The organism is Desemzia sp. FAM 23988, assembly GCF_045528365.1.
GTDB lineage: Bacteria > Bacillota > Bacilli > Lactobacillales > Carnobacteriaceae > Desemzia.
The window spans coordinates 1-43,221 of sequence record NZ_JBGQQS010000023.1; the positions used below are offsets into that span (position 1 = coordinate 1).

Here is a 43,221-nt window from a genome sequence, read left to right on the forward strand (position 1 = left end):
ATCTACATTAACAGAAAGGTGTTCTTTTTTCACGCACCAAATGGGTGAAAAAAGAAACTCTTTACAAATGTTGAAGAAATACGGTTTTAGAGCGCAAACTCATAAAACTATGAATTATCTAGGATATAGTTTAAGCCTATTTCGTAGAATTTCTCCACTTCGACATTTGAAATCGCCTTAGAATACGTTGTTTTCTTCTTAATTATTTGATTTCCATTTTCCAAACGCTACTAAATTAATTTTTGTATCCCCCACCTCAGTCAATGCATCCAACTTATGTAATAACGCAATTACTTAGAACTCTTCTTTTATTATACTTTGACAGATAAAAATTATTTATAATAAACGATATAAATTAATTAATAAGTGCTATAATATTCACTAATATAACTAGTTTAATTTTAATGAGGTAGAACAACTTAAATTTAAAGACAGTTATTAAAACTATAGAAAATTATTAGAGAATATAAATTTCGTTACAATATTAGGAGGTAAAAACATGGAATTAATTGTAGTAATAGCATTTATTTTGTTTCTTTCATCTAGAAATTCTAATAAGAAAGATGTATTAATGAAGGATTTTCCTTCACCTGATTTAAATGACTTGTTTGACAAAAAAAATTATAATTCTTCTAAAAATAAAAATTACTCAAATCAAGATAGGGAAGATGCTTCTTTCAAACAAGAAGATATTTTTTTTACATATGACAATACTATTTTTAATGAGAAACTATGGAAAATTTCAGGGAAGTCTGCATTAATTAGATCACAAGAAGGAGATGAATACTTCTTATTTATGGAAACGGGAAAGCATAGTTTAAGAGACGAAAAGTTTCTAATTGAGTATGCCATCGAACAACATTATGATACAAAAGGACAAAAGAAAATGTATTTTAATAATATTAGTGTTAATGGTATTCAAGTTGGAGGAAAAGTAACCAATAAAAAAAGTGCTGCTTCTGTCTTAAAGGATATCTCAAATATGACCAAAGATGCTATTTTTGATGAAGAGGCTATTGGCAATCGCTTTTTTCTTGAATGTGCAGCAACATTGTTATTCAATGAGATTAATTTGAATAGAACGCTAACAGATTATACAAATATGCCAAAAGAAGTCAGAGAAAAATTTATTCAAAATGCATATGAAAGATTAAACCATTACGTTGACAATCTTGAAAATCTTTATTATAAGGAATCTAATCATCATAGTGCCGATATTAACAGTTTTGATATCTATTTAAAAGTTATGGAATTTCAAAGTGTAAATGGTATTACTTACGATGATATCAAAGTTCAATATAAAAAATTGGCAAAAAAATATCACCCTGATTCAATTAATGGAGATGAAAATAGGTTTAAACTAATTTTAGATGCATTTGAGTATTTACAAGAATATTATCCAAAATAAACTATGGGAATGATAATGTCTAGTAAGAAAATTTATAATGTGTTTAAAAAACCAGAGTTATCTATGTCGATGGCAGAAAAAGAAAAAGTTAATGAAAGTTTAGTTTAGAAGAATATCAAATTATAAAAAAATAGACTCAGACATAAAAGTAATGTTGTGAAAAAATAGTTCTGTTTTTGTATGTTTTGATAGAAATATAGAATAATGTATTCTAAAACAACTGAATAAAATAATCAGTATTTTAGAAGTGTATTTTAGAAGTGTATTTTTTAGGAAATCTTTTGTCCTAGTCAATATTTTCTTGAAATTTCTGGATCAATGAGTTTAAATACCTTTTAAATACCTTTTTAACTAAAAATTATTATAGAAAAACTTATTTCCTATTCACAAAAGGAAATTTCTGGATCAATGAGTTTAAATACCTTTTAAATACCTTTTTAACTAAAAATTATTATAGAAAAACTTATTTCCTATTCACAAAAGGAAATAAGTTTTTTTGCTAATTAATGACAAAATAATGAGCGTTCTCTAATTTTAAAAAGTGGCTTTAGAATAAGCTTTTGAGACATAAAAAAGACTAACTATCATTTTCATGGAAGATAATATTACACAACGATTGCACATTTTAATTGATTTCTCATCAAAACATCATTATACTTTTAATTTGTACTAGAGAATAGTGCATGAATACTTCAAAATAATGAGATGTTCATATTTTTTTGCAAAAGGAGATGAGGCAACGTTGATTAAACTGCAAAATGTAAATAAATATTTTGGAGACCACCATGTACTGAAAGATATCAATCTAGAGGTGGCGGAAGGGGAGAAAATCGTTATTATCGGGCCTTCGGGTTCTGGTAAAAGTACGACTGTTCGATGTATGAACTTCCTTGAGGAACCGACATCAGGAGAAGTTTTTATTGAAGGCAAACAAGTGACTGCAAAAAACAAATTAGAAGTTGTACGCAATTCTTCTGCAATGGTTTTTCAACAGTTCAACCTCTATCCGCATATGACGGTGTTGGAAAATCTGACGATTGGTCCAATAAAGCTGCAAAAAAAATCTAAAAAAGAAGCAGAAGAAACAGCCTATAAGTATTTAGATATCGTAGGGCTGAGAGAGAAAGCCAATGTTTATCCGTCCACTTTATCAGGTGGACAACAGCAAAGGGTCGCTATCGCGAGATCCCTTTGTTCAGAAACGAAAATCATTTTATTCGACGAACCGACTTCAGCTTTAGATCCGGAAACGGTGCAAGAAGTGCTGGATGTTATGATCCAGTTGTCGAGTATGAATATCACGATGGTCGTCGTGACACACGAAATGGGATTTGCAAGGCAAGTAGCAGACCGAGTTATTTTTATGGATGAAGGAACGATTTTGGAAGTAGGGACTCCAGAACATTTCTTTGATAATCCGACTCATGAACGAACGAAAGAATTTTTAAGCAAAATTTTACGATAAAAAAGGGATAATCAACTAATTAGGGGGGAAAAGAGATGAAAAAAAGAAATCTATTCGCTACATTGATGTTGTCCAGTTTGTTGTTTTTAGGAGCTTGTTCGTCAGATGAAGGTTCAGCGACTGAGCCGACAAGCGGCGCGGATCAAGTTACCATTGAATCCATCAAAGAAGCAGGCGTATTGAAAGTAGGAGTCAAAGAAGACGTTCCAAACTTCGGATTGAAAAATACCGAGACCGGAGAAATCGAAGGTTTTGAGATTGATATTGCGAAGAAATTAGCCGAAGATATTTTAGGCGACCCAGACGCTATCGAATTGACGCCAGTTACAGCAAAAACACGTGGACCATTATTGGATAACGGCGAAGTTGATATGATCATCGCTACCTTTACAGTAACAGATGAACGTAAAGAAACTTACAACTTTACTGAAGCTTATTATGAAGATGCAGTTGGTTTGCTGGTGAAAAAAGATAAGAATTATGAAGGCTTGAAAGATATGGATGGAGCAACTATTGGAGTATCGCAAAGTTCAACAACAGCCGATGCTATTAAAGCAGAAGCTGAACAATACGACATTACGATGGACTTTTCAGAGTACGCAACTTATCCAGAAATCAAAGCGGCTTTAGATTCTGGCCGTGTAGATGCATTCAGTGTGGACAGATCGATCTTGGCTGGTTATTTGGATGATTCTACTGTGATCTTACCAGATCGTTTTGCGACTCAAGATTATGGAATTGCAACGAAGAAATCAAATACAGAATTGGCAGAGCACGTAAATGAGTTGATCACTACATGGGGAGAAGATGGCACTCTTGATGGATTGGTTTCAGAGTGGGGACTGAATGAATAATGAACAGTACAAATCCGTTCGCTCTTTGGAGATGGGAGGCTCTGTTTCAAAACTTTGACAGTATTGGGACTGGTTTTTTAAGGACACTTCAAATCGCTGTCTTAGCCTTGCTGCTGTCTTTGGTGATAGGCGTATTCGTTGGGATTCTTTCCACAGCTCAAAGCTGGCTGCCGCGTTCTATCGCTCGGGTGTACGTGGAGATTTTCCAAAACATCCCGCTGGTCATTCAGATTTTCTTCATGTACAACGGTTTGGCTATGGCTGGTTTAGTGTTGAGTGAATTCACGATCGGGGTAGTAGGTGTCGGGCTGTATCATGGAGCATACGTAGGAGAAGTCGTGCGGGCCGGTATTTTATCAATGCCTAAAGGCCAGCATGAGGCCGCCTATTCTCAAGGGTTCAATTACGTTCAAACGATGCGCTACATCATCTTGCCGCAAATGGTGAAAAGTATATTGCCGCCATTAACGAACCAAGCGGTCAATTTGATCAAAAATACCTCCGTATTGGCGATCATCGCTGGAGCGGACTTGATGTATGCAGCTGATTCTTACGCTTCTTATTCGTTAAACTACGGACCGGCTTATGTCGTAGCGGGGCTGCTGTATTTCTTATTGTGCTTCCCGCTGGCGACTTTCTCTCGGAAATACGAAGAGAAATTGAAGAAAAATGATTCCGTAGTAGTGGATATTCCGGAGGTGATGGAATGATCGAGTCTATAAAAACCGTTTTTACTCAGCCTAACGTACTTTTTTTACTGGACGGCTTAAAAACGACTTTACTGATTTCTATAGGGGTAGTGATTCTTTCCATCCTATTCGGAACTCTTTTAGGATTAGTGCGGAACTATGAAAGAAAGTTTTTCGGCAAATTATCCGGATTCTATATTGAGTTGTTTCGCAATACGCCGTTGCTGCTGTGGATGTTGGGTTGCGCCTTCTTGATTCCAGGAAGTACGATCTTATTGAAAGGGTCATTTGCATTGTTCCTGTATACCGCTGCAGTAGTGGCCGAGATCGTTCGGGGAGGATTAAACGCGATACCAAAAGGGCAATTTGAAGCCGCTCATTCTCAAGGGTTCTCATTTTTCCAAACCTTGTGGTATATCATCTTGCCGCAAACATTCAAAAAAGTCATTCCGTCTTTGTTGTCGCAAGTGATCACTACCATCAAAGATACGTCATTCCTTGCTGGGTTGGGAATCATAGAATTTACACGAAGCGGACAAGTGATTTTAGGAAAAGTCACTAAAACATCAGAAGTCTTTATGATCTATGCTTTCTTAGCGTTAGTGTATTTCCTGATTTGTTTTACCTTGTCTGTTTTAGTCAGAAACTGGCATAGCAGAAACTCAGAAAATGTTTGACGGAGCTTTATCCATAAAAACAGGGCATATTCCTTAGCGACAAAAGGGATATGTGCTGTTTTTTGTTTGGGTTATTTTAAACGAAAATTAGCTATATCTAAAATACGAATATAATATTAATTTTTATTAATATTGTTCGAGTTAGTGTTTGGCTGTTTTTTATTCTTTTTTCATAAAATAATAGACTATACCAATAATAGATAATTGTTAGCCGTCAAATATAAAAACGTATTAATTAAGGTTTTTATTAAATAATTTAATCGTAATATTAGAATATACCATATTTGATGTGAGATGTTCTGACATGCGAGGTGAGGTTTAGAGAATTATTTTAACAAATTCAATGAAATGTATTGCAATCTTCGTTATTTGGTGTTAGTTTTTATAACATGTTATAAAAACAGCTAGTCGAATAGGAGGAGTTGCAAATGTTTGAAGCAACAGATACGCTTTGGGTTTTGATAGGAACGGTATTGGTATTTTTTATGCAGGCAGGATTCGCGATGGTAGAGACAGGGTTCACTCGGGCAAAAAATGCAGGTAATATTATTATGAAGAACTTGATGGATTTTGTATTAGGGTCTTTGATGTATTGGATCATTGGATTTGGAATTATGTTTGGGCCAAGTGTCGCAGGGCTTATCGGAGCGCCTGATTTATTCGTGCAAGGAAATTACGATTCAACGATTCCAGGGTATGTATTTTTGATGTTTCAGACAGTTTTTGCTGCAACTGCAGCGACAATTGTTTCAGGAGCAATGGCTGAGCGGACAAAGTTCAGTTCTTACTTGATTTATACGTTGATTATTTCAACTATTGTTTATCCAATTTCTGGTCACTGGATCTGGGGCGGCGGGTGGTTGTCTGAATTAGGATTTATAGATTTTGCAGGTTCAACGGCTGTTCATATGGTAGGTGGTGTCTCAGCTTTGATTGGGGCGAAAATACTTGGTGCCCGTATCGGCAAGTATGACAAAGATGGAAAAGCACGTGCCATTCCTGGACATAGTTTAACACTGGGAGCTTTGGGAGTCTTTATTCTTTGGTTTGCTTGGTTTGGATTTAACGGTGCATCTACTGTATCAGCTACAGGGGATGAGACACTGGCTTTGATCGGAACCATCTTTTTAAATACAAACCTTTCTGCTGCAACAGCGACGTTAACAGCTATGACGATCACTTGGATGAAGTACGGTAAACCTGATATCTCAATGACGTTGAACGGATCACTGGCTGGACTTGTAGGGATCACGGCTGGTTGTACAGTGGTCTCGCCAGTCGGAGCAGTTGCCATCGGGGCGCTCTCTTCTATTGCTTTGGTATACGGTTTGGAATTTGTAGAAAATAAAGCCAAAATCGACGATCCGGTTGGCGCTTTTGGGGTTCATGGAACAGCAGGGGCTTTGGGAACGATTTTGGTAGGAGTATTCGCTGTCGATGGCGGAATTCTGTATGGCGGAAACTTTGAACTGCTTAGTGTACAAATACTTGGAGTTGCGGCAGTTGCATTGTGGGTGATTGTAACGATGACAATAGCTTTCCTTGTCATTGATAAAACCGTTGGATTGCGAGTCAGCGAAGAAGAAGAAATTGCTGGGATGGATGTTTCAGAACACGGCTTAGAATCCAGTTATGGAGATTTTGTAACTGTGCCTTTTGGCCAAGTACCTGTATTTCGAGGAATGAATAAGGAGCCAAAAGATGTTGAGCTGGCATTTGCGGGAATGAGTTATGGAGAGACAGATTTCGAGGAAAAAGGTACAGCAACAACAACAAAAATTGAATTACCAAAATTGGGACGAGCTATTTCAAATGAAGAAAAAATATCCAAAGTCGATATTATTGCTAATGAAGATAGATTTGAAGAACTGAAAGATGCGTTGAACAAAATTGGTATCACTGGAATGACGGTTACAAAAGTTTATGGTTATGGGATGCAAAAAGGGCATACCACTTATTATCGAGGAGCGGAAGTGGACACAAATTTATTGCCTAAAACACGCATCGAAATCATCGTCAGCAGTGTTCCGGTAAAAAGCGTAGTCGAAGCAGCACGCAAGGTTCTTTATACCGGCCAAGTCGGAGATGGGAAGATTTTTGTGTATGATGTGGAAAATGCTATACGGATTAGTACGGGTGACTATGGTTCATCAGCACTGGATTACTCTGAGAGTACAGAAACCGTTGTCTAATGAATTAGATAAGGTTCAAATACAGTATTCATGAAGCACACTGCGGCAATAGAGTTGAAAAAAACGTTCAAGAAACTTAAAAACAATCATCAACGTAAATGTGCGTTTGCCAACCACCAAAAGCCTCACACTAAATATAGAATAAGCTGAGTGTCGATTTCTCTTGAAGAGAAGTCGGCATTTTTTAATGGAGTAGGGGAACTTATTCATTGGTTGTCGTGTTCTTTAAGGTTGATTTTGGAACAAATAAAAAGAGTATCTCTTTACAAATCGAACAAGCGTTCGTATAATGGGTTTAAAAGAGAACAAGGCGGTGTCTGACATGCACGATAAATCGGAAGAGAATAATAGAGTGATCGATCCCAATACTTCAGGCTATGTAGATAGAAAAATGGCCAAGTGGCAAGGTCTGATTCTATCTGAACATGCGGAACTGTTAAAAGAAGAGAAAAAAAACAAGGGGAACACCACTGAAGAAAAAGAGAAACAGACTCCGGAAGAAATCTACTCGTTGATCGACGACTCATTTAGCCGGAAAGAAATAATAGCGATTCAGCTGGACTGCTTGTTCAATGGCCAATATGAGGAAGATCTTGTAGGGGTTGTTTGCGGATACTATGAGAACAGTATTTATGTCCAAACGATTGATGCTGGGTTAGTGGTTTGTGAATTAGAATTGATCCGCAATGTGGAGAAGACAGAAACTCCAAAGTGGTTTAGGGTGTAAAAAAAACGGAATGAACAAGGAGATGTGAATCATGATCAGAATGGATTACTCTTATCAGCCAAGACGCGATATTCTGTGTATTGATGTAAAATCTTTTTTTGCTTCAGTAGAGTCTGTTAAAAGACGCATACATCCCTTAGAGTCTTACATCGTCGTAATGAGCAACCCGGATCTGGAAGGCGGGCTTGTATTGGCTGCTTCGCCGAAAGTCAAAGAAGAATACGGTATTCGAACGGGTTCTAGGCGTTTTGAAATTCCTGTGCATTCAAAAATCGAAATTGTCGAACCTCGAATGGCCTTGTACATAAAAGTTAACCTGATGATCAACAACTTGTTCAAAGAATTTGTTGCAGAAGAGGATATTCATATCTATAGTATCGACGAAAGTTTCTTAGATGTTACCCGTTCACACGCTCTTTATGGGTCAACCGAAGAAATAGCTAAACAGATCCAAAAAACCATCTTTCAACGATTGAGATTAGTGACCTCGATCGGTATTGGAGATAATCCTTTACTAGCTAAACTAGCTTTGGATAATGAAGCAAAAAGAACTCAATCGCAAATAGCCATTTGGCACTATGAAGATGTTCCGGAAAAGCTTTGGAAGATCCATCCCATCACCAATATGTGGGGGATCGGGGGAAATACGGCTAAGAATCTGTATCGATTAGGGATCGATTCGGTGTACAGCTTATCTCAATATGATGTGGATGCGCTGAAACGCGTTCATGGAGTGATTGGCGAGCAGCTCTTTTATCATGCTCATGGAATAGATCATAGTGTGCTGTCCGAAAAATACACCCCTCATTCAAAAGGGTACGGCAAAAGCCAGATCTTAAAAAGAGATTATGTCAATCAGTATGAAATTGAAGTGGTTATCAGGGAAATGGCCGATGAAGTGGCGGCCAGATTAAGGAAACATCATGCAGAAACGGGAGTGATCCACTTATCCGTCAGCTATTCCAAGGACGTTTTAGATAAAGGCTTCAGCCGCCAAATGAAGATCTTTCCCACTTCTTCAAACGTTAAAATCATCGAAACCTGTTTACAGATTTTTCGAACGCATTACAACAATCAACCTGTACGTCAATTAGCGATCCGGTGCGGAAAAATAGCGTATAAAAAACAGCTGCAACTGAACTTGTTTGAAACTCCTGAAAAAACCATCCATACAGAAGAGTTGGAAGTCGTCATCGACAGAATTCGAGAAAAGTATGGATTTAGTTCTTTAGTCCATGCCAGCAGCCTGACTAAGGGAGGCACAGCGATCCAACGAAGCGGACTGGTCGGCGGTCACAAAGGATAGCAGATCTATGAAAAAAATACGAAAATTCATACTGGATTACGAAGCAAATAGGCTAAACTCCACTTTGGTTTTGAAGCTTTATCAATAGATTAGACAAAAAAGGATAGAGAATAATTTGTAGATTGATGGCGTTTGAATTGAATAATAAGATACAATACAGAGAGAGTTCTTTGTTATAATGGAGGCAGTCTGGAGTGAGTGTCATGACATTAAAAGAACAAAGACAACAAATGTTAAGTGGCGAGATGTACAATGATCTAACCAAAGAATTAATAGAAGCTAGAGAAAAAACAGTGCTGTTGACAAATCAATACAATGACAGTTTCGGTGAACCATCAGAAATTAGAGAAGAAATGTTAAAACAATTATTGGCGTCTGTTGGAGAAGGGGTTCATTTTGAGCCCAATTTCAGATGTGAGTTTGGTTTCAATATCTCGATCGGAAATAATTTCTATGCCAATTTTGATTGTGTGATGTTAGATGGCGGCAAAATCGAAATTGGAGACAACGTTTTGTTTGGACCAAGAGTAGGCATTTACACATCCAATCATGCCCTTGATGCCGCAGAACGCGTGGCTGGCGGATGCTATGCAAAAAAGGTAACCATTGGAAACAATGTCTGGATTGCTGGATTGGTGCAGGTGTTCATATCAATCAAGGGGTAACCATTGGAGAAAATGCCATTATTGGTTCGGGGAGTGTGGTAAATAAAGATATCCCAGCCAGTGTAATCGCTGCAGGTGTTCCGTGTAAGGTCATTCGAGAAATTACTGAAGAAGACAAGACCGGATTTCAATCCTAAACGAATGCATCATTATGGGAAAGGGGAAGAGCATGAAATCGCAAAAACCTAATGACTTAAAACAACACAATGTCCAAGCTATCCGCAAATTATTTATGGAGCAGCAGCACGACTTAACGAAAACTGAAATTGCACGTCTGACGTCTTTAAGTGTAGTGACGACCAATAAATTGATTAGTGAAATGATAGCGGCCGGTGAGCTTGTTTCTCTCCAACAGTCTGTCTTTACAGGTGGCAGAAAAGCAATGGTCTATCAGTTAAACAAAGACTACAAAACTATTTTGACCATCCGTTTTTATGAGACCGATAAAAAGCAAACAGCCTTATTAAGGGTATCTAATTTGCGCCATGAGTGCATTGTAGTCCAAACGGTTCATTTAACAGAAAACACGATGGATAGCGTATTGAATGCAATAAAGAAACTCCTGAACGAGTATTCGAAGATATCGGTTATTGTCATTGGTATTCCAGGTGTTGAAATGGATGGTAATTTTAAGATTATGGATTTTTCTTCTATGAAAGGCATCAATATTCGAGCCCGCTTAAAAGACATGACCGATTTGCCGGTTATTATAGAGAATGATATTAACGCAGCAACTTATGGATTCGCAAAGGAAAACAGCACTGAAGAAATCGTGGCTGGATTGTATTGTCTAGAAAATTATCCTCCAGGTTCAGCGGTAGTCATTCAGGATCGCATTTTCTGTGGTGCCAATGGTTTAAGTGGTGAACTGAAACATCTATCCTACTATGATAATGTGCACTTTCCCGTAGTAAATCGGTCAAAAGCAGCAGGGCTTGTGGAACAATCCCTTCGTACGATCATTAGTATGTATGACCCACATGAAGTAGTGATTTTTGATGTTGATCGATTCATTACAACCGAAATATGGGCTGAGATTTCCGCAAGAATCACTCAAATTTTCCCTTATGGGTATTTGGCAAAGGTAACAATTTATCATGATGTAGCCGAATATTATTTAATGGGTCTCAATGAATTGGGGTTGAAGCTTATTCTAGAACAGCCATTTTAAATGACTTGACTATTCACTGCACACCCTTAAGCTACTTATGCAGTGGGAGGGCAGCGATTGGATGAAACCTTGTCGTTTGTATTTTTTTAGGATAAAATAGAACGAACTTAATAAGGAAAACTAATAATCTTGGAGGATACTGTATGCGAACGCAAAGAGAACGAATGATTGCTGGAGAATTGTACACTGGCGATAGCGAATTACGAAAAATGAATCAGAGGAACCGCCGTCTTCTTCATAAGTATAATTCAATGACTGTAGACGAATCAGCGGAGCGAGTGGCATTATTGAAAGAACTATTGGGAAAAACTGGAGACAAAGTCCACTTTGAACCGCCATTTCGATGTGACTATGGCGATCATATTTCTGTAGGCGAGAATTTTTATGCCAATTTTGATTGCATCATGTTAGATGTTGCACCGATCACGATTGGCGATAATGTGTTATTTGGTCCTAGAGTAGGGGTTTATACTGCAGGACACCCGATCGATGCTGAAATAAGAACTTCTGGTCTAGAATTTGGGACCCCCATCACAATTGGCGACAATGTTTGGATAGGCGGCAACGTTGTGATCAATCCAGGTGTTACGATTGGAAATAATGTGATTGTTGGTTCAGGATCGGTAGTTACCAAAAGTCTTCCTGATAATGTCGTAGCTGCAGGAAATCCATGCAGAGTACTAAGGGAAGTAACAAATGAAGATAAAGTCTATTGGACGAAATTGAAAGAAGAGTATGAACAAGAAATGAATAGCTGATATAAATACTAAAAGGAGACCCTCACGGAGTGCATAATAACTGAAGTGTATTTTTTAGTGCGGGTTTCCCTTCAGCTATAATTGTTTGATCTTCCATGTATCTCTCGCTTTCTTTTTGGTCTGGTTTGTTTAAGTGATCAGATCAAAAATGAGTGGAATAAAAAATTGGAAGATTTTTCTAACCTGCTGTATAAACGGTGGAGAATCAATCTGAAAAAAAGAGAAACCTGAAATTAAAATCAGGTTTCTCTTTTTTCTACATAAATTTTAAAAGCAGCTTTATTGCTGACGGCAATGATGCTTCCATCCGCACTTTTCAAAGTGAGATCCCCTTCGTAGGCTTCTTTAGAAAGGAGAGTGTATCGTGCTCTCAGCTGGATTTTTTTAGAGGTCAAATATTCCAAAAACTCCTGGTCATCTTTGACTTCCTTGATCACAAAAGATTCTCCTGGAGAAAGCTCAATCAAACTAGGAGACTGAGTAGTAGAAATTGTACTGTCTTTAGCAGGAATAGTACCACCATGGGGATCAAATTCTGGTTCCCCTAAAAAATGATATAACCGTTCAATAAGCTCGTCAGAAGAAGCGTGTTCAAGGCGATCAGCCTCAGCGTGTACCTCTTTCCAATCATACCCCAATTTTTCCAACAAAAAGACTTCCCATATTCGATGTTTGCGAATGACTTGATTAGCTAAACGCAATCCTTTTTCAGTAACTTGTACGCCTTTATAAGGAATACGTGTGATAAGGCCTTCTTTCAACAACTTTGAATTCATGTCTGTTACCGATGCAGCAGTTACATTCAGAGCCTCTACTAATTGTTTATTATTCACTATTTTTGTTTCTCCGCCTAGTCCCGCAATGGTTTTTAGGTAATCTTCTTTACTTGGCGTCATTTAAGTACTCCTTTTGATGTCATTTGTCTTTATTATACCGCATTAAAAAAAACAAACCAATGTCAAAAATAGGTCCTATTGTGAATACCAAATGGAATTTATATTATATGATATTTTCATTTGCAACGGATACAAGCTCTATATGGAACAAAACCTTCTTCTCTTTATTAAGCTTGACTTTAAATGTTTTTTAGATTAACCTTAAAATAAAGTTTAGGTAAACCTAAAACGTAAATGAGGAAGGGAAATAAAATGAACAATACAATGATTCAAGTAGAGAACCTCAGCGTTAATTACGCAGGAAACAAAGCCATATATGACATTGATTTAACCATCCCTACTGGCCACATCACAGGAATTATCGGTCCAAACGGGGCAGGTAAATCAACATTAGTAAAAAGTTTATTAGGACTGATTGATTATCAAGGAACGGTAACTTTTGGAGAGAAAAAACTAAAACAGGTTCAAAAAAATATTGCTTATGTTGAGCAGCGTCAAGAACTGGATCTTAGTTTTCCGATCAATGTATTTGATACGGTTTTACTAGGGACCTATCCGAAACTGGGATTAATAAAGCGCCCTGGTAAAAAAGAAAAACAACTAGCTCAAGAAGCTCTAGAAACGGTAGATATGCAAGACTATAGTCACCGTCAAATCGGTGAATTATCGGGTGGTCAACTGCAACGTGTCTTTATTGCACGGGCTATTGCACAACAACCGGATTGGTTCTTTCTTGATGAGCCTTTCGTCGGAATCGATGTTGTTAGTGAAGAAGTGATTGTGAAAGTATTGAAAAAATTGCGGGACGAAGGCAAATCAATGGTGATCGTTCATCACGATTTAAGCAAAGTAACAGAATATTTTGATCACTTGATCATGCTGAATAAAACGGTATCTGCATCTGGCCCAGTTGAACAAGTATTTAAGAAAAATAATTTAAGCGCTATTTATGGTACCAGTTTTGTTGACTTAGTTTCAGGAGGTAAATAAAATGATTGCAAATTTTATTGACGGTTTAACGAATTATCAATTTTTACAAAATGCCTTGATTACATCTTTATTAGTTGGTTTTGTGGCGGGGATTATTGGTTCGTTTATCATTTTACGTGGAATGTCCTTAATGGGTGATGCCATTTCCCATGCGGTTCTGCCTGGAGTAGCCATCTCCTATATGTTTGGCTTTAGTTATGTTATTGGAGCTTCTTTCTTCGGTGTTTTAACGGCGGTTCTTATAGGCTTCATTACTGAGAAAAGTACGTTGAAAAATGATACTGCGATCGGGATTGTTTTTAGCAGTTTCTTTGCTTTAGGTGTGATTTTGATTTCATTTGCGCAAAGTGCTACTGACTTATACCATATTTTATTTGGTAACGTGCTGGCAGTTCGTGACTCAGACATGATGTTAACAGCTGTTGTGACCATTGTCTCGCTCATCTTTATCTTATTATTTTTCAAAGAATTAAAACTGACTTCGTTTGATCCTGTGATGGCAAAAGCTGCTGGTTTACCGGTTAAATTTTTCCATTATGCTTTAATGTTTTTGCTCACATTAGTGGCAGTCGTTTCCTTGCAGACTGTTGGTACGATTTTAGTGATTTCTATGCTGATTACACCAGCAGCCACTGCCTATCTATTAACGAATAATTTGAAAATCATGATGTGCTTATCCGCATTCTTTGGTATGTTTAGCTCGTTTATCGGTCTTTTCTTCAGTTATTCTTATAATCTGGCTTCTGGAGCAACCATCGTGCTGACTGCTGCCGTATTCTTTGTGATGGCATTTTTATTCGCTCCGCAAAAAGGTTTATTGATTCGTAGAAAATTGGAAAAAAATAGTGAAGAATTAGTCTAAATGATGAATAGAAAGTAGGAAAAGATAATGAAAAAGTGGTGTAAATTAGTAAGTGTCGGACTTGGTTTACTCATTCTCGCAGCCTGTGGAAATCAAGAAAGTATCTCTGAAGAAAGCAGTACTGGGAATGAAGCAGTGTTGAATGTGGTCGCAACGAATTCTATTATTGCAGATATGGCAGAACAAGTCGGTGGAGAACTGATCAACATGCATAGTATTGTTCCCATTGGTACCGATCCACATGAACATGAAGTATTACCAGAAGACATTCAAAAATCCGAAGAAGCGGATATCATTCTATACAACGCCTTGAATCTAGAAACGGGGAACGGTTGGTTTGATGATTTAATGGAAACAACGAACAAAGTTGAAGATGAAGACTATTTTGCAGTCAGCAAAGAGGTTGAGCCTTTGTATTTAACCAGTGAAGGTCAAAACAGTCAAGCTGACCCGCATGCTTGGTTAAACTTACAAAATGGGATTCAATATGTCCGTGAAATCGAACGAATATTTATTAGTAAAGATCCTGCGAACGAAGCCGCTTATACGGCGAATGCTGATGCCTATGTTGAACAATTGACCGAACTGGATACGCAAGCACAATCTGCTTTCAATGATATTCCCGAAGAGAAGAAATTACTGGTGACGAGTGAAGGGGCGTTTAAATATTTTGCCAAAGCATATGGTCTAGAGGCAGGATATATTTGGGAAATCAATACTGAAAGCCAAGGTACGCCTGACCAAATGACAACTATTATTGATAGCATCGAAGTCTCTGAAGTACCTGTGCTGTTTGTTGAAACAAGTGTGGATTCACGAAGTATGGAACGTGTCTCAAAAGAAACAGATCTTCCCATCTATACTAAAATCTACACGGACTCTATTGCTAAAGAGGGAGAGCCAGGCGATTCTTATTACAATATGATGAAATGGAACATTGAAAAAATTCATGAAGGCTTAAGCCAAACAACTGGTGAAGCTCAACCATTGAGTGAATAGACTTGATTCAAATAAGATATTAAGTTGGAAAATTCTTCTTTCAATATGTTAGATGTCGTGCTTTACTAAGTTTTAAAGTAGAAAAACAATAATATACACTCCAAATGGTTGAGGGAAAATCAAATTTTTGGAGTGTATTTTTGTGTCTCTTTATTTTCTAACGTTGGTAAAGCAATTTATTCCGGTCTTGGGTATGTTCATGGAAAGCCGCGAGACCGGACTTAAACCAGCCATCTTTGCTTATGTTCGAATATGGTTATACCATTCAACGCCTTCCTCTAGAGAAATGCTCTATTCAATGTGATGAGAGGCTTTCTTTTGAGGAGTAAATGAAGGTTATTCTTCAAGTGAGGAGTGAAAAATTCCTGACTTGAAGAATAAAATGGATTTATTTATTAAGTGGCGTTCAATTAAGTTCTCACTTGACTAGTAAACTGTACTTATTCATCAAGTGAACTTGAAATGAAGCCTCACTTGATGAATAAACTAAAACAATAATGCTGCTGGCTGTCTTAGGCTCAGTAATGTCCTGCTCCAAGAAACGATTAACGAAGAAACATCGTTTTTATTTACCAACGTCAAATGTTTTAGAATCATTTTTGTGTCTAAACATAAAGAATCATTTCAGCTGTATTTTTCTATTTCAGAAGTATGGCGTGAAAGCCTTCATAATAAATCCTGTGATCTTTAATAATCTATAACCAATGCGTACAATTGGAAATTAATCTACAGAAGAGTTACCATAAAAGTAGATTCAAATAAAGAAGGAGGAAATATTCATGTCAATAAAAGTAGCGATTAATGGATTTGGACGTATCGGACGTTTGGCGTTGCGCCGGATGTTGGAAATGGACACAGAATTAGAGGTAGTTGCGATCAATGACTTGACGGATAATGACGACTTAGTTTATTTGCTAAAATACGATACTGCTCAAGGACGCTTCCCTTATAATGTAGAAGTAGGGAACGACGCGATTATTGTGGATGGAAAAGAAATCAAAGCATACGAAGAAAAAGATGCGAGCCAATTGCCTTGGGGCGACTTAGGTATCGACATCGTTCTAGAATGTACTGGTTTCTACACTTCAGCGAAAAAATCTCAAGCTCACTTGGATGCAGGAGCCAAACGTGTATTGATCTCTGCGCCAGTTAAAGCTGCCGGAGCAGAAGTAGACAACACGAAAACCATTGTTTACGGAGTTAACCATGATTCGTTGGATGCAGATGATCAAATCGTTTCTGCAGCTTCTTGTACAACGAACTGCTTGGCACCGATGGCAAATGTGTTGAACAAAAAATACGGTATCAATAGTGCATTGATGTCAACGATTCATGCCTATACAGCAACACAAGCGCTTCAAGATTCACCAGGCGGGCGTAAAAATCGTGCCGGAGCGCAAAATGCGATTCCAGCTTCAACAGGTGCTGCTAAAGCGGTAGGAAAAGTTATCCCTGAACTGGAAGGTAAGATCGACGGTACAGCTGTCCGTATCCCAACAGTTACAGGTTCAATGACAGAATTGTATTCCGTATTGAATACAAAAGTAACCGTAGATGAAGTCAATGGGGCAATGAAAGAAGCTGCAACGGATGCATTCTTATACAATGAAGATGACATCGTATCTTCAGACGTTATCGGAGTGCCAGCTGGTTCTATCTTTGACGCAACTCAAACGAAAGTTATGGATGGCGAAAGCGGCCAATTGGTCAAAACAGTTGCTTGGTATGACAACGAGTACGGTTTTGTAGCCAACATGGTCGGAACGTTAGAACACTTTGCAAATATTAAATAAATAGGTTTGATCTAGCGGGGAGCATCAGCTTCCCGCTTTTGTGCGTGTTAAATGATGCAAAAACTCGAGGCTGTTTGATAAGCGTCGAGTTTTTAATATTTTTTAGTAAGTAGTTCAAACTCTTGCTATCAAATTTCTGTAATGGATTTGAATATCTCTGTATAAACTGCTTCTATATTTTCATCTGTTTTTTCGTCATCGTATAAATAAAATTCCCAAGCTGTTGTTGATCTAGTGGCAGTGTCAAAATAGAATCCACTGGCATAACTCGTTCCAGGGGTCCATTCCCATGTTTCCCATGAATCATCGTCAAAATCTAACTCTGCTTCTGTAAATGGAATATGGCTGTTAGCACCTATGAAAAAGAATGGAATAGGAGAATCTGAGTAAATTTTTGCATATTGATGTTCACTGGCTTGCGCTAAGTTTTCAGGCATAATAAAAACCGCATTGTAAGAATCAAAATCATTATTTAGGACATCATCAAAAGAAATTTCCTCAAAACTTACTTGTTTTTCATTGGTTTTTGGAGGTTCTCCTACAACACCGATAGTTAAAGGTTTGCCTTCGTATTTTACAGACCTTAGATGTAGTAAGTAAACTGATAGTAAAACAATTAAAGCTGAAACTAAAAGCAAGAAAATCCATTTAAGACTTATTTTTCTTTTCATCCTACATCTCCTCAAATATAACAGTTACGATACAATTTAATTGAGCTAAGTGTACCATAATAGCTGATTAAATAAATGATGTTTTTAAAAAATATTTCTATTTGTTACTGTAGCTATGGAAGCTCTTTTTCAGAGAATTGTACTTGTACTTTTAAAGTGCCATAATGGAACTAACATCTATTCGAAGAAGAGGAGCGTGACTGTATGGCTGAACCGAAAATGAAAGAAAATGATAATAGCGTGATCGACTTTATCGAAAGTGTAGAGAGTGAAAAGAAAAAAGCTGATGCTCATCAGTTGTTGGACATTTTTGAAGAGGTAACAGGCTTTAAAGCGAAAATGTGGGGTCCGAGTATCATCGGTTTTGGCAGCTATCACTATAAGTATGCTTCAGGACATGAAGGGGACGCACCTTTAGCCGGATTCTCGCCAAGAAAAGCGAAACACACTCTTTATTTGGCGTACGAAAGTGAAGAAAGAGAAAAGCTGCTGGAAAACTTCGGTAAACATACGAAAAGCAAGGCATGTATCTACGTGAATAAGTTGGCGGATATCGACATTGATGTTTTAAAAGAGTTAATTAAACAATCAGTAGAAACTTACCAAAATCTTTATCCGAACGAATAAAAAAGTTTTTACCTAACAGCACAAACCCGACCACAGAATTCTGCGGTCGGGTTTTAGTTATCTCAAATATTTCTATAATAAAATGTTTTATTTGTTAAACGCTAAAATCATCTCTTTATACAAATCAATGAATTTCAAGTAAACATCTTTGTGCACGTACTCATCAATTTTGTGAGCCATTTTAGTTAAGCCGGGTCCAAACATCATGAACGGGAACTCGTCGCCTTTAGAGCGCAGGAAGTTGGATCCGTCAGTTACTCCTGGAGAACCAATCGTTCCAGGTTTTTCACCGAAATACTTCTCGCCTAAATCTTGAGCGATTTCTACCAGTTCAGATTTTCCATCTGTGAACACACTCGGCAGAGCCATTGTGACTTCTACATGAATCTTAGCATCTTTTTGCTTGTTGATTTCTTCAGCAATCTCATTGAATTTGGCAATGACTTCTTCCGTATCGTATTCAGGAATCGTCCGCACGTTGAATTCTGCAGCAGCAACCTCAGGAATCGAGTTGACTTGCTGCCCGCCTTGTACGATCGTGCAGTTCATAATCAATTCGCCCAGCGTTTCATTTGAGCGGCTCGGGTCGCGTACTTCTGCGTTCACTCGAGTAATGAATTCAGCTAGTGGATCGATCGCGTTGTAACCTAAATGCGGCATAGCACTGTGCGCTTCTTGTCCTTTCGAAGTGACTTTGAAGTTCAAGGAACCTTTATGCGAATAAACGATTACATCTTGAGAGGGTTCTGCGACGATCAAAGCATCGACATCGTCCATGTAGCCTTCTTCATATAATTTCTTCGAGCCAACTCCGCCGACTTCTTCACCAGTCGTTGCCATGAAGCGGACAGAACCTTTCGTTAAGGTGTTGCTTTCTTTCAATTCAATCATAGCGATGGCTAAAGCAGCCAGTCCTGATTTCATGTCGTTAGCCCCGCGTCCATAAAGCTTGCCCTCTTTTTCTGTCAGCACAAATGGATCTGTCGACCAGTTGGAGACATCCCCTGGTGAGACGACATCCATATGTCCTGAGATCCCAAATACCGGCGATCCTGACCCAATTTCCGCTACCAAATTGACCCTGGTTTCTGTAACAGGAACGATCGTGGAGTCGATACCGTACTCTGCGAACAATTTCTTTAGGTATTCCGCTACTTCGATCTCGTTTTCGTTGACGCTATTAATAGCTACAAGATCTTCTAAAATAGTTAATTTTTGCTGCTCTGTAAAAACACTCATCCTAATTAGCTACTTCTTGTTTTTATCCTAAAACTTGCCGTACTCTCTACATCAATCTTACATGAAGCAGATGAAACCTTCAAATAAGGGGCTAAAATGCTAAAAAAAAGGTTGTCTCTGAAGAACGAAAAGTGATAGGCTACACTGAGATACTCATTCAATTGGAGGTATTCTGATGAATATCAAATGGAAAAATAAAACGTTAATAACCTATGTATTAATTTTACTCAGTATGGTGTTATCCATCTTATTTGTACAAAACAACTTTTACTTATACGACAAGCCGATAGCAGAAGTGATAGAAACTACGGTGACGGATGAAGAAGAAATGGTAGATTCCCTGAGCAATACAGATCAAGTATTTGATCAAACGGTGATCGGAGAAATCAAAAACGGCGACCATAAAGGGCAACGTATTCTAATGGAAAACCAATACTCCGCATCCGGTGCGGCGGACCACGAATATCAAATGGGAGATAAAATCTTCGTGAGTATTCAAAACGATGAGGGAACGCATTTGACAGGAAATATCGAAGGAGCTAAACGAGATACGTTTATCGTAGTTGCTGCCTGGCTATTTATTGTGACGGTCCTATGGGTCGGGAAAAAGAGTGGTTTGTATTCATTAATCAGTTTAGTCGTCAATGTTTTGGTATTGATGATGGCGATGAATTACTACACTGAGGGAGAAGACGTAAATTTATTCTGGATCTGCAGCGGACTGGTGCTTTTCTTTACAGTCTTTTCATTGTTGTTGGTGAGCGGAAACAACAAAAAGACCCATGCGGCTATTTTAGCCACTGTGGCAGGGACATTCTCGTCGTTGCTGATTGCTTATGCGGTCATTAAATTGACAGCTGGAGAAGGACTGCGGTACGAAGAGATGGCTTTTATCACCAGAAATCCGCAGTCGGTATTTTTAGCCAGCCTTTTAGTCGGTTCTCTAGGAGCCTCAATGGACATTGCTATCACGATCACTTCTTCGCTGTATGAGCTGACGGAGAAAAATCAGGCAATCGCCTTGAAAGACTTGAAAGCATCTGGCAAAGAAATCGGCAAAGATATTATGGGGACGATGGCCAATGTGCTGTTCTTTGCCTATGTGAGCGGCAGTATCCCGATGATCTTGCTGTATTTGAAAAACGGCATGGCAGTGAATTACACGCTATCGATGAATTTGTCATTAGAGTTGACGAGGGCGCTAGTAGGAAGCATCGGGATCGTCTTAACGATTCCCATTAGCATCTATACAGCGATTTACTTCATTCGTAAGGGGAGGGTGGTCAAATGAATGCATTGATTTGGTTGGCGCTGATTTTATTTTTCCTCATGAAAGTGATTGGCGGTGAAAAAGGAACGCGCTCTTTTCTGGCCTTGTTTTTCAACTTCGGGATCATGCTGATCACTATTATCCTTATGACAGACCAAACAATCAATCCGATCCTTTTGACGATTATTGCATGTGTATTGATCAGCTGCATCAATTTGTTTTACATCAATCAATTTAATTTCAAATCTCTTACGGCATTTGTTTCAACGATTCTTACGTTGATTTTGTTGATCTTCGCTGTTTTTATATTGGTAGAGAAGTCTAAAATTCAAGGATTTGGGATAGAAGAAATTGAAGAGTTGCTGTCATTTTCATTTTATGTCGGGATTGATTTTGGCGACATCATCATCTGTACGATCATCATGGGAACGATCGGAGCAATAACAGATACAGCTATCTCGATTTCTTCTGCGATGAGCGAAATCTACCTTCACAATCCGACTTTAGATCGGTACCAGTTATTCAAATCCGGGATGACGGTTGGAAAAGATATCCTGGGGACGACGACAAACACTTTGTTCTTTGCTTTTATCGGCGGTTATCTGGCGCTGATTATTTGGTTCAAAGATTTAGGCTATTCTTTAGCGGAAGTCTTAAATTCGAAAGTATTCGTTTCTGAAGTGATTTCGATTTTTTATACAGGGACGGGTGCTATTTTGATCATCCCAATCACAGCATGGCTTTCAGCATACAGTATGGTCAAATACAAAGACAAGCTCCGCTACAGTAAAGCGGAATAACAATAGAGAAATACTTGATGGACAAAAAAGATCGTACAGATTTTCAGCACGATCTTTTTTTGTTACGTCTTTCAGGACTGATAGAAGAAAACCAGGTACGTTGAGGCGATTGACAAAAGGATAATCCAAAAGATATAATTCATTCAAATAGATATTTGAATGAGAGGTGAGGATAATGGGTATAGAGGTTTGTAAAACGAATATCGTACATAAAGAAAAAGTAGAAAATGTAAAAAGCATATTGGACGAAAAAGACTTTTCAAGTTTACTTGCGTTAGGGAGATGCTTTGGAGATACATCTAGGATCAAAATTTTTTATGCTTTAGAAACGTACAAGGAAATGTGTGTCTGTGATTTGGCAGCTGTATTAAATGCAAGTATAGCTACAACGTCACATCACTTACGATTTTTAAAAAAGCATGGAATGGCAATATCGCGACAAGATGGAAAGATGGTTTATTATTCTATAGCGAATGAAGAAGTACATTCGATCATTCGTGCTTTTTTCAATGTACCAGAAAATAAAATTATGAAATCTTAGTTTGGAGGAAGCAAGTTTGTTACAAAGTGTTTTTACAGCCATAGCTGTTTATATTTCTACTAGTATTGATTATTTATTTATTTTGTTGATTATTTTTTCGCAAAGTCATACCAAAAAGGGAATCCGTCATATTTATTGGGGACAATATCTTGGAACAGGAATCTTGGTAGCAGTGAGTTTGTTTGCTGCATATGTACTGAATTTTATTCCTCAAGATTGGATGATTGGGCTTCTTGGTCTGATTCCAATTTATTTAGGGATTCGAGTTGCCTTAGTGGGTGAAGAGGAAGAAGAAGAGGAGGAAGTAGTTGAAAAGCTAGAGTCTCGAGGAACAAGTCGCTTGTTCTGGACTGTTGCCTTAATAACGATTGCATCGGGCGGCGATAATCTAGGTATTTACATTCCTTACTTTACCGCTCTGTCGGTTCTAGAAATTGGAATAGCTCTAGTTGTATTTGCTATTTCGATTGCGCTTCTTTGTTATATCAGTTATCGATTAGCAAAAATTTTTTTTGTCTCTGAAACGCTTGAAAAATATGAACGGATCATTGTGCCTGTTGTGTTTATTGGATTAGGGATATTCATTATGGTAGAGAATGGAACTATTCAAGCTCTACTAAGTTTTTTAGCTTAATGTTAAAATTTGAAACGGCCTTTCCAGGCATATTCTGGGTGGTCGTTTCTTTTTTAGAGATCAGATTTCAAAACTTGACCAGCGTCAATTTTCCTTCTTCACAAATCGGCTATACTACAGTTGTAAAGAAGAAGAGGGAGTGAAAACCTCTACTACAAAAAACAATAAAGGAGATATACATCATGACAAAAGCCGTCCTTACATTAGAAACGTTGTCTTGTCCAAGCTGTATGCAAAAAATCGAGAACGCTGTAAAAGGATTGAACGGGATCGATAAAGAAAGCGTCAAAGTATTGTTCAACTCCAGCAAAGTGAAAACGGAATTTGATGAACAGACTGTTTCCATCGAACAAATCGAGAAAGCGATCGTAGACTTGGGCTATCCAGTTCTTAAAACAAAAGTGAAATCAGCTTAAAAGAATCCAATCAAGAAAGAAGGAGTATCATCATGACAACATTCAATGAAGCAGCAAACAAAAATTTTGAAAAATTAGACCTGTTCACTGCAGCGATCACTCGTGCACATGGCAAGAACCACCCCGAAGCGTTTGAGGTGCGGGATTTATTCAGTGCAATCAATGAAAAAACACATGCAGCTGGTTCTGCTAAACCAGATTTGGATGCAGAATTTACACAATTGCGTGAGATCACAGATAATTATGCCATTCCCGGCGATGTCTGTGAAACGTATGCAGCAGTGTATAACATGCTTTTGGAAACAGACCAAGCTTATCAAGCGTGATTCATCATATAAACTCCAGAAAGAAAATAGAGACTTTTCTTTCTGGAGTTTTTTTGTTCAAATAGAAAACTAATGTCTCAAACTTGATGGCAGTCAATTATTATATTGAGAAATCATCTTATACTATACTCAACAATAAAAAACAGGAGGAAAAAATCATGCAGCAGCATCTATTAAGTAAGAAAAACCATCTTACATTGATCAGCGGAGTGTTGATCGTATTTGGATTCTTCAGCCATTTTGTTTTAGAAAATGTGGGGCTTTCTGAAGGAGCTTTGATCATCGCTTCTATTTTGGGAGTTGCTCCTATTGCCGTTCAAGCGTACCAAGCCCTAAAAGTAAAAGTCGTCAGCATCGATGTCTTGGTCACCATCGCTGTTATTGGAGCATTTTGGATCCAAAACTATGAAGAATCCGCTATCGTGACGTTTTTATTTTTATTCGGACATTTTTTGGAACAACGCACATTGAACCAAACACGTTCGGCGATCAAAGAACTGACTGAAATGGCACCAGAAAGTGCTTTGCGCCAAATGGAAGATGGAGGATTTGAAGAAGTAGATGTGGACGATGTAGATGAAGGCGACGTCTTGCTCGTCAAGACCGGTGCAAAAATTCCGGTAGACGGTACAGTCTTGTCGGGAGCAGGGCATATTAATGAAGCCAGTATCACAGGCGAACCTGTACCGGTAAACAAAACTACGGACGCTGAAGTGTATGCCGGAACGATTTTAGAAAATGGGACCATTCAAATCCGAGCTGACCGAGTGGGAGAAGATACGACGTTTGGGAAAATCATTGAACTCGTGGAAGAAGCGCAAGATTCCAAGTCGGAAGCAGAACGGTTCATTGACCGCTTTTCCAAATACTACACGCCGGCTGTTTTGGTCCTCTCATTTGTAGTGTGGCTGTTCAGCCGAAACATCGAACTGGCTATCACTATTTTGGTTCTGGGCTGTCCAGGTGCTTTGGTTATCGGAGTACCTGTCTCAAATGTTGCTGGAATTGGAAATGGAGCTCGCAATGGTGTTCTTCTTAAAGGTAGTGAAGTGATCCATGACTTCAGCCGAGTGGATACGATCGTATTTGATAAAACAGGTACGCTGACAAGAGGGAACCCAACTGTAGCGGAGATAGAGATTTATGGTGACAATTCGAATGAAGCACTTGAGTATTTGGCCAGCGTAGAACGCGAATCCGATCATCCGCTCGCAAAAGCCGTCTTGCAAGAAATAGGAGAAACGACGTTTTCGACAGTAGAAGGGACAGAAGTTGTCAAAGGCGGCGGTATCGTAGCCAATGTGGATGGCCAGCGGGTAGCTGTGGGTAATGTAGCATTAATGGAAAAAGAAAACGTGATGCTCAATAATAAAGCGCAAGCAGATGTAAGGCGATTTGAACAAAACGGGAATTCGCTTGTTCTGACAGCGGTCGATGGCGAATTGAAGATCCTGATGGGCATTCGCGACCAGATCCGTGTGGGAGTCAAAAAAGAGTTGCAAGCATTGAAAAAGTTAGGTGTGAAAAACTTAGTTGTTCTTTCGGGGGACAACCAAGGGACGGTGGATGTGGTGGCGCGTGAATTGGGATTAACAGAGGCGCATGGTCATATGCTGCCCGAAGACAAATCAGCGCATATCGCACACTTACAACAACAGGGGCAAATCGTCGCTTTTGTTGGAGACGGTGTTAACGACAGTCCTTCATTAGCTTTGGCGAATATCGGAATTGCAATGGGGAGCGGGACAGATGTGGCGATTGAAACGTCGGATGTTGTCTTGATGAACTCTGATTTCAGCCGCTTGCCTCATGCCTTAGGATTGACAAAAGCCACTGCACGGAATATGAAACAAAATATCCTTATCGCAGTTGGTGTGGTCTTAGTCTTACTGGCCAGTGTTTTCTTCAGCGAATGGATGAATATGTCTATCGGAATGTTGGTGCATGAAGGCAGTATCTTAGTCGTTATTTTTAACGGAATGAGGTTGTTGAGTTACAAATTGAACGGCAAACAAAATCGCGAGAAAGCAACAACTACATCAACATCAAATATATCTGTGACCTAGAAGGTCTATCTAAAAAGAAAGCATCCTGCAATTTGGTTACGCTGCTTCTAAACGATCGAAAGTCAATTTGCGTGCCCTTTAGTCAAAATTCAAGCCAAAAAAGGAACGCAAATCCGATTTGCGTTCCTTTTTTGAGATCATCTGCCTTTAAAGGGAACGTAACTTAGTTTTGCGTTCCCTTTATCCAAATAATCAATGCAATAGGTAACGCAAAAAAGTGAGAACAGCTTCCAAATTAGCAGAATACTTTTTTTTTTGCTGACTTGCTCCTATTGCTGGTTAAAGATTTACTCTTCATCAATGACTTTATTGAAACTCTGACGTTGATCATAGTATTTTGAGATGTTGATTTTATGGTCTAAGTTATTGCGGTAATCCTTGGAGAATACACAGCCATAAAGAGTATCCAAAAGGAAAGAGATCGAACTGTTCGAACTAAAACTTCCTATTTTGGAATACAGCTTTTCACGCGTGGTCATACGAAGGACGCAATCAGCCTGCTTCGTTAATGTATTATCACCAATGCTGGTCAACACAATGATCGGCGTTTTTCTGCTTTCTAAAATCGGCAGCAAATGGACGATCTCTTTAGTTTCTCCCGTGTAAGAGATGAGGATGATACAAGTATTTGGATCACAATTGACTGCCTCATACCCTTGATCTACAGTACAAAGATGGACTGTTTTTCCGATACGGGTCATCTGTGATTTGAAGTCATGACAAAGAAATAAGTTATTGTTTATCGCAAATATTTTGATCTCTTTTGCTTGATTCAAAAATTCTGCGGCTCTTTGCAACTCATCTTTATTGAGCAAAGACAAAGTGTCGCTGATGGTCGTTTGTTTTAGTGCGGCTATTTTATTTGCGATGGTAAGAACCGAATCATCCTCTTCAAAAGGATAATTAGCCTCTATATCTTTAAAGGGACTATTCAAATAGCTGACTTCTTCACTAAAGACGTTTCTCAGCTCCACCCATCCTTGATACCCCAGTTTTTTGGCAACACGTATCAATGTTGAAGGATTGGTATAGGTTTCTGCAGCTATTTGCTTTGTAGTTTTATCTCGAATATCTCCCCGTTGATCAAACATATAGTCAATAATGGCTTCTTCTGAAGGAGAGAAAATCTTTTCTTTCATTCTTTCTGTTAACAGCATTTTTATCACCCTTTTTTAGTATAGCTCACGTAAATAGCGTTTACAAAAAAAGTTTGATTTTGTAAATAAATTGTAAACGACATTTGATGTTTACTTGATTGTCTTGTTAATAAGGGAACCTCCTATATAATGACAGTAAAGAGCTGTGAAATTGAAGTGCCATATGAATTAGAATGAAGGCGCTTTTTTAAGTGAAAAAAGAAAGGAAGTCATAAATAATGTTTGCTATTCAAGACAAAGTCGTCATTATTATGGGAGCCTCAAGCGGTATTGGAGAAGCTACAGCACAAAAGCTTGCAGAAATGGGAGCTAAGCTAGTTGTTGCAGCTCGTAGAGAAGACCGTTTGAAAACGCTAGTTGAATCCTTACCGAACGCAGATATTTCTTATGCGGTCGCAGATGTCATTGATAAAGACCAAGCTCAGGCAGTAGTAGATTTAGCGCTTGAAAAATACGGACGAGTAGATGTCCTTTTCAACAATGCAGGAGTCATGCCTCAAGCTCCGTTAGCAGAAAAACGATACGAAGAATGGCAGCAAACAATCGATATCAATGTGATGGGAGTATTGAACGGGATAGCTGCTGTCCTTCCAATCATGAAGCAACAGCAATCTGGTCACATCATCACCACTTCTTCTGAAGCTGGACATATGGTATTCCCCGGCGGAGCAGTTTACTGCGGGACAAAAACGGCGGTCATTGCTATTATGGAAGGCTTGCGCCAAGAAGAGCGAGAAAACAATATTCGTAGTACGGTCATTTCTCCAGGGACTGTGGATACGGAACTCCATAATACAATTAATGATCCGGAACGCCGCAAATGGACAGAGGATCTTCAACACAAAATCGGGTTGAAATCCAGCGATGTTGCGGACGCAGTGATTTATGCCATCGGAACACCGGAAACGGTGACAGTTAGTGAAATCGTTCTTCTCCCTACTAAAAAAGGATTTGAATAGACTACTCTGATAAAGAGGGCTTTTATTGATTGTAATGTAGAATTCGACTGCTTTTATTTTGACTCTGGTTATTCAGATAGAATGGAGGATGTGCATGAAACAACTAAAAAGGGTGACTCTTTTAACCGTCTTAATGGTTATGGTTGGTATGGGAGTGTCTATTTCCCTAAAAGCAGCCATCGGCGTTGGAGCTTGGGATGCTATGGCTCAGTCAGTATCTTATCTGTCTGGCATAAAAATCGGGACCATTGGAATGGTGTTCAATAGTCTCTGCGTTTTAGGGCAGATCCTCATCTTAAAAAAGAATTTCAAATGGATTCAGTTGTTGCAGTTGCCTTTGAACGTTTTTTTAGGGACCCTTATCAATTTCTTCTTGTATGATGTGTTGGGGCCGATTACGATCGACAGCTACATGGTCAACCTTTTCTTACTGTTAGGGGCACTTGTCCTCATGGCGCTGCTTGTGAGCGCAGTGATGGTGCTCAATGTGGTGACATTTGCTTTAGAAGGTTTCTGTATGGCTATCTCGCAAGCTACCAGATTTGATTTTCCAAAAATCAGACAAGGAATGGATTTCATCAGTGTCACGGTCGTACTGATTCTTACTTTTGGTTTCTCACTTCCTCTAACTTTAAGAGAAGGTACGATCATAGGTATGCTGCTATTTGCACCCTTGATGGGATTCTTCATGGCCAAATTGCGGCCTCTTTTTAAACGACTGAATCTTTTAGAAGAAGAGTCAGTTGGAAAAGTTGAGATAAAATCTGTAGAACAATATAAAGCGATGGATTAAATTATTTGGAGGCTATATTCCCTCTAATAGAATAGAAAGAAAAAGAACTCTTTGAATTTAGAGTTCTTTTTCCTTGACTTGGAGTGAACTCCAAGAGCTAAAGTAAGACTTGAAACGATCAAAATTCAGTTTAGGAGGAATTAGAGTGGAATATGTGAAATTTGGGAATACAGGTATGGATGTTTCGCCAATTTGTTTAGGTGCCATGGGTTTTGGGGATCCGAATAGTGGTTTTCATGAATGGGTCTTGAAAGAAGACGAAAGTAAACCAGTCATTAAAAAGGCTTTGGATCTAGGGATCAACTTTTTTGATACAGCCAATATTTATTCTTATGGTGCAAGCGAGAAAATTCTTGGAAAAGCTCTTAATGAGTATGCCAATCGTGATGAAATTGTCGTCGCTACAAAAGCTTATATGAAAATGAAACAAGCTCCTAACAGCGGCGGGCTGTCCAGAAAAGCTCTTTTTCATCAAATCGATCAAAGTTTAGAGCGTCTTGATATGGATTATGTAGATTTATATATTACTCATCGTTGGGATTACAATACGCCAATTGAAGAAACAATGGAAGCGCTGCATGATATAGTGAAGTCAGGGAAAGCAAGATACATTGGTGCTTCAGCTATGTATGCTTGGCAATTTGCTAAAGCTCAAGCAGTGGCAGAAAAAAATGGCTGGACCAAGTTTGTTTCTATGCAAAATCATTTGAACCTGTTGTATCGTGAGGAAGAAAGAGAGATGCTTCCTTTATGCGAGGACCAAAAAATCGCAGTTACTCCATACAGTCCATTGGCTGCTGGCAGGCTGACAAGAGATTGGAGCGCAGAGACAAAACGATTTATCACCGATACGACAGCGAAGTCCAAATATGACCAAACAGAAGAACAAGATAAAATGATCGTAGAACGTGTGGCCGAAGTAGCAGAAACTCATGGAGCGAAGAGAGCACAGATTGCATTAGCATGGCTGCTTCAAAAAGACCAAGTTGTTGCACCGATCATTGGCGCAACAAAAGAAAGCCACTTACTTGATGCCATACCAGCGACTGACATTGTTTTGACACAAGAGCAAATCGCTTATTTAGAAGAACCTTATTTGCCGCATAAAGTTACGGGTGCTATTTAAGAATAAAAAAGGAGCTTATCGTTTCTCAGTGTTGAGTAATCGGTGAGCTCTATAAGTTTATAAGGCAGACATAGGTATTGAAAATTAGTGGGTCGAATACAAATAAGATAGGGGAATGTAAAATGGCAAAACATGAAGAAGTAAAAAATGGAGTTGTTTTTCCAATCGGAGAAAAAAACGAGGCATTTGCACAATACTTTATAGGACAAAGCTACTTGAATAATTTGATTTCTGATCCAGAAGTTAACGTCGGCGTTGGGAGTGTAACGTTTGAGCCTGGATGTCGTAACAATTGGCATATTCATCATGATGGTTTCCAGTTGCTGCTGATCACTGGCGGCGAAGGTTGGTACCAAGAAGAAGGAAAACCAGCACAATACTTAAAAGTCGGTGATGTGATTGTTACTCATGATGGTGTAAAACATTGGCACGGTGCGTCAAAAGATAGCTGGTTTGAACATATTGCCATAACAGCTGGTACGCCAGAATGGTTAGAACCTGTTTCGGATGAAATTTATTCAAAATTAGAAGTGAAATAAGGGGACTACTTTTTGACAACCTTGTTATTATCCCAGCGTTGTTCCAGTTTAATAAACGGAAGTCTATTACTTTACTTGTGGGTCATAAAATCATTACGGTAAGTCAGGTTTATCTCCTATACCTGACTTGTGAGCACAAGAATGTTCTCCATAAGGTAGATAAAGATTATTTATCTTGTCATTCTGTCAAAAAAATTCAATCTACGGGAAACCCCCAAAAAACTTCTTTAGTTATAGTTAAAAAGAATAGCTAAGTATGAAGTATAGGTATTAGCCAAGTTAGGTTTAGCCTAGTATGATGGAAATAACAAGAAATAATTGGATAGGTGGCTAATGATGATGAAAGATTTATTAAATCGAATCATTAAAAAAGAAATTGTAAAAGATTCCCCGCTTTTTGAAGAAATACATGAGCAAAAGGCAGGTAATGAAAGATTAGTGATGGAATTGAATACAGGTTACCATGCTCCAGAAGACGTGATCGCATCGCTTGAAGAAATCACAGGTGAATCGATCGATTCTTCGGTTACGGTTTCTCTGCCTTTTTACACAGATTTCGGGAAACATATTTCATTTGGGAAAGATATTTTTCTCAATCAAAATGTTACTTTCGTTGACTTAGGCGGTATTTACCTTGAAGATCATGTATTGATCGGTCCTGGCGCTCGTTTGCTAACAGTGAACCATCTAGTTGACCCAGTAAAAAGAAGAGGGATAATAGTAGATTCGATTCGCATCAAAGAGAATGCTTGGATCGGTGCAAATGCAACGATTTTGGCTGGTGTAACTGTCGGTAAAAATGCTATCGTTGCAGCAGATGCTACCGTTACGAAAGATGTACCAGATAATGTGATCGTTGCAGGCACACCTGCGAGAATCATTAAAGAAATTGATTAAAACGATAAATAAGAGGAGAATGAAAAGATGAATAAACCTTATGTGATTATCCATACCCACACCTCTATCGATGGCAATCTAGACATTATGGACTTGCCCGAATTTAAAGAAGCTAGCCGTCAATATCAGGAAATTTCTATCACTCCTGAAAAACAGCGATTCGGCATCCAAGGCTATTTGAACGGTAAAACAACAACGGAAGACAATATGACGCATTATAAAACACCAAAGTTGAATGAGAATGCAGCACCTGTTCCTGAAGGGGATTATGTAGCAGATCCAGATGCGCCGATGTATTATTTGTCCATTGATGCACGAGGAGAACTGGCTTTTGAAGAAAATTTTTCCGCTTATGGCGGTATCGATTCTCCTGTTGTAGAAGTCTTAACAGAAAAAGCATCAAACGCATATAAAGATTTCCTTAGAAAGAAAAGAATATCGTATATCATTGCCGGAAAAGACCAGATCGACTATGAAGTCATGCTGGACAAGTTTTACAATTTATTCGGTATCGAACGAATGATGGTCGGTGGGGGCGGAACACTCAATTGGTCATTTGTACAGAATGGCCTAGTCGATGAAGTCAGCGTCATCTTGTCACCTATCGCAAATGGAGATCCGAGCGGACATCGGTTCTTCGTCGCTAAAGAACCTTATACCGAAATCAAAGAGACAGCCTTCCAATTGGAATCTGTTGAAACATTGGAACACGGAACAGTATGGATCCGCTATTCTGTCAAAAAATAAGTAAGTATAGAAAGAAGGCAAACAAATGGTATTAAATGAAATGTATACATTATCAAATGGAGTTGAGATTCCTAAATTGGGTTTAGGAACTTGGATGATTGATGATGAAAGAGTGGTTCAAGTTGTCAAAGATGCCCTTGATCTGGGTTATCGTCATATCGATACGGCTGAATCTTATCGAAATGAAAAAGGTGTAGGTCGAGGCATCAAAGAGTCTGGTGTCGACCGTAAAAAGATCTTTGTCACCACAAAACTCGAAGGCGATATCAAAAACTACGGTGAAGCTGTCAAAGCCATCGATGAATCTCTGGAACGCTTGAATATGGATTATATTGATTTAATGATTATCCATAGTCCGCAACCTTGGGCTAACTTCCGTGACGGAAACCATTACTTCGAAGGCAATCTAGAAGCATGGCGTGCTTTGGAAGAAGCTTATGAAGCTGGAAAATTGCGGGCAATAGGTGTTTCCAACTTTGAACAAGTTGATTTGGAAAACCTGATCCATAACGGCAAAGTCAAACCAATGGTAAATCAAATCCTTGCTCATATCACAAATGTTCCTAGCGATGTGATCGAGTACAGTCAAAGCCAAAATATTGTTGTTGAAGCTTACTCGCCAATTGCTCATGGTGCGATCCTTGACCATCCTGTTGTTAAAAAGATGGCTGAAAAATATGAGGTCTCACCTGCTCAATTAAGCATCCGCTATGTTATTCAATTAGATACTGTTGCTTTGCCTAAATCTATCAGCAAAGACCATATGCATATGAAAGATAATGCGGCGGTCGATTTTACGATTTCTGAGGAAGACATGAAAACGTTGAATGAATTGCCTCTTATCGAAACTTATGGCGACGATCAAATCATGCCGGTCTTTAGTTCGCAATACAAAAACAAGTAATCATAATAGTTTCTACGTAGGAAAAAACCATGCGTTTCCAATTAATGGAAAATTTAGCTGACACATGCTATGCTGAAATTAGTTCATTAAATAGTGAGAGGAGATTTCAAATGAAAGTATTCGTTATAGGTGCCAATGGAAAAGTAGCTCATCACTTTGCCGATTTTGCAAAAGAGGATAGCTCTATTGAAGAAATCGCCATGATACGTAAGGCTGAACAAGCTGGATTTTTCGAAGAACGAGGTATCCAAACCGTTCTCTTAGATTTGGTCAAAAACTCAATAGATGAGTTAGCTGAAGCGATGAAAGATGTCGATGCGGTTGTTTTCAGTGCAGGTGCAGGAGGAAGCGGTCTCGACAAAACCGTGTTGATCGACTTAGACGGAGCTGTTAAAGCCATGACCGCTGCAGAACAAGCAGGCGTCAAGCGTTTTGTTATGGTCAGCACTTTCCGTACAGGTCGTGAGGAAATGGCAAAAGAAAATGATCTGCAAATCTATACGATCGCCAAAAACTATGCTGATGAATGGTTAAAAAACCGTACTCAACTAGACTGGACGATCGTTCATCCAGGTATGCTAGTGGATACGGCTGGTACCGATCAAATCAAAGTGGGCATGGGGCAAGACATCAACGAGATTCCTCGTCAAGATGTAGCTCGAACATTGATTTCTGTACTCCGCAATGACAACACAATCAACAAAGAATTTGAAGTCTTGGCTGGTAATACAGCTGTTGAAGAAGCGGTCAGTAAGTTGTAGTCATTTTAAAAATAAAGTACCCCAAAGAGTAGTCAGTTTCAGTCTACTTCTTGGGGTATCTTTATGTTGAAAACATAGTGAAGAAACAGACGGAAATTGCATCCTCTAAAATATCCTTCAACTTATTCAGTTTCTCTTTTGGATTTTCTGTTTTTAGTCCGAAGTCTACCTTGTAAACGTTGAAATGCCAAAAATTGTCGGCGAGACCGCTCGATTCTTTTATACCGTTTAGGATTCTTTTTATAAAATTGCTGATGGTAGTTTTCTGCCGGCCAAAAGACAGTGGCAGATTCAATTGATGTAACAATCGGCTTATTGTATTTGCCAGAATCGGCTAATCGCTGCTTGGAGGCTTCAGCGATCTGGCGTTGTTGTTCGTTTTTTACAAAAATGACTGGCCGATATTGACTGCCTCGGTCTTGAAATTGACCGGATGCATCTGTTGGATCTGTCAATTGCCAATAAAGTTGCACTAGATCAGCGTATTGTATGATCCTCGTATCAAAAATAATCTCCACTGCCTCTACGTGACCTGTATATTGACCGCTCACTTGGTCATAAGTAGGGTGGTCTATATGTCCGCCCGTATATCCAGATAAAACGGAAATAATACCATTACGGTTTTCAAAAGGTTCTACCATGCACCAAAAACAGCCGCCTGCAAATAAGGCAGAATCTTGGTAAACTGGGTCATCAATGGAGTGTTTTGCAAGGTCAAATGGAGTGTCAGCAGTACCAGTATTCGTAATTTTATTATAAAAATCTGTCACATCAGGAGTCAGATTATTTCTCAAAGCCAGTGGACGCAGATCGGCTTCAAGCTTTGAAAGCTGGATATCAAAATGCGCACCATCTTCTAAGGCGTTTTTAGCTGACAAGAGTAACGATCGCTCCCATTCCCTAGTAGCAGGATCGAGGATCAGGTTATACAAATCATTGAGCATTTCTTCGCGATTCTGTCTCATCTCAAGGCCCCTCCTTAGGTGTATTTTTGAGAAGCTGGTTTTTTCTATTATACCGTAGCTGGCGGTGTTAAAGAACCATTGAATCTTAGAAAGTGTGGAATTTGATAACCTTGATTTCAAAGCAAAACTATCCTTATGTTTCTGGCTTCATAGAAAAGAGGGACACTAATAAACTTGATTTTAGTGTTGTTGAAAATATGGTATATTTAAAAAAAAAGAATCAGAGAAAGGAACGCCTATGCTGACAAAAGAAGCTGCTCAACACGTTATCTATGAAATAATGAAACTCTATCCCGATGCTATCCCAACAATGCGTTATCAAAATCCCTTTCAATTGTTGATGGTCGTCATATTAAGTGCTCAGGCAACAGATGAATCAGTCGCTAAAGTAAAAGACCAGTTATTCGAGCGTTATCCAAATCCTCAAGCGGTTATCGAGTCTTCGCCTGAAGAAATTGAATCGTACATAAGAACAGTCGGGCTCTACCGGAATAAAGCAAAGTATATTTATAAAAGCAGCTGCCAATTACTTGAAAAATTTGATGGAGTAGTTCCAAACACTCGTGAAGAACTGCAAACACTAACGGGGATCGGACCTAAATCAGCCAATATTTTATTGAACGTTGCCTTTAACCAAGATGCTTTTGCAGTCGATACACATGTCGCGAGAGTCTGTAAACATCACGAAATAGTAGAAGAAAACGCGACACCCAAACAAATCGAAGAACGCGTGACAGAAATTATCCCAGCAAAATACTGGGGAAGAGCCCACCAATCCATGATCTCATTCGGAAGAGAAATATGTACACCTAGAAATATGAAGTGCCATGAGTATCCACAGTTATATGAAAACTTAGAAGAAATCGATAAATAATCGTTGCCGAAATAAAGAAATCTTCCTTTGTACTAAGCAGTGAAAAGCTCATACAAAGGAAGATTTCTTAGAATAGATTTTTGATTTTTTCAATATTCTTAATCATCACGGATGTGGTGCCGTCTGGATTATTGATAAATTCGACGACTTCAGGATCTTTATACAAGTCTATCGGGATACTGATTTCAATCCCATTATCTAACCGGAATTTTTGTTTGGAATACTTAGGACCAGCTACAGCAACTTCAGCTGGAGCACGGTCAACGTATCCCATTTCCGTTACTTCTTCAAAGAATTTTTCTTTTTTAGCGTGATTATCTCCGTAAAGGGCCTCGGCAATCACTTGGTTATCAATGACGTTTTCTTCGGTCATACTATAGACAAGCGCATCTTTCGTTTCGGCGAGTACTTGGAACTCTTCCTCATTAAAAGCTTTGCTGGTTTTTTGAACGGCTTTTTTGATGATCGAGATATTTTCTTTCAGGCTCGGTTGAGGTTTATCTTCTAAAAACATCTCGGTGAAGTAAAAGACTTTTTCCCCTAATTCATCGATCAAATGTTTTTTCTCAATCACATGGTATTCCATGTTGTTCAAATTTAAGACCAAACCTTCTTGGATAGCTTGGCGAGCACTCGGCAAGATTGAGCGGTTGATCATCAACTGGTTGGTGAGTTGTTCTGTTTCATAAGACACATAGTGAGTTACACTGTCCGAATAATTTAATTTGAAAAGCCCTAAACAAGGTACTTCATCCAAAGTGAAATAAACGCACAATAAATCAGCTGGCGGTATCTCTGGATTAAGTTTTGTGATGGAAAAGAACTTTTCCGCTAATGCTTTTGTAGTCTCCACAAAGTTATCTTGAAGAGTAGAAAAAGCGGGGATCAAAGGGTTGTTTTCTGTTAAAACCCCTTTTTTCATGTTGTCTGAATCTTCTACCTTTTCAATCATGGCATGGATGTAGTCCATGGTGAATTTTTCCGAAATATCCAAGCCAGCAAATGAAAAGATAGGCTCGTTGCTGTTCACATCAAAAATATGTAAAATAGCTTCTTTTATATAAATCATGTTGTTCCCTCCATTATCAGTCACGCTTAGTAGTATCTCACAAATTTGAAAGTCGCAAAAGAGATTTCTCAGGAAATGGGGTAAAAGTTTTCCCGCAGCTTGTTTATAAAAAAAGACTATTTTACACAGTGGAGTAACCGTTGATACTTCAATTAGTAAATGGTATTATAAATGTATATAAATCTAATTTAACTTGCTCTTCTGTCTTATCGTTAATGTAAGAATGAGAGCCAATTAAATCTGAACAGGCGGTGAACTCTTAGAGGTTCATGCGGCCGGATCACACATGTGTGATAGCAGAGTAGTGCCAAAAAAGGCACACCTGTGGGACAGTACTACTGTCCTATAGGTGTGCCTTTTTTATTTTTACTTTTTATTAAGGAGGGAAAATCTAACCACTAACTTAAAAAAAATTACAGAAAGGAAGAGGAAAATGTGGAAGTTTTTAAGCAATACGCGTTCAGGACAGTTTTTAGTCATTGGAGTCTTTTTTACAATTATTGGATTTATTTTAAATACGATGGGAGGTTTTTATAGTTCACTTTCTTTTTATGTGGCCATTTTCTTTTTAGGGTTCTTTTCAGCTAAAAAAGCGGTGACAGAAACAATTCATTCTAAAGCTCCAAATGTTGATTTGCTAATGGTTTTAGCCGCATTAGGTGCATGTTTGATTCATTATGAATCAGAAGGAGCTGTATTACTGCTTATTTTTGCTGGCTCAGAAGCTCTAGAATCCTATGCAACCAATAAATCCAAAAGTGCTATTTCTGAGTTGCTATCTCATGTGCCTTCTACAGCGCAATTGCTAAAAGAAAATGGTGAAGTGAGTGAAGTACCCACTGAATCGTTAAAAGTTGGTGACATTGTAGTCGTTTCAAAAGGAGCACAGATACCCATTGATGGGTATTCCGACCGAAAAACGCAAATCAATGAATCCAGCCTTACTGGGGAATCAATGCCTGTTGAAAAAGAAAAGGGAGCCGAAGTATTTTCTGGGACTTTCAATGAAGGAAATGCCTTTCATCTTGAAGTGAATACAACGAGTGACCAAACCGTCTTCTCAAATATTATACGAATGGTAGAAGAAGCACAGAAAAGCCCTTCGAAAATATCTAAAATTATTGATCGTTTTGAAACGAAATACGTACTAGTTGTTTTAATTATGGTCCCATTATTCATTGCGAGTCTTTATTATTTCAACGAGTATAGCTTTGAGGACGCTTTTTATAGAGGGATGGTTTTATTAACCGTTGCTAGCCCATGTGCTTTGGTTGCTTCTGCTACACCAGCAACATTAAGTGCTATCAGTAATGGAGCAAAAAATGGGGTGTTAGTTAAAGGCGGAGCAGCAATGGAGTCTTTGAATACGATGGACATTTTATATAGTGATAAAACGGGGACACTGACATTTGGTGATTTCAGAGTATTAAATTATGAAGTTCCAGAAGACATTTTGAATGAAGTAGTTTATATGGAACAACAATCTAACCATCCAATAGCTAATGCTATTGTGGCAGCTTTTGAAAACAGAAACTTTACAGACATTGATACTTCAGAACCTGTGGAGGAAATAGCAGGACAAGGTGTTAGAAAAGGAGCAATTGAAATAGGGAAACCAAGTACATTTAGTGGGTACCCTGATAAAAATTATTATCTTGGTAAAGCAGTTGAAGAAAATACGACGATTTTTGTGGCGAAAAGCAATGAAATTGTTGGATACATTTCTCTTTCTGATGAAATTCGGGATGAGGCAATCGAAGCAGTAGCTGGTTTTCAAAAAGAAGGTATTCAAGTTGTACTTTTGACTGGAGACAATGAAATGGTTGCTTCGAAAGTTGCTAAGAAAGTCAAAGTAAATGATTATGTAGCCAATTGTCTTCCAGAAGATAAGATTAAACATATCTTGAAAAGTCAGCGAAATAAAAAGGTGGTAGGCATGGTTGGAGATGGAATCAATGATGCACCTGCGTTAGCGAATGCAGATATCGGTATTGCTATGGGTAGCGGGTCATCGGTGGCGATAGAGTCAGCGGATGTGGTGATTGTAAAAAATGATTTAGCTAAATTGCTTTATAGTTATCACTTAAGCAAACGATTGAACCGAATTATTAAACAAAATATTTTCTTCTCTATCAGTGTGATCATCCTATTGATGATTTTAAACCTTTTAGGTTATTTAGATTTGCCGGTAGGAGTTGTCTTCCATGAAGGATCGACGATTTTAGTTATTTTGAATGGATTGCGTTTGTTGCGTTAATAAAAAATATAAAAGTGTGTGAGCCTATTGGGATTTCCGATAGGCTCACACACTTTTATTGGTTTAATCTTTTAGTTTTTTCCTCGCTGTATAAAATTCTTTATACAGCGAGGCTTTTTTTAGTGTTCATTAGGATCATTTTCTGCATCTTCATGAGTTGGGTGAATAGTTCCTTCAACATGATCAGGACCCGCATAAATGGTATATAATCTTAATGGTTTGTCACCAGTATTTTTAATATTGTGCCACATATCTGCTGGAACCAATACGGCTTCATCTTCAGAAACAACTTGTTCAAAATTTAAGTCATCTTCAGAAGGTCCCATTTGGCATAGCCCTTGTCCTTCTTCGATGCGAATAAATTGATCAATTCCATGATGAACTTCTAGGCCAATATCATCGTTTGGTTGAATAGTCATGACGGTTACTTGTAATTTAGCACCTGTCCATATCGTTGTACGGTAGTTATCATTTTGCACTGTAGCATCTTCAATATTTACAACATAAGGTTTTTTGCCATGATCTTTAAAATCAATACTCATTATCCTAATCACTCCATTTCATAATAGTTGTTTAATTGTATTAATTACAATCTAACTATAGCAAATTATCATTTGGAAAACAAGTATCAGTGCCTTAAAGTTAGTAAACGTTCACTAAATAATATAGAATCAAGTTATAAAGGAGTGGTTGGATTTGGTGCAAGTATTAACTAAGTTGAAAGATCAAACGAACTTTACAAATACAGAAATGAGGATAGCCGATTATATTATCCAGAATATCACCAAGATCCCTACAATATATATTGAGGATCTGGCAAAATTAACGTATACTTCTCATTCGACGATCATCCGTCTCTGTAAGAAAATGGGCTATGATGGATTCAGAAGTTTTAAGGACGCTGTTTCAGGAGTAGTTTACAGCCAACTGCATTTGCCTAGTGAAGTGGATGCCAATTTCCCTTTTAAACCAGAAGATTTGACTATGGATATTGCTAAGAATATCGCTAATTTAACGATTGATACGATAAAAAAAACATTGAATCAATTCGATGAAGAGCTGCTGCAATCAGTGGCAGAAATACTGTTCAAAGCTAAGCACATTTTTCTGTTTTCGCGTGGTGATTCACAAGTACGAGCAAGAAGTTTTCAAAATAAGTTAGTCAAGATCAATCGATTTGCTATTATTTCTGAAGAATATGCAGATGAGGCATGGAATGCTTCTAACCTTACTCCACAAGACTGTGCTCTGTTTCTATCTTATAGTGGAACTAGTCCGCAATATAAGCGTATGTTACAACATTTTTCCAACAAAAAAATCCCGACTATTTTGATAACGGGAAATACAGAATCTGATTTGATAAATTTAGCTGCCAAAACGATAGTGGTAGTCCAAGAAGAATATGATTTTGTAAAGGTAGGGACTTTTGCGTCACAAGTTGCCTTTCAATATGTATTAGACACGTTGTATTCTATTTTATATGCAAAAGAATATAGAACAAATGTGGAAAACTTAAAAGAAAAACAGTCACTCATTCAAAATGGAATTTTGTCAGAAGAACTTTGACCCGTCCATACATTGAAAAAGCGCCTGTTTTTCACTTTAAAAATTTAGCCTAAGGATATACCGGCAGTTTCTAATCCTTTATCTACAATAGACATAACCATTTCACTGTGATCGAGGTGTTTCATCATAGCTTCAACGTCTGATTCTCTTATGATTCGTTCAAATTCAATGAATTCCTCATACATCCGATGTGTATGAACTTTAAAATCAAATAGTTCACTCTTATGTTGATTGTCTATTACAGTAAAGCTGTCTATAGCATTAGTAGGCCCTTCAATAATGATAGCTCCTTTATTGCCTTGGATAATGGTTCGTATCGGAGCTGTAGAATCTTTAGCACCTATACAGACTACTTTTTTATCCCCATAATCCAGACTCAAGATGCCAGAAGTATCAATTCCGTTTTCAACATTTGCCAAATAGTTTACTTTTTGTGGCTCCCCAAAAATACCCGTTACAAAATGAATGTTGTAAATATTAATATCCATTAAAGCTCCGCCACCCATTTTAGGATTGAAAGCCGGTAACACTTCGCCTTTTTTGAAGGCATCATACCTTGATGAATATTGTGAATAATTACATTCAATAATTTTAATATCCCCAATAGTACTTATGGCTTCTTTTATCTTTTTATAATTGGTTAAATATTGATTGGTTATAGCTTCTAACAACATGACTTTGTTAGTTAAGGCTAGTTCTCTCAGCTCTTTCATTTCGGCTAAGTTCAAGGTAAAGGGTTTCTCACAAATAACATTTTTTTTACTCAGGATGGCCTGCTTAGCAAAAGAAAAATGCAAATGATTGGGCAATGCGATATAAACAGTATCGATATTCTGATCGTTTAAACAATCAGAATAATTAGTTGAGACTTGACGAATGCCGTATTTGTCTTTTAAAAGCTTCATTTTCTCAATACTTCTATCGGTTCCTACAATTGCCTCTAATTGAATCCCTGGAACATCACGGACCATAGTCAAAAAATCATTTACGATCATTCCAGAACCTATAATGGCGAGTTTCATTATAAACCTTCTTTCTTAGTTGAGTGATTCTTGATTTTTTAAATGAATGGATAAGTTAGTATTTAATACTTTGAATACCTTCTTCAAGTATCTCTAGTTGACGAATCGTTTCTTCATCTTTCACTGTTTTATCTTTTCCATTTATAATAGCCTCGTATAATCCTTCATAAACACGACTGTAGTCCCCAGTTTCTGAAATGACTTTTTCTTCATGATAAAGGTCATCAGCATCCATATAAGTCACAGTACCATAATGATCTGGGGTATCTATACCAAAATCAGCATGAGTCGGCATATAGAATAATTTTAGGTGTTCTTCTTGTCTATCTTTCTCTTGCTTGATAAACATACCTTTTTTACCATACAGAACAAAGCTTGGTCGTGGTTTTATTCTGAAGTAACTTGATTTAACAGAAACCTTTATTTTTGAATAGTAAAAGTCCAAGTCAAAATAATCGTTCATTCGATCAGGACCCAATAATTGTCTTACATCATAATGAATGGAATCTGGATCTCCGAAGTAGGAAAGAACTTGATCGATCGTATGGCACCCATGTCCATATAAATAGCTGGAAGATGCTGAAAATTCTGTGCTGTTTTCTGGAACTTCTGGTCTGAAATAATCATAATGCATTTCAACTTCTAATAATTCACCTATAACGCCGCTTTCGATAATTTTTTGAGCGGTCAGAAAATCTGAATCGTAGCGTCTGTTTTGGTAGCATTGAACGAGTAATTTTTTTGATTTTGCTAACTCAAATAGTTCTCTTGCTTCTTCAGCAGTTTCTGTAAAAGGTTTTTCAACTAGTGTGTGTTTCCCTTTTTCTAGTGATAATTTTGCAAATTCAAAATGTAATGAACTTGGAAGGCAAATTGCAACTAATTGAATTTCTGGATCATTCCAAATATCTTCTAAATTTGTTGTGTAGTGGACTCCAGGAACCTTATCCCATGAGCTGTTTTCACGACGAGAATAAATGGTTTTCACTTTAACGTTCTCTGTTTTTAATGAAAAAGGTAAATGATAGCGATTTGTACTTTTTCCATTACCGATATAAGCCATTGTTAACATAAAAAAACCTCCTATAGTATCTGATAATTAGATTATATATGAAAATGATTGAGAGAAGCTGTTACACACCCATTAAGGTTCTGATGTTCTTTTTTCTTCCAAATAAAAAGGTATATCCTGAACATTATGTTCAAGATATACCTATAGAGTATTTTTTACAGGAATCCTTTTATTTAAAATTGATTCACTTCCTTCATTATAATTGTAGGTGGCGTAACTATTGTTGCTACTGCGATTATTGCTTATTTAAATGGAGTATTTGACGATAATAACAGTGAAACCTAGGTTTAAAGTAAAAATACAGAATGATAAAAACTTAAAAATGGAAAGAGCGAAAATCATTATGATACACTCCCTACAAAGTAGACACTAGAAATAACAAAAATTTCTAAACTATTTTGTAGGGAGTGTTTTTTATTGTCTAAACGAGTTAAATTAAGCGCAGACGAAAAATTAGCCATCATTAAACCA

42 protein-coding genes, 1 pseudogene and 1 riboswitch are annotated in these 43,221 nt (G+C 38.0%); of the genes and pseudogenes, 34 read left to right on the forward strand and 9 right to left on the reverse strand.

The window, feature by feature from the left end:
• Positions 1-499 precede the first annotated feature (499 nt).
• The 11 genes and pseudogenes from ACEN4L_RS10990 to ACEN4L_RS11040 all read left to right on the forward strand — a co-directional run bounded on the left by ACEN4L_RS10990 (position 500) and on the right by ACEN4L_RS11040 (position 11,912).
• A complete protein-coding gene (locus ACEN4L_RS10990) occupies positions 500-1,408 on the forward strand; it encodes a J domain-containing protein (protein WP_407097343.1) in 909 nt (302 codons plus the stop codon).
• A gap of 742 nt (positions 1,409-2,150) precedes the next feature.
• Positions 2,151-2,873 (forward strand): amino acid ABC transporter ATP-binding protein, encoded by a 723-nt coding sequence (locus tag ACEN4L_RS10995; protein WP_092480811.1) that lies wholly within the window; start codon positions 2,151-2,153, stop codon positions 2,871-2,873.
• A 35-nt stretch (positions 2,874-2,908) separates the two neighbouring features.
• Complete coding sequence (locus ACEN4L_RS11000) at positions 2,909-3,727, forward strand: transporter substrate-binding domain-containing protein (protein ID WP_407097344.1); 819 nt, start codon at positions 2,909-2,911, stop codon at positions 3,725-3,727.
• A complete protein-coding gene (locus tag ACEN4L_RS11005; RefSeq protein ID WP_407097345.1) occupies positions 3,727-4,437 on the forward strand; it encodes an amino acid ABC transporter permease in 711 nt (236 codons plus the stop codon). Before ACEN4L_RS11000 ends, ACEN4L_RS11005 begins: the two co-directional genes overlap by 1 nt.
• Positions 4,434-5,093: an amino acid ABC transporter permease gene (locus ACEN4L_RS11010; RefSeq protein ID WP_407097346.1), complete on the forward strand. Its 660-nt coding sequence runs from the start codon at positions 4,434-4,436 to the stop codon at positions 5,091-5,093. The genes ACEN4L_RS11005 and ACEN4L_RS11010 overlap by 4 nt, the downstream gene beginning before the upstream one ends.
• A gap of 428 nt (positions 5,094-5,521) precedes the next feature.
• Entirely contained in the window at positions 5,522-7,285 is a 1,764-nt protein-coding gene (locus ACEN4L_RS11015; RefSeq protein ID WP_407097347.1) for an ammonium transporter, read from the forward strand.
• Positions 7,286-7,607: 322 nt separating this feature from the next.
• Entirely contained in the window at positions 7,608-8,012 is a 405-nt protein-coding gene (locus ACEN4L_RS11020) for a hypothetical protein (protein ID WP_407097348.1), read from the forward strand.
• 31 nt (positions 8,013-8,043) lie between these two features.
• Positions 8,044-9,318 carry a Y-family DNA polymerase gene (locus ACEN4L_RS11025; RefSeq protein WP_407097349.1) on the forward strand — a complete coding sequence of 425 codons (1,275 nt, stop codon included), beginning with the start codon at positions 8,044-8,046 and terminating at the stop codon, positions 9,316-9,318.
• 203 nt (positions 9,319-9,521) lie between these two features.
• Positions 9,522-10,120 (forward strand): annotated as a pseudogene (locus ACEN4L_RS11030) (sugar O-acetyltransferase).
• Between the two features lie 32 nt (positions 10,121-10,152).
• The gene (locus ACEN4L_RS11035; protein ID WP_407097350.1) at positions 10,153-11,154 is read left to right on the forward strand and encodes an ROK family protein; all 1,002 of its coding nucleotides are present in this window, start codon (positions 10,153-10,155) and stop codon (positions 11,152-11,154) included.
• Between the two features lie 143 nt (positions 11,155-11,297).
• Positions 11,298-11,912 carry a sugar O-acetyltransferase gene (locus tag ACEN4L_RS11040; RefSeq protein WP_407097351.1) on the forward strand — a complete coding sequence of 205 codons (615 nt, stop codon included), beginning with the start codon at positions 11,298-11,300 and terminating at the stop codon, positions 11,910-11,912.
• A 239-nt stretch (positions 11,913-12,151) separates the two neighbouring features.
• On the opposite strand, the gene ACEN4L_RS11045 is transcribed toward ACEN4L_RS11040, so the two are convergent.
• Positions 12,152-12,808, reverse strand: a complete 657-nt coding sequence (locus tag ACEN4L_RS11045) for a metal-dependent transcriptional regulator (RefSeq protein WP_407097352.1) — start codon at positions 12,806-12,808, stop codon at positions 12,152-12,154.
• Positions 12,809-13,060: 252 nt separating this feature from the next.
• Here ACEN4L_RS11045 and ACEN4L_RS11050 point away from each other — a divergent pair, with 252 nt between their 5' ends.
• The 4 genes from ACEN4L_RS11050 (at position 13,061) to gap (ending at position 17,452) form a co-directional block, all read left to right on the forward strand.
• A complete protein-coding gene (locus ACEN4L_RS11050) occupies positions 13,061-13,798 on the forward strand; it encodes a metal ABC transporter ATP-binding protein (protein WP_407097353.1) in 738 nt (245 codons plus the stop codon).
• A 1-nt stretch (position 13,799) separates the two neighbouring features.
• On the forward strand, positions 13,800-14,660 hold the full coding sequence (locus ACEN4L_RS11055) for a metal ABC transporter permease (RefSeq protein ID WP_407097354.1): 861 nt from the start codon (positions 13,800-13,802) through the stop codon (positions 14,658-14,660).
• Positions 14,661-14,687: 27 nt separating this feature from the next.
• Positions 14,688-15,659: a metal ABC transporter solute-binding protein, Zn/Mn family gene (locus ACEN4L_RS11060; RefSeq protein ID WP_407097355.1), complete on the forward strand. Its 972-nt coding sequence runs from the start codon at positions 14,688-14,690 to the stop codon at positions 15,657-15,659.
• 779 nt (positions 15,660-16,438) lie between these two features.
• The gene (gene gap, locus ACEN4L_RS11065) at positions 16,439-17,452 is read left to right on the forward strand and encodes a type I glyceraldehyde-3-phosphate dehydrogenase (protein ID WP_407097356.1); all 1,014 of its coding nucleotides are present in this window, start codon (positions 16,439-16,441) and stop codon (positions 17,450-17,452) included.
• A 128-nt stretch (positions 17,453-17,580) separates the two neighbouring features.
• Here the strand turns inward: gap and ACEN4L_RS11070 are convergent, their stop codons facing one another.
• A complete protein-coding gene (locus ACEN4L_RS11070; RefSeq protein WP_407097357.1) occupies positions 17,581-18,123 on the reverse strand; it encodes a hypothetical protein in 543 nt (180 codons plus the stop codon).
• 204 nt (positions 18,124-18,327) lie between these two features.
• Between ACEN4L_RS11070 and ACEN4L_RS11075 the strand changes: the two genes are divergently transcribed.
• Positions 18,328-18,750, forward strand: coding sequence for a DUF1801 domain-containing protein (locus tag ACEN4L_RS11075; protein ID WP_407097358.1), 423 nt, complete (start codon positions 18,328-18,330; stop codon positions 18,748-18,750).
• 87 nt (positions 18,751-18,837) lie between these two features.
• Here ACEN4L_RS11075 and ACEN4L_RS11080 read toward each other — a convergent pair whose 3' ends face one another.
• Positions 18,838-19,989, reverse strand: coding sequence for an ArgE/DapE family deacylase (locus tag ACEN4L_RS11080; RefSeq protein ID WP_407097359.1), 1,152 nt, complete (start codon positions 19,987-19,989; stop codon positions 18,838-18,840).
• Positions 19,990-20,164: 175 nt separating this feature from the next.
• Here ACEN4L_RS11080 and ACEN4L_RS11085 point away from each other — a divergent pair, with 175 nt between their 5' ends.
• From ACEN4L_RS11085 to ACEN4L_RS11115, 7 genes are all read left to right on the forward strand, one after another.
• Positions 20,165-21,280: a YibE/F family protein gene (locus ACEN4L_RS11085; RefSeq protein ID WP_407097360.1), complete on the forward strand. Its 1,116-nt coding sequence runs from the start codon at positions 20,165-20,167 to the stop codon at positions 21,278-21,280.
• Complete coding sequence (locus tag ACEN4L_RS11090; protein WP_407097361.1) at positions 21,277-22,059, forward strand: YibE/F family protein; 783 nt, start codon at positions 21,277-21,279, stop codon at positions 22,057-22,059. The genes ACEN4L_RS11085 and ACEN4L_RS11090 overlap by 4 nt, the downstream gene beginning before the upstream one ends.
• Before the next feature lie 175 nt (positions 22,060-22,234).
• Positions 22,235-22,600 (forward strand): ArsR/SmtB family transcription factor, encoded by a 366-nt coding sequence (locus tag ACEN4L_RS11095; protein WP_407097362.1) that lies wholly within the window; start codon positions 22,235-22,237, stop codon positions 22,598-22,600.
• A gap of 16 nt (positions 22,601-22,616) precedes the next feature.
• A complete protein-coding gene (locus ACEN4L_RS11100) occupies positions 22,617-23,234 on the forward strand; it encodes a CadD family cadmium resistance transporter (RefSeq protein WP_407097363.1) in 618 nt (205 codons plus the stop codon).
• 182 nt (positions 23,235-23,416) lie between these two features.
• The gene (locus ACEN4L_RS11105) at positions 23,417-23,650 is read left to right on the forward strand and encodes a heavy-metal-associated domain-containing protein (protein WP_407097364.1); all 234 of its coding nucleotides are present in this window, start codon (positions 23,417-23,419) and stop codon (positions 23,648-23,650) included.
• Between the two features lie 32 nt (positions 23,651-23,682).
• Positions 23,683-23,976, forward strand: coding sequence for an iron-sulfur cluster repair di-iron protein, ric (locus ACEN4L_RS11110; RefSeq protein WP_407097365.1), 294 nt, complete (start codon positions 23,683-23,685; stop codon positions 23,974-23,976).
• Between the two features lie 158 nt (positions 23,977-24,134).
• A complete protein-coding gene (locus tag ACEN4L_RS11115) occupies positions 24,135-26,042 on the forward strand; it encodes a heavy metal translocating P-type ATPase (RefSeq protein ID WP_407097366.1) in 1,908 nt (635 codons plus the stop codon).
• Positions 26,043-26,329: 287 nt separating this feature from the next.
• Here ACEN4L_RS11115 and ACEN4L_RS11120 read toward each other — a convergent pair whose 3' ends face one another.
• A complete protein-coding gene (locus tag ACEN4L_RS11120) occupies positions 26,330-27,199 on the reverse strand; it encodes a MurR/RpiR family transcriptional regulator (RefSeq protein WP_407097367.1) in 870 nt (289 codons plus the stop codon).
• 218 nt (positions 27,200-27,417) lie between these two features.
• On the opposite strand from ACEN4L_RS11120, the gene ACEN4L_RS11125 reads away from it, so the two are divergent.
• The 8 genes from ACEN4L_RS11125 (at position 27,418) to ACEN4L_RS11160 (ending at position 33,925) form a co-directional block, all read left to right on the forward strand.
• Positions 27,418-28,158, forward strand: a complete 741-nt coding sequence (locus ACEN4L_RS11125) for an SDR family oxidoreductase (RefSeq protein WP_407097368.1) — start codon at positions 27,418-27,420, stop codon at positions 28,156-28,158.
• A gap of 94 nt (positions 28,159-28,252) precedes the next feature.
• A complete protein-coding gene (locus ACEN4L_RS11130; RefSeq protein ID WP_407097369.1) occupies positions 28,253-28,951 on the forward strand; it encodes a YczE/YyaS/YitT family protein in 699 nt (232 codons plus the stop codon).
• Between the two features lie 145 nt (positions 28,952-29,096).
• Positions 29,097-30,077 carry an aldo/keto reductase gene (locus ACEN4L_RS11135; RefSeq protein ID WP_407097370.1) on the forward strand — a complete coding sequence of 327 codons (981 nt, stop codon included), beginning with the start codon at positions 29,097-29,099 and terminating at the stop codon, positions 30,075-30,077.
• Positions 30,078-30,199: 122 nt separating this feature from the next.
• Positions 30,200-30,616: a cupin domain-containing protein gene (locus ACEN4L_RS11140; RefSeq protein WP_407097371.1), complete on the forward strand. Its 417-nt coding sequence runs from the start codon at positions 30,200-30,202 to the stop codon at positions 30,614-30,616.
• 333 nt (positions 30,617-30,949) lie between these two features.
• Positions 30,950-31,513, forward strand: a complete 564-nt coding sequence (locus ACEN4L_RS11145; protein ID WP_407097372.1) for a DapH/DapD/GlmU-related protein — start codon at positions 30,950-30,952, stop codon at positions 31,511-31,513.
• A 27-nt stretch (positions 31,514-31,540) separates the two neighbouring features.
• Complete coding sequence (locus ACEN4L_RS11150; protein ID WP_407097373.1) at positions 31,541-32,260, forward strand: dihydrofolate reductase family protein; 720 nt, start codon at positions 31,541-31,543, stop codon at positions 32,258-32,260.
• 25 nt (positions 32,261-32,285) lie between these two features.
• A complete protein-coding gene (locus ACEN4L_RS11155; protein WP_407097374.1) occupies positions 32,286-33,164 on the forward strand; it encodes an aldo/keto reductase in 879 nt (292 codons plus the stop codon).
• A 110-nt stretch (positions 33,165-33,274) separates the two neighbouring features.
• On the forward strand, positions 33,275-33,925 hold the full coding sequence (locus ACEN4L_RS11160; RefSeq protein ID WP_407097375.1) for an SDR family oxidoreductase: 651 nt from the start codon (positions 33,275-33,277) through the stop codon (positions 33,923-33,925).
• A gap of 122 nt (positions 33,926-34,047) precedes the next feature.
• Here the strand turns inward: ACEN4L_RS11160 and msrA are convergent, their stop codons facing one another.
• Complete coding sequence (gene msrA / locus ACEN4L_RS11165) at positions 34,048-34,890, reverse strand: peptide-methionine (S)-S-oxide reductase MsrA (protein WP_407097376.1); 843 nt, start codon at positions 34,888-34,890, stop codon at positions 34,048-34,050.
• Positions 34,891-35,128: 238 nt separating this feature from the next.
• Here msrA and nth point away from each other — a divergent pair, with 238 nt between their 5' ends.
• Positions 35,129-35,764, forward strand: coding sequence for an endonuclease III (gene nth, locus ACEN4L_RS11170; RefSeq protein WP_407097377.1), 636 nt, complete (start codon positions 35,129-35,131; stop codon positions 35,762-35,764).
• A gap of 67 nt (positions 35,765-35,831) precedes the next feature.
• Here nth and ACEN4L_RS11175 read toward each other — a convergent pair whose 3' ends face one another.
• Entirely contained in the window at positions 35,832-36,833 is a 1,002-nt protein-coding gene (locus tag ACEN4L_RS11175) for a nucleoid-associated protein (protein ID WP_407097378.1), read from the reverse strand.
• 230 nt (positions 36,834-37,063) lie between these two features.
• Positions 37,064-37,168, forward strand: a riboswitch (NiCo riboswitch).
• Between the two features lie 98 nt (positions 37,169-37,266).
• Between ACEN4L_RS11175 and ACEN4L_RS11180 the strand changes: the two genes are divergently transcribed.
• Positions 37,267-39,090, forward strand: coding sequence for a heavy metal translocating P-type ATPase (locus ACEN4L_RS11180; RefSeq protein WP_188205018.1), 1,824 nt, complete (start codon positions 37,267-37,269; stop codon positions 39,088-39,090).
• Between the two features lie 119 nt (positions 39,091-39,209).
• Here ACEN4L_RS11180 and ACEN4L_RS11185 read toward each other — a convergent pair whose 3' ends face one another.
• Entirely contained in the window at positions 39,210-39,632 is a 423-nt protein-coding gene (locus ACEN4L_RS11185; protein WP_188205019.1) for a cupin domain-containing protein, read from the reverse strand.
• Between the two features lie 157 nt (positions 39,633-39,789).
• Here ACEN4L_RS11185 and ACEN4L_RS11190 point away from each other — a divergent pair, with 157 nt between their 5' ends.
• Positions 39,790-40,656 (forward strand): MurR/RpiR family transcriptional regulator, encoded by an 867-nt coding sequence (locus ACEN4L_RS11190; protein ID WP_407097381.1) that lies wholly within the window; start codon positions 39,790-39,792, stop codon positions 40,654-40,656.
• A 44-nt stretch (positions 40,657-40,700) separates the two neighbouring features.
• Here the strand turns inward: ACEN4L_RS11190 and ACEN4L_RS11195 are convergent, their stop codons facing one another.
• Positions 40,701-41,678, reverse strand: coding sequence for a Gfo/Idh/MocA family protein (locus ACEN4L_RS11195; protein ID WP_407097379.1), 978 nt, complete (start codon positions 41,676-41,678; stop codon positions 40,701-40,703).
• A 55-nt stretch (positions 41,679-41,733) separates the two neighbouring features.
• Complete coding sequence (locus ACEN4L_RS11200; RefSeq protein ID WP_407097380.1) at positions 41,734-42,750, reverse strand: Gfo/Idh/MocA family oxidoreductase; 1,017 nt, start codon at positions 42,748-42,750, stop codon at positions 41,734-41,736.
• Positions 42,751-43,221: the final 471 nt, after the last annotated feature.

Bases quoted from the DNA above. Each gene is read 5' to 3' on its own strand.
- gap (WP_407097356.1), top strand. From the start codon at position 16,439: ATGTCAATAAAAGTAGCGATTAATGGATTTGGACGTATCGGACGTTTG.
- ACEN4L_RS11000 (WP_407097344.1), top strand. From the start codon at position 2,909: ATGAAAAAAAGAAATCTATTCGCTACATTGATGTTGTCCAGTTTGTTG.
- msrA (WP_407097376.1), bottom strand. From the start codon at position 34,890: ATGAGACAGAATCGCGAAGAAATGCTCAATGATTTGTATAACCTGATC.
- ACEN4L_RS11150 (WP_407097373.1), top strand. From the start codon at position 31,541: ATGAATAAACCTTATGTGATTATCCATACCCACACCTCTATCGATGGC.
- ACEN4L_RS11200 (WP_407097380.1), bottom strand. From the start codon at position 42,750: ATGTTAACAATGGCTTATATCGGTAATGGAAAAAGTACAAATCGCTAT.
- ACEN4L_RS11075 (WP_407097358.1), top strand. From the start codon at position 18,328: ATGGCTGAACCGAAAATGAAAGAAAATGATAATAGCGTGATCGACTTT.
- ACEN4L_RS11020 (WP_407097348.1), top strand. From the start codon at position 7,608: ATGCACGATAAATCGGAAGAGAATAATAGAGTGATCGATCCCAATACT.
- ACEN4L_RS11060 (WP_407097355.1), top strand. From the start codon at position 14,688: ATGAAAAAGTGGTGTAAATTAGTAAGTGTCGGACTTGGTTTACTCATT.
- ACEN4L_RS11040 (WP_407097351.1), top strand. From the start codon at position 11,298: ATGCGAACGCAAAGAGAACGAATGATTGCTGGAGAATTGTACACTGGC.
- ACEN4L_RS11045 (WP_407097352.1), bottom strand. From the start codon at position 12,808: ATGACGCCAAGTAAAGAAGATTACCTAAAAACCATTGCGGGACTAGGC.
- ACEN4L_RS11080 (WP_407097359.1), bottom strand. From the start codon at position 19,989: ATGAGTGTTTTTACAGAGCAGCAAAAATTAACTATTTTAGAAGATCTT.
- ACEN4L_RS11025 (WP_407097349.1), top strand. From the start codon at position 8,044: ATGATCAGAATGGATTACTCTTATCAGCCAAGACGCGATATTCTGTGT.
- ACEN4L_RS11125 (WP_407097368.1), top strand. From the start codon at position 27,418: ATGTTTGCTATTCAAGACAAAGTCGTCATTATTATGGGAGCCTCAAGC.
- nth (WP_407097377.1), top strand. From the start codon at position 35,129: ATGCTGACAAAAGAAGCTGCTCAACACGTTATCTATGAAATAATGAAA.
- ACEN4L_RS11105 (WP_407097364.1), top strand. From the start codon at position 23,417: ATGACAAAAGCCGTCCTTACATTAGAAACGTTGTCTTGTCCAAGCTGT.
- ACEN4L_RS11015 (WP_407097347.1), top strand. From the start codon at position 5,522: ATGTTTGAAGCAACAGATACGCTTTGGGTTTTGATAGGAACGGTATTG.
- ACEN4L_RS11110 (WP_407097365.1), top strand. From the start codon at position 23,683: ATGACAACATTCAATGAAGCAGCAAACAAAAATTTTGAAAAATTAGAC.
- ACEN4L_RS11115 (WP_407097366.1), top strand. From the start codon at position 24,135: ATGCAGCAGCATCTATTAAGTAAGAAAAACCATCTTACATTGATCAGC.
- ACEN4L_RS11090 (WP_407097361.1), top strand. From the start codon at position 21,277: ATGAATGCATTGATTTGGTTGGCGCTGATTTTATTTTTCCTCATGAAA.
- ACEN4L_RS11010 (WP_407097346.1), top strand. From the start codon at position 4,434: ATGATCGAGTCTATAAAAACCGTTTTTACTCAGCCTAACGTACTTTTT.
- ACEN4L_RS11180 (WP_188205018.1), top strand. From the start codon at position 37,267: ATGTGGAAGTTTTTAAGCAATACGCGTTCAGGACAGTTTTTAGTCATT.
- ACEN4L_RS11130 (WP_407097369.1), top strand. From the start codon at position 28,253: ATGAAACAACTAAAAAGGGTGACTCTTTTAACCGTCTTAATGGTTATG.
- ACEN4L_RS10990 (WP_407097343.1), top strand. From the start codon at position 500: ATGGAATTAATTGTAGTAATAGCATTTATTTTGTTTCTTTCATCTAGA.
- ACEN4L_RS11195 (WP_407097379.1), bottom strand. From the start codon at position 41,678: ATGAAACTCGCCATTATAGGTTCTGGAATGATCGTAAATGATTTTTTG.
- ACEN4L_RS11145 (WP_407097372.1), top strand. From the start codon at position 30,950: ATGATGATGAAAGATTTATTAAATCGAATCATTAAAAAAGAAATTGTA.
- ACEN4L_RS11035 (WP_407097350.1), top strand. From the start codon at position 10,153: ATGAAATCGCAAAAACCTAATGACTTAAAACAACACAATGTCCAAGCT.
- ACEN4L_RS11185 (WP_188205019.1), bottom strand. From the start codon at position 39,632: ATGAGTATTGATTTTAAAGATCATGGCAAAAAACCTTATGTTGTAAAT.
- ACEN4L_RS11085 (WP_407097360.1), top strand. From the start codon at position 20,165: ATGAATATCAAATGGAAAAATAAAACGTTAATAACCTATGTATTAATT.
- ACEN4L_RS11140 (WP_407097371.1), top strand. From the start codon at position 30,200: ATGGCAAAACATGAAGAAGTAAAAAATGGAGTTGTTTTTCCAATCGGA.
- ACEN4L_RS11005 (WP_407097345.1), top strand. From the start codon at position 3,727: ATGAACAGTACAAATCCGTTCGCTCTTTGGAGATGGGAGGCTCTGTTT.
- ACEN4L_RS11095 (WP_407097362.1), top strand. From the start codon at position 22,235: ATGGGTATAGAGGTTTGTAAAACGAATATCGTACATAAAGAAAAAGTA.
- ACEN4L_RS11050 (WP_407097353.1), top strand. From the start codon at position 13,061: ATGAACAATACAATGATTCAAGTAGAGAACCTCAGCGTTAATTACGCA.
- ACEN4L_RS11160 (WP_407097375.1), top strand. From the start codon at position 33,275: ATGAAAGTATTCGTTATAGGTGCCAATGGAAAAGTAGCTCATCACTTT.
- ACEN4L_RS11175 (WP_407097378.1), bottom strand. From the start codon at position 36,833: ATGATTTATATAAAAGAAGCTATTTTACATATTTTTGATGTGAACAGC.
- ACEN4L_RS11120 (WP_407097367.1), bottom strand. From the start codon at position 27,199: ATGCTGTTAACAGAAAGAATGAAAGAAAAGATTTTCTCTCCTTCAGAA.
- ACEN4L_RS11055 (WP_407097354.1), top strand. From the start codon at position 13,800: ATGATTGCAAATTTTATTGACGGTTTAACGAATTATCAATTTTTACAA.
- ACEN4L_RS11155 (WP_407097374.1), top strand. From the start codon at position 32,286: ATGGTATTAAATGAAATGTATACATTATCAAATGGAGTTGAGATTCCT.
- ACEN4L_RS11070 (WP_407097357.1), bottom strand. From the start codon at position 18,123: ATGAAAAGAAAAATAAGTCTTAAATGGATTTTCTTGCTTTTAGTTTCA.